This window comes from Evansella sp. AB-rgal1, assembly GCF_041820985.1.
Taxonomy (GTDB): Bacteria; Bacillota; Bacilli; order Bacillales; family Salisediminibacteriaceae; genus Evansella.
The window spans coordinates 1-57,671 of the sequence record NZ_JBGUAU010000030.1 but is presented as its reverse complement, the minus strand read 5'-3'; the positions used below and the strand labels follow the sequence as shown (position 1 = coordinate 57,671).

Here is a 57,671-nt window from a genome sequence, read left to right as displayed (position 1 = left end):
TTCCCTATTCTTTAGAACTATAATACTATACAGCCAAAATTTGATTTAATGTAGGTTTTTTCAGTTGTTGAAACTGCTACCATCATAAAATGAAATCAAAACCATGTATGAAATCGAAGATAAGGAAAAAGACTAACATTATAAAATAGAATTCATGAAGAAGCGAAGGTGAATCTCATGACAAAACGAATCATAATAGGTATATTTCTCCTCATTAGCTTAACTATTGCGAATTCAACAGAAGCTGCATTCGATAATACAGAACATAATTGGAGTTTTAACCCTTCCAAAAATAATGAGCCATCTAGAACGGAGCCATTATATGAAGAACTGTTATCAAAATATGGTGGTTATTGGATAGGTGATACATCCAAGAAAGAATTATACTTAACGTTTGATAACGGATATGAAAATGGATATACAGCAGAAATTTTGGACGTTTTGAAAGAGAAGAATGTACCTGCAACCTTTTTTGTAACAGGACATTATATTAAAAACGAGGGAACTTTAATAAAACGAATGGTGGATGAAGGACATATTATTGGAAACCATTCGTACCATCATCCTAGTTTACCAGCAGTGTCAGATGAAAGACTTATCAGAGAGTTAGAAAACTTGAGGGAGTTATATAAAGAAGTTACTGGAAGAGACGACATGAGGTATCTTCGCCCACCAAGAGGTACATTTAGTGAGCGGTCGTTAGCAAAGTCAGCCGAATTAGGTTATATAAACGTATTCTGGTCTTTTGCTTATAAAGATTGGGAAACGGACAATCAAAAAGGGGAACAGTATGCCTATGACAATATTATGAAACGAGTTCATCCAGGTGCCATCATGCTTTTACATTCTGTTTCAAGTGATAATGCCAAGGCACTACCGAAAGCAATTGATGAGTTAATAAAACAAGGCTATACATTCAAGAGTCTGGATGACCTTACAATAAGTAATGGAATATTTGGAGTAAGATAAGATAATTAACTTTCTGCAGTTTAGTCAAAAATAAAGCCACTGAAAAGAGACTCTTCAGTGGCTTTATGGGATAAACGGTTTTCTGGATGATAAAATATTGAGTAGAGTTTACTATCTTTAATTGGCAAAGCCCAACTCTCCAATTGCTTCTGCAATTGTTTCAAGCGTACTAACATCTGTTACATCAAAAGCAATTGCCTCGCGAGTACGAACAACTAACACACCTAAATTATCTTGATCAGATGTTTTAATCGGAAACTTCAATTCGCTATTTGATTCCCACGTTAGATCGTCTTCTTTGTCTGATGCTGCCATTAATTTAACAGTGGAAGCATTGTCATAGAAGTAAATGCCTGCCCAATGGATATAGGGAACTTGTTCTACTAAGCTATTTACTGTTTTTTCTAAAATATCTTGTAAGTTCTTTTTTTTGTATACTTCAGCCATTATTTGTAATGAAGCTACATCTGTTGGAATTGACACACCAATCTCTCCCTTTTAAAAATATCGCAAGTTCATTTTATCAGAGGTAGACATAAAAAGGGGCTGCCAAGTTAAGGAAAGACGTAACTCGGTGACTTATGTGAGAACAAGAATCCACGTATATCGTGTGGTTATAACATGTTATTAAAGTTACTTTTAATTTTTACCAATCAACCAAAAGGTACTATCTTCTTTGATTAGAATGGATAAAAACAACGATATAGCAAAATATATACATAAAACCGATGAACTGAGTGTGAAAAGATATGTCGGAAAATACTACAGCACAAGTAGATCAACGCTATAAAAAAGGTTTAATGACACCAACCAATGCCAACATCGTGCAATTTCGTAATCCCACTGTCGTAATGTGGTGGGCTGCAGCGATTCCTGGCTATGGGCATGTGATGTTAGGTAAGTACATAAAAGGATTTCTGTTAATTGTTTGGGAGTTCACTGTGAATTATAATTCTAAGCTAAATACTGCAATTATGTATACTTTTATTGGGAATTTCGAAGCAGCTATCAATGTATTAGATTTGAATTGGATACTCCTCTATGTTCCTGTTTATTTATACAGTATATGGGACAGTAGGCGCGTAGCGATTGACCAAAACAAATACGCTCTTTTGGCTGATATGTCCTGGTCTGTTGCAAAGGTAGATTCCATTTCCTTTTCTGCAATGGAAAAAAATTATTTAGATAAGAGAAAAACGTGGTTAGCGATCTTTTGGTCTCTGATTACGCCAGGATTAGGACACTTATATGCAAACAGACTTCCAACAGGTTTTTATATCCTTGTTTGGTTCGTGATAGCTGTATACTTCTCAAACATATTACCAAGTATTCATTACACGTTTTTAGGACAGTTCGATAAGGTATTCGAGGTTATTAATCCACAATGGGCTCTCTTTGTACCTTCCATGTATTGCTTTGCACCATATGATGCATATTTACAATGTGATAGCTTTAACAAATTAATGGCAAAGCAATAAAGTTATTTTTTAATGGAAAATTATCAACAACCATCCTTTAAAAGTAAAACGAACTTTTTCTCGAAACGAGTTGATGAAATGAACGTTGTAGCATCCTTTGATCATTCGATTTATCTAGAAATGGCAATTAAAGAGTTAGAGAGACATGGAATAAATAAAGATAATATTTTCTCAATTCCATTAACGGAGAAGAAAAAGCCAAAGAAGAACAGTGAAATTATTCGAAGTTCTGGATTTTCTTTACTAGATGTTACTTTTGCTTTTGGAACGGTATTTTCTTTATTTGGAGTAATTTACGGGTTTGTTCTATCCTGGGGCCCTGTGGCATGGGGCTTAATAGGGTTATTTTTCGGATGGGGTCTCGGTTTCAGTTTAGATCTATGGATAAGGAAGAAGCAGTTTAAGCTGGAGAAGAAGAAAGGTAAGGGTGGTGAAGTAATGCTCATCATTCACTGTGCGAAAGAACGGGTTACGTTGGTGAAGGAAATCCTGTTCGATCATTATACACTTGGATTACAAGTGATTGAAGAGGAATATAAAGACGGTGTATATTAAAAAACGAGACAGTTGGAGGCGGGTTATGGCTTATAAAAAAGAAAGAATGATATTAACAATGTCGTGGTTGGTAACAGCAGTATTACTCCTACTATTCATTCCAAAAAATAAAATACGGGAAGCTCACGTATCGTTTCTATTTAAACAAGTAATAACATGGTTATTTGGGTTGGTAGTAGTAGAAAAAGGGCTAATAAAATATCCTGTACGAATATTCAAAAAAGCTAATAAAGCTAGCTTTACGTTCGAGTATTTTGTTTATCCAGCATTATGTTCTATTTTTAATATTTACTTTCCAGAAAGAAAAGGCTTATTTCATAGAGGACTATACTATACTTTCCATACATCCATCATTATTTTATTTGAGATTTATGCAGTGAAATACACAAAGTTAATAAAATATCCAAAATGGAGATGGTATTGGAGTTTCATTTCCATTTGGATGACGTATTATTTTGCTCGAGTTTATTATTGCTGGTTTTTCCAAAAGGATGGGGAAGGCAAATCAATATGAATGAATAATGTATTTTATTAAAACACTTGGTTTTTCAGTAACCAAGTGTTTTAATAATGATGCACTATGGTTTTTTTATTAACTCAAAAGTGAAATAATGAATATGAATATATAATATGTAATTATAGCAGGGGTGGAAACGTGAAGGGTAATAGATCAGAAAGTAATCAATTGAAAATAAAGGAAGGTCAACGGTTTCCTTTGACAATAAAAAGAATGGGTATTGATGGAGAGGGAGTAGGATTTTTTAAGCGGCAAGTCGTGTTTGTTCCTGGAGCTCTTCCAGGAGAAGAAATTGTATGCGAAGTAACAAAAGCTCAAGGGAAGTTTGCCCAAGGTAAAATTGTAAAGCTTCGAAAGCCATCTGCTGACCGAATTGCCCCTCCTTGTCCAGTATATAAAGAGTGTGGTGGATGTCAATTACAGCATTTATCGTATGAAGGACAACTACGGGAGAAGAAGGATATTGTCAGGCAAGCATTTGAACGATATACGAAAATTGATATAGACAAGATTACATTCCAAAATACTATAGGAATGGATAATCCATGGAACTATCGAAATAAAAGTCAGATGCAAGTGGGGCATCGTGATGGGAAAATGATTGCTGGGCTCTATAGTTCCAATAGCCATAAGCTAGTAGATATAGGTGATTGCATCGTTCAGCACCCTCAAACAAATAAAGTGACAAATGTTGTAAAGCAAATTGCTAATGATATGAATATTTATCCATATAATGAGCGGAAGAATTCTGGAATTCTTCGAACGATTATAACCAGAGTAGGGTTTGAAACAGGGGAATATCAAGTAGTACTCGTAACCTCAAAGAGAGAGATACCAAGAGTAGATTTACTCGTTCAAGAAATAAAGAGAAGATTGCCAGATGTAACATCTATTGTACAAAATATTAATCCGAAAAAAACGTCTCTCATTTTTGGTGATGAATCAATTATTTTAGATGGTAAGGAAAAAATAGAGGAAACGATGAGTGAATTTCGATTTAACTTATCACCACGTGCATTCTTTCAGTTAAATCCAATCCAAACAAAAAAGTTGTATGATGCAGCGAAAAAAGCAGCATCTTTAACAGGAAAAGAAAAAGTTGTGGATGCCTACTGTGGTGTTGGTACTATAGGTCTCTGGTTAGCGGATGGTGCGCGTGAGTTGCGAGGAATGGACGTCATCGCGGAGTCTATTGAGGATGCAAAAAGAAACGCTGAAGCACATGGCATAGAGCATGCTGAGTATGTTGTTGGAAAAGCAGAGACATGGCTTCCTAGATGGGAGAATGAGGGATGGCACCCAGATGTTGTCGTGGTAGACCCACCTCGAACAGGCTTAGATGCAACGTTTATTGAAACACTTTTAAGAATCAAACCGAAAAGAATCGTTTACGTTTCATGTAATCCCTCAACATTGGCGAAGAATGTGAATGATTTAAGCAAAGACTATAAACTCATATCATTACAGCCTGTTGACATGTTTCCCCAAACAGCGCAGGTGGAATGTGTAGCGTTATTAGAGAGATGAATTTAGAGAGAATTAGGATGTATGAATCCTAATTCTTTTTTTATATAAAAAATAAGAAATGTACTTCTTGGTTATATTAACAGTAATATTAAATATTTATTGGTTTTGATCTGGTATAGAAAATGCATATTAGTAAATTTAGGACTAAAATCGAGGTACTTATATGAATAACAGCAAAGCTACTGAAAATGCCCGTTATTACCGTGCATACGTCAGTTCCTATAACACAAATATAATTCAATTAAAGACCCCTTGGGTTCCTGCATGGTGGTCTGCGGCATTTCCTGGTATGGGGCATTTAATGCATGGTGCTTATACTAAGGGATTTGTTCTCTTTATTTGGGAATTAGTAATAAATGTAAACTCGAAAATCAACCTATCAATGGTTTACTCCTTTACCGGACAATTTGACTTAGCAAAGGAAGTTATTAATACAAGGTGGGTACTTCTCTATATTCCCGTTTACATTATTTCCATTTGGGACTCATATCGAAAAACAGTAGATATTAATAAGCTATATGTTCTAGCGAGTGAAGAAAAAGCACCGATTGTTCCATTTAACTTAACCGCAATGGGTTTAAACTTTTTAGATAGGAGACAACCAAGACTTGCACTATTATGGTCTATTTTAATGCCAGGTATGGGGCATTTGTATTTAAAAAGGATACCAACTGGATTTTTTCTATTGCTAGTATGGATTGTATGCACGTATTTTTCAAATATCTTAACTGGACTCCATCTAACATTATTAGGGAATTTTTCAGAAGCTACCAATGTCCTTGATATTCAATGGGCTTTATTTCTCCCATCTCTATATGGATTTGCTCTTTATGACGCTTATACATTGGCTGTTGAATATAACAAATTATACAAAACGGAACAAGCTGAGTATTTAAAAAGAGAGTATCAACTGTATGATTTAAAAATAAATAATTTATGAATTAGGGTGAATTTATGTTAGTTGTATCTTCATTTGAACAAAATGAATCTCTGGAAGTAGCAATTGTGGAGTTAAAGAATAACGGGATTACAAAAGACAAAATATTGGCTGTTCCATTCGAAAAAAGAAGGAATGATAAGCAACTGTTTGATAGTATTCATCGTTCTGATGGGGTTAGTCTTTTTGATATTGCTGCAGCACTAGGAACAATTTTTGCAGTTCTTGGAGCAAGCTATGGGTTTGTACTAACGTGGGGGCCAATTATATGGGGATTGATTGGATGTGCATTTGGGGCTTTTTTAGGATTTGTTATTGATTACTTTTTGACAAAGCGAAAGATGAAAGAAAGCATAAAGTTACCCTCTTCTTTTACGGAAGTAGTACTTATTGTTGAGTGCAATGAAAGCAAAAGTGAGGTAGTACAAAATATCCTCTGGTCAAATCTTGCGTTAGGAGTAGCGAAAGTCAAGAACAATGCAGGTTAAAGGGGGGAAGTAATACATACAATTGGAAGTAGTGAATGTGGTTGTTATAGTTATTCAAGATAAACACATAGGTGGGATCACAAATGCCTGAATTACCTGAAATGGAAAACTATAGACGTTTATTAAATGAAAAGATTCGTGGTAAAACAATTATTAACGTGGAAGTTACAAGAGAGAAATCTGTGAATCTAGATGTTAAGAGATTTCGAGAGGAGGTCCAAGGATCAAAAATAACGGGAGTCGAACGTCGTGCAAAATACCTAATTTTTAAATTAGATTCTGGAAAAAATCTGCTTTTACATCTTATGCTCGGTGGCTTGATTTATTTAGATTTAGGAAACGATGAGATTGATAGAACGAAACAAGTAACACTCTCTTTTGGAAATCTAAATTTATTTTTCATCGGCTTACGATTAGGTTTCTTACATTTGTTATCAAATGAAGAGTTAGAAAAAACGCTATCTGAGTTAGGTCCAGAACCATTAGACCCGTCCTTTTCCATACAAGTATTTCAACAAGTAATTGCTAAACGTAGAGGTGTATTAAAGTCCACGTTGGTAAACCAAAAGTTTCTAGCTGGAATAGGAAATTTGTATTCCGATGAAATTTGTTTTGAAGCGAAATTATTACCCAAGAAAAAAATAAGCGACCTAGTAGATGAAGAAAAAATAGAATTATATAAAAGTATTCAATCCATTTTGCTTAGAGGAATTATACTTGGTGGATATATGGAGTTACCTGTCTTTAAAGGGGACAAAGTAACTGGAAGGTATAATGATAACTGCTATGTTTATGATAGGGAAGGGGAATCATGTCATCGTTGTAATGGGGTTATTGTGAGGGATAAAATATCTTCCCAAAAATCATTTTATTGTCCTCTATGTCAAACGTAACAGCTTTGTTAGGCCCAATAATATTGCATTTCTAGTAAACTAATTTTATAATTAACAGAATATATTTCGAAAGCGCTTTACTAAATAGTTAAAGCCTTTAAATATTTTTTAATAACGCAATGAAAAATAGATCATAATTATATTGAAAAAAGCGAAAGTAGAGCGGTGTACAGATAATATGGCAATTATACATTTCCCAAAAGATAGGAAGTAGGGGAAATGAAATACTGGATTACAATTAATGAGCCATGGTGTGTTTCATTTTTATCTAATTTCATTGGAGCACATGCACCAGGGAAGAAAGATTTACAAATAGCTATGGATGTAGCACATAATTTACTAGTTGCTCATGGAAAAATTGTTAGGAAATTCAGAGAACTGGGTATAGAAGGTCAAATAGGAGTTGCTCCCAACATGGAGTGGATTGAACCATACACAGACAAGCATGAAGACGTAGATGCATGTAAAAGAGCAGGTGCATTCTTTATTGAGTGGGTTCTTTGATACAGTTTTTAAAGGTGCTTATCCAAAATTTATGGATGATTGGTTTAAAAAAAGGAGTAGCCCCAACGTGATAGATGGGGATATGGATTTGATTCATCAGCCTATCGATTTTTTAGGTATTAACTATTATAGAGGAAGTGTTGGACGTCATACCGAAGATAATTGGTTGTTTGATCACGAAAGAGTGGACATACGATATTCTAAAATAGATATTGATTGGAATATATATCCAGATGGGTTCTAAAAAATAAATAACTTAAAGCAGCACTTAACTGCTTTGAACAGAGCAAAATATAATGGTGTAAAAATTAAAGGATATTTAACTTGGTCGCTTTTAGATTATTATGAATGGGCAGAAGGCTATACAATGCTTTTTGGAATAGTTCATGTTAATTATCGAACACAAGAAAGAACGAAAAAGACAGTTTCTATTGGTATAAAAAAACAATTAATAATAATTCTTTGAAGTATAATTCGAAAAAAACAGGAAGATATTTATAGTATGGGTCACCGAAAAAGTAAACACTACTTTTCAGTGACCTTCTCCTATTTTATTTATTTGTACTATGCTGTTTATTAGGTAATTCCTTCGGAGCATTCTTATGACCTTGTCTTTCTTTGTTTCGTTCATCTTTTGCTTGTTTTTCATGCAATTTCTCTACAAATTCATGTGTGCTATCCATTTGTATCCTCCTTTGTTATATCATAGTTTTACTTTATCCAGAGTATTTAAAAACATACTTAGTAAGAAATTACACTTCATTTGCTATACAGAAAGGAATACAATAGATGTTATAATTGTTATCATAAAGGTACATCGTATTTTCTGATCCATGGTGTGAAATCCTAAAAAGATAATTTAGTTAAAATGATTTACCATGTACCTCGAACGGAAAAGGAGAGTTACTATTCATGAGGTTTACAAAAATGATTCCTAATATGTTCACGTTAGGGAATTTATACTGTGGTTTTTTATCCATTGGTTTTGCTGCTGATGGACAATATAATAATGCTGCTATATTAATTTTAATTGGTATGATGCTTGATAGTATGGATGGAAGACTAGCTAGAATGTTAAAAGCCGATAGTACTTTGGGGAAGGAACTAGATTCCTTAGCTGATATCGTTACGTTTGGTGTAGCACCTTCCTTCTTGGTGTATTATACATATTTCTTTCAGTTCGGAATATTAGGGTTTGCGGTCGCAGGATTATTCCCGCTCTTTGGTGCTTACCGTCTAGCAAGGTTTAATGTGAGCACTAATAAATCATCATTGAATTATTTTACAGGAGTACCTATAACTGCCGCAGGAGGTATTTTAGCACTCCTAACGTTATTTGGAGATTTAATTCCACAAATTATCACAACCGTAATTTTTACAGGGCTTTGCTTCTTAATGGTAAGTAAAATTAAAATTCCGAGTTTTAAAGAAATTCCATTACCGAAATATGGTACTATCGTTACGATTTTTATTGGTTGTTTGTTGATTGTTATTTATCGTGGATCTTATAGTCAATTTCCTTATCTTATATACATTGCTACACCTTTGTATATAGCTTACGTTGCATATCGCTTTGTTAAAGGGAAAAGAGGAAAGAATGAGGAATAAGAAAAAGGTGTCACAAATCGTTTTGTGACACTTTTTTCTTTTTTAGGCGTAACTATATTATTTGACCTATGGATAACTAGTTGTGTCATGGAAAGAAGTCCAGATTAAGCGCCTACTTGCTCCTTCTGGCAGGTTATTTGCTGGTCGCTCGCGATCTTTGGCGCTTCCGCTTTTGTTCATTGTAATTCTGGTCGAGTAGCCTTTAATTGTATATAAGCATCAATAAAGGAGGCTGGTTCTTCTTTAATATAATATGTTCGTACACCGCGGCTTGTATGCAAATAAATATATCCGATTGCTCCTTGTTCCTCTTTTCTACGATAGGATATATCAAAGATGGTAGTAATAGGATATTTGTCATGTTTCACAGTTATCATATCATCGTATAGATTCATATCAAAAAAATGTTCCTCATAACGTTTCTCTAGAGGACTTACAACTTGTTTCACTTCATAACATTGATGTGTCGCTAATAAAGTCATTTATTATTTACCCCTTTCTAAAGTAAGAACGGTCACTACAAATTATATAGGATTTGTAGAGGTAATTCTAATTTTAGGAGAGGATTTGAAAAGACAAACCAAGTAAAAGAATGAATAAAGCTAAGATATGAAGGTAGTCAAACTGAACTTTTCTTGTCCATATACTCTTTATAAAAATAGAGTGGAGCTTTGGATTTTTGTATGTTTGATAGGCTACCCATATAGAGACAAATGCTCTAGAAAATCCATAAATCAACCCTAACACTAACCCAAAAGACGGTAGATGAAAAAAACCTAGATACATATATTTCAAGTGAAAGATTGCATAGGGCGTATACGTGAATATTCCTGCGCCTAAAATGGTTCCCCATATCCCCATATTAATATATGGCGTAAAGTTTACCCAGTTGGTTGGTATCTGCCATTTTATCTGGGCAATTGGGATTGATATTAATTTTACTTGGTTTAGAATATAGAGGATAACGAAAATAGTAAGAATAAATATCTTTATAATAGGAGATAGCAACATCGAAATCAGAAAGTAAATAGCTGATATTATAAGGCCGAAGATAGCACCTGAAATGGAAGATAATAATGTAAAAATAAATGCATTAAATAAAAATACCTTCTTTTTCCCTTCACCGAAGGGTTTGACTGCTAAAGTCACATTTATACCTCATGCAGTTCTAATCGTCAATATGCCAGAGAAAAAAGCTATAAATGCCAATAGTATCATATCCAATATCATCACCTACTAGTCTAAATAGTGCATACAGCCACAATCTTCGGTAGTTGGCTGATAAGGAGAATTAGTTACTGGTGTACAATCACAACAAACAATACTCCTACCACGAAATGTGTCACACCAACAACCTGTAACTCGATAACCCCATGAATGCGAAGGTCTATATCCTGGAGGACATTTTGTTTCTAATCCATAACCATCTTTACATTCCTGGGAACAAAATTTTCCATTCGGCTGCCGACAATAACCTAGGTTTTGGTGAAGTTCACACCATGAACGATTTTTTCGACCGAACCCTAATGGAGGGAATTGAAATATTCTTAAAACCCTATGAAACAAGGTATCATATAGAGAATCGACATATGCACTTTTGCTAATCCACTTTGCTATGGTCATATAAAATAATTTAGTTTTTTCATTTGCTAAACTTAGCATTTGTCACTTCTCCTTTCTCAACTTTTCTTTCTTTTCTGCCCCGAGAATGCGTGTTGTAACTGGAATAATCAATATAGAACTGACAACCTTGTTGAAATGAAATCCATTCGTTCCAGTCCTATCCATCTTTTAATATGGATTGAGCATACATGTTAATTTGTTCTTTTGTTCCACATAATCCTTTATCTCGGACTATCCCTTGTTCATCGATAGCAATAGCAAAGGGTGTTACCCTAATCTTAAAACGATGAAACAAACTATCATTCCTATCCCAAAACAATTGCCCTTCAGGAGAGTATTTTCTAATCAAATCTTGAACTTTATTGTCTTCACCAATGAAGACAATCATACAATTAATCATGTGTTGATTACTATGATAAGCACTATTCCATTCTCTCAATAATTGTTGGCAAGGTTTACAGTTTGATGATACAAAAACTAGTAGACTAGACTTTGTTATATGTTCTTGTAAATAAACATGTTGTTTTTCCTTCATGGAATAAATTCGATCATCCTTAGGAAGTGACTTTCCAATAGGAAGACCATCTTTTGCGATTCCATCCCCTGAACTTAAATAAATTTCTCCGAATTGACGAAAGAGAAGAAACAATAAAAAGAAGTTTAATAGGAATAGGCCCCACAGGACAATGACAGAAAAGAATAGAAATTGTTCCATTATCAAGCTCCTTTATTTAAATAAAATTACGATAAATAATACTTAACTTCTTACTTCATGAAGCTTCTTCAATCTTTCTTTGTAGATTTGCCAATAGTAGTGCGTGCTTAGAAGAATTGCTGTTACTATCCCACCAGTAAGTACAGAGATGAATGAATAGTTAATACCGAACGAAGGGATTGAAAGGCTTAAAAAAATAATAAGACATGATAAATAGATATTTTTAAATAATGTATACAAATCTACTTTCGCATTAATCCACCTACCATAACACCCGCAATACACATCTCGTTTTTCTTTCAAAATGAATAGGATCGTTGTTATAAAAACTAAAACTAGAATTGCTAGGAGTACTAATCCAAACCACACTGTATGAGAGAGTAATATTAACAAAGCACCTAAAAGCTCTAGTAGTGGAATTAAAGGGCTAATAATATTTGTAAGTCGTCTCGGAAGTATCTTGTATTCATTAACAAATGTATTGAACTGTCTAAGTGAAAATAATTTGCCTAAAGCTGATAAGAAAAAGAGGAATGTCAAATGAATAATAATAAAACCGTTAATATAACTCAGCATGTACTCACCTTTTTTTGTGTTTCTATACAATATGTCTTTTGTAAATAAATGTGATTGGGTCTGTATTAGGCAATACTTGAGCTAGGGGAAGGAATCTATTCGCTTGAATGAAGTTTTAATTTTGTAATTACAGTTACTTCCTTTGGACAAGTCCATTATAATAGTTGTAAGAAACGAAGAAAGGTGAGGAGACAAAAGGTCAATTCCCTTTTTCGGTGAAACTCTTAAAGGATGGATTACTATGTACCTAACAATAAAAGAAACAGCTGAATTTCTTGAGCTTCCAGAATCATATGTTGAGAGCCTCATAACTCAAAGAAAAATCCGTGCTGTTCATGATGGGGAACAGTTTTTAGTTAATAAGGAGCAGTTTACAACTCATCTAGATCAAATGGAGAAGTATAAAGAGTTGGTGGAAGAAATATTGAATACTCCTATACCAGAGGATATTGATGTGAAGGATGAAGATTAACATGACAAGAGGTGTCTACTTTGGAAAATGTAGTATCATTTAGTATCATCGGTGGCTCTGGTTTTCGTGCACAGTTTTACTTAAGAATAGCAAAGCAACTTCCACATATGTTTCGTGTTAGTGGCATGGTAGTACGAGACGAAGACATTGGCAAAAAGTTAGAACAGAGATGGAATGTTACGACATATAGAAACGTAGAAGAGCTACTGGAAAATGAATCACCAGAATTTGTGGTGTTATCTGTTAGCAAATCAATAAGCACTACATATCTAATTAAACTAAGCGAAATGGGGATTCCAGTTTTAGCGGAAACGCCTCCTGCATCTGATCTTGAAAGCCTTGTTGAATTATATGAAAAAGTTAGTAAAACGAGTGCGAAAGTACAGGTTGCGGAGCAATACCATTTACAACCAAATCATGCTAGCAGACTTTCTGTAATAAAGTCAGGACGAATAGGAAATATTTCAGAAACTACTGTGTCCATATCTCACTATTATCATGGTGTTAGCTTAATTCGAAAGTATTTAGGAATAGGCTTTGAAAACTGTGTAATTAAAGGGATGAAATTTCACTCTCCGATTATTGGAGGACCTGGTCGAAGTGGTCCACCAAAGAAGGAGCAGCACATAACAGTTCAAAGAGATATGGCTTGGCTTCAATTTGGTGGAAAACTAGGAGTTTATGATTTCACGAAGGATCAGCATCGTTCATGGATAAGATCTAATCATGTGAGTATTCGCGGAGAACGAGGGGAAATCTTCGATGACTCTGTTAAATACTTACTAGATTATAAAACACCCATATATTCAGATTTAAAAAGAATTTCTAGAGGAGAAAAGGAAAATCTAGAAGGGTATTATCTTGAAGGGGTTTTGTTAGGGGAAAGTTGGCTATATCGAAATCCTTTTGCTCCAGCACGTCTATTTGATGATGAAATTGCAATTGCTACCTGCCTGAAAAAAATGGGGGAGTTTGTAGCAGGAGGACCTTCTTTTTATAGTTTAGCAGAGGCATCCCAAGATCAATATATAGGATTAATGATAGAAAAGGCAATACACACAGGGGAAACTATTTCTACGATAGAACAGCCTTGGGCTAGAATTGAAGGTGGGATATCCTAATGGCGTGGCATTATGTTCATTATCATTCAGTTATGAAGGGAATCCAGTTTGCGATCTTTACCACCAAGTGAAAGGTTATCGACATACATGGGATTTCTGGGATAAAAACTTCACCAGTTCTTTAAGAGGATCAGAAATAAGGAAGTAAGATCAAATTCATGGTAAATAGAGGGATTTATTTTCGCTCCTTTTATTACCAAATAAGAGAATAACCTACTATTTGCAGGATATTAGGTATTTTATATCGAAATTTGTTATTACATAATTATCTGAATATTTTTAAGGGCCAGACTATGAGAGTCTTTAGGGGGGATGTAATAATGAATAATCATGATGAGATAGATCAAAATTCATTATTTATGCAAGCATTTCATTTCGCTCCAATTGGAATGGCAATAGTGAGTTTAGAGGGAAAAGTTATCAAGGCGAATGCTTCATACCTTTCCATTTTTGGCTATACGGAAGAAGAATTATCTAAAATGACTTTTGCAGAGTATAGCTATCATGAGGATTTATCGAAAGATACTACATATATGAATGAGTTGCTTGATGGGAAAAAAGATGCATATCAATTTGAAAAAAGGTTTTATCATAAAGAAGGCATCATTGTTTGGGTATTGCTAAGTGTCTCTATTGCAAGAAATGAACATGGGAAACCGTTGTACTTTATCTCTCAACTTAAGGATATAACAGAACAGAAAAATACAGAAGTAAAGTTGCTTGAAATGGGTAAACAATTCGAGATAATAACAGAAAACTCATTGGACATCATCTCCATCCATCGCCCAAACCATGAATATGTGTTTGTATCATCAGCGTGTACAAGACTCCTAGGGTATGAGCCTTTTGAGATGTTAGGGAAAACTCCTTTTTCTTTTTGTCATCCTGATGATCTACCTAGTGTTTACGAGAAACAAAAACGAAAATTACAAGGTGATATAATAGAAAAATTTAGTTTTCGCTTACGATGCAAAGATGGGGGTTATCGTTGGTTTGAAACGACCGGTGGAGTGATAACAGATGAAAAAGAGGAACTTCTATACACCATTGCTTTCACACGAGATATTAACGATAGAAAACATACTGAAATTCAATTAAAAGAAAGCGAAGAAAGATATAGATCCTTGTTTGATTACCATCATGATCTCATATATTCATTAGATCTTGATGGTAACTATATATCGGTAAATCAATCTTTTGTAGAAAAGTCTGGTCTTCCAAAGTCAGAGATATTGAATAAATTTAATTTCCGTGATATTGTCGAACCTAGTTTTTTAAATAAGGTGGAGAATCATTTTGAGGAGGCGAAAAAAGGAAGAGTTCAGATGTATGAAATGAATGCAATTAATACGAATGGTGATATCCTTATTTTTGATGTGACGAACATTCCTATTATTGTAGATGAGAAGGTTGTAGGTGTATATGGCGTAGCCCGAGATATTACCGAGAAGAAAATAGCAGAAAGAGAACTACAAGTAACAAAAAATCAGCTTGAATCCTTTTATGATAATAATATTGACTCAATTATTATTTACAATGAGGAAGGTAAGTTGAAGAAAGTTAATAAAGCCTTTGAACGAATATTTGGTTGGAAAGAGCAAGAATTAGTAGGAATGAATTTTTATGAGCTTCCCATTAACCCGAAGGAAAGTGTTAATCTTATTAAACAAAATACGGAAATAATTAAGCAAGGTGGATCTGTTAATAGTATAGAAACGTTAAGAATAAGGCGAGACGGTAGTAGTATCCATGTTGATATCTCAGGATTTCCAATTATAAATGATGATGGAAGTATAATTGCATGGGCGGTAATTATAAGAGATATTACAGAGGCAAAGCTAGCGGAAGAGATGCTGAGAAACTCTGAAAAACTTTCCATAGCTGGTCAATTAGCAGCAGGAATAGCCCATGAGATTCGTAACCCAATGACTACGATTAAGGGTTTTATTCATTTAATGAGATCTGGGTATAAAAGAGAAGAAAGGTTTTATGGGATTATTACATCGGAAATAGAACGTATTGAATCTATCATAAGTGAATTACTTATTCTCTCAAAGCCACAAAAGGTTACCTATAAGAGGACTAATATTGTATCTTTACTGTCAGAAATCCAGCTGTTATTAGAAACAGAAGCAATATTAAAAGACGTTCATTTTATTGCGGATTTTGACACGAGTAATTCCTATGTCTATTGTGAAGAAAATCAAATTAAACAAGTGTGTATCAATTTTATTAAAAATGCAATTGAAGCAATGCCTGATGGTGGAACACTGGTTATGAAGCTTTGCAGTGAAAATAAAAAGGGAGTATCTATTTCCTTTATTGATGAAGGGTGTGGTATTTCTTCAGATATATTGGAACGATTAGGAGAGCCTTTTTACACTACAAAAGAAAAAGGAACAGGTCTAGGCTTTATGGTTAGTAAAAAAATTATTGAACGTCATGGTGGTTATGTGAAGGTTGAAAGTACGTTACATGTTGGAACGAAAGTGGAGATTTTTTTGCCACTAGCTGAATATTCTCCGAGTAGGAAAACGATAGCGCATTAGTATTTCTACCCTGAAAATACGTAATCTCAATTGGTGGTTAACTTATCTAGTATTCCTAATATTGTTGGTTTGTATACCATTCGCTCCAGTCCACTCCTTTCCTGTGGGGAGTTGCCGAGCCACCTTCACGACTACGTCGCTACGGTGTCTCGCCTCTACTCTACTTCCCACTGGAGTTCGTGGACTTACGCTCATTCCATATAAAGTTGATGTTACTTAATCATCTAATAATGTATTTTCATCCGCCATGGTGAAAATGTTCACTTTCATGGAAGTCTACCCTGAACATATCCTATCTCATTGGTAGTTAATTTATCTTGAATAACTAACTTGGTTGGTTTGTGTAATGTAATTTTATAGCATGGAGGAGTATTTTTGAAAAGAAAACCAATTTATGTAGAAACGTCTATTGATGGAACAATTTCTGATGTGTGGAAATACACGCAAGAACCGGAGTTACACGAAAGGTGGGATCTTCGTTTTTCTAGTATCACCTATTTACCAAAAGAAGATGGGATACAACCATTTTTATATAAAACAAATATAGGTTTTGGTATGTCAATTGAAGGCGAAGGGAGGAGTAGAGGCTCCAAACAACTTCAAGATGGATCTAGATTATCCACCTTGGAATTTGGTACAGACCAAAGTATTTCATTAATTAAGAAAGGTAGCGGCTTTTGGAAATATGAAGAGAAAGAAAAGGGAATTCGCTTCTATACAAAATATGATTATGACACTCGTTTTGGTTTTGCTGGTGCTTTGTTTGATCGTGTGATTTTCCGTCCTCTTATTGGTTGGGCAACAGCTTGGAGCTTTGACTCGTTAAAGCTATGGATTGAAAAAGGAACACCTCCTGAGCAGTCCATAAGACGCCTTATCACCAATATGCTTATTTGTTTCGTTCTAGCTTTCATATGGATATATCAAGGTTTAATTCCCAAAGTGCTATTTCCCCACACAGGAGAAATTCAACTTTTACAGGAAGCGGGAGTGTTTACGGGAGTGGAACATTACGCTGTAAGAGTGATTGGAATACTAGAGATCATAGTAGGTTTATTATTTCTGTTACCCATAAAAAAAAGACTACTGTTTATATTATCGAGCTTGTTTGTTTTACTTCTAGGATTAGGAGCATTATTTACGAATCTAGATATATATCTTCTTCCTTTTAATCCAGCTACGCTTAATATAGCAATGGTTGTGTTAGGAGTTGTTGGTATTATAAATGAAGTTGATTTACCAATAGCAAGAAATTGTATTCGGAGGGCACAAAAATGACTTCCATTTATGAAAAAGAGCTAGGAGATGACTTTAGTAAGCTACACCCCCTTTTACAAAAAAAGTTCTCGTTGTTTAGTGAATCAGGACAATATGCTATTGGTAGAGGAACAATGACATTAATAGAAGGAGGAATATTTTTATTAAAACCATTATTTTTACTAGCAACGAAACGGAATCTCTTATTCCCAGAAAGAGGGGAGAATGTCCCCTTTTCAATCATTAATTTCGCATATAAAGATCCATATGGGCGGGAAACAGTTTCGTGGGTCCGACGATTCGGTTTTCCAAAGAAGACGAGAGCATTTGATGCCACAATGGTCTACAGTGAGAAGAGAAAAGGAATAATCGACTATTTAGGTAATCGCCAAGGATTAGTATCACCGTTATTTTTTCGAGTAACAAAAACTGGAGGGTTAGAGATTACTTCTGATCGGGCGTACTTTGTATATAAAGGGAAACGAGTTGTTGCACCGAAATGGGCTTCCCCTTATGCAACAATTTGTGAGGAAGTAAACAAAGAAAACGGGGAAATTACAATACATGTACTAGTGGAACATCCTGTATTCGGTAAACTAGTGGAGTATAAGGGGAGTTTTAAGTTATCTTTCGCTACACTATCCGAATTAAAAAATATAGATAGTTTGTATCCAGTAAGATATTCAGAGCAGGAGTAGGTGTAGATGCAAAAACGACTAAGTATCCAATCATGTTTAGGGGCATTTCTATGGATTATGATAATGATTATTTTTTCTATCGAGCTTATTGAATCATTGCTCGCTTTTTCATTTTTAATACTTGTTCCATTTGCTCTAAAAATTACTTCCAGTGGATTAGAAAACGAGTTTATTTATAAGTTGTTTCAGGTTACAATTTTATTGCAAGTACCAGCTGCGTTACTCGGTTCAATAAGTTTGGTGATGGCACCTGGAGTGCTTTCTGGCGTGTTTGCGATAGGTTGGCTGGCTTATACAGTATTGTTAGGCATTTATGGTGTAAGTAGATTGATATATAGGGGTCTCTCTCCATTAGAAGAAACGATGATAGATGGGGCTTTTATTTATACAATCTTAGGTGGAGGGTGGCTTGTGCTCCATCGTTTTGCCGTAGAAGGATTACCATTTCCGTCCGTAATTGTATTATTAACAGCCATTCATTTTCATTATTCTGCATTTATTCTTCCGATTTTTACAGGACTGTTAGGAAGATACTTTTATCGTAACGATATAAAGCTTCGAGGACTTACCTTTATCATGATCTCTGTTTTGGCTGGTCCTATGATCGTTGCAGCAGGTATTACATTTGGAGGCTTTGCCGAGTTCCTCTCTGTGGTTTTCTATGTTGGTGTTTTGTATTGGCTCAGTGTTATTACAATATGGTACATGCTGAAAGGAAAAGGGTCTCGACTAGGTAGATTTTGTGTGGGGGTTTCTTCGATTTGTTTAGTGGGAACTATGACTTTATCCTTTTTATACAGCTATGGAATCACCTTTGGTCCATTCTTATTAACGATTCCTGATATGGCGCTTTTTCATGGTGTAGGCAATGCGTTTGGGTACGCTTTTGTTGGGATCATAGGTTGGTTTATGTTAAATGTAAAACCTCGAGATCAGTATTATTCAATACCCATAAGTCGTATGAGAGAAAGAAGGCTGGACCCTAGCTTTGTTAAAGGGGATTCGTACGTTACCTGTTTGATAGATAGTATAGAAGAATTCAAAAGTGATGAGTTTGATCCTCTCCTAGTACACCCTAGTATTCAGCGATTTTATGAAGATACAACAAAATTTCGGCTTGTAGCTACAACAACTTGGCATTGTGGATTTCGAATGCTATCCAAGCTATATCATAAAATCACAGGAGATATTGGGCAGCTTCATTTACAGCCGTACTTAAAGGATGAACAAGAGCAGGAGATGACAGGTACGATTCACGCTATAAAGCAAGAGCTGGATGGACGGGTGAAACCCCGTGTGTGGTGGCGACAAGATAAGGAAACAGATAAAACAATATTTTTTGCTATTTATTCCCACCACGATCATCAAGATAAGCGGTATATGAATATTGCTTTGCCATTGCCTAAATCTGTTATGACCGGTATTTTACGTGTGGAGAACGATGAAGATAATGGTCTCATTTTAACGAGTAAAAAGACCACAAACTACTGTGGTCATGCGGGTATATATCTAACAATAAAGAAAGTAACTAGTAGACTTCCTATGGAAGAATCGTTTCATATTCAAGTGTCCAGTGAAGGGAAGTTAACAGCGAAACATGACCTGACATTTTTCGGCTTTCGTTGCTTAACGATAAACTATAAGATATTTCCTATGAAAAATAATTAATTCCATAAGTCGGAAATGAAATTATCTATTCCAACAGCATCATTTTCTTGAAAAGCGACGAGTAGTTCCTCACTAGATAGTTTGAGGAGCAGTCGCTTTTTTTCATCAGAGTCTCCAACTGTTTCTATTATTTCTTTTCTTAGTTCACCAATTATCTTTAGGTAAGGTTCGTATTCTGGTCCGAAAAGAGCTTCCACCTTCTGTTTTATGTTTTTCGTCACTAAAGGGCTGGTTCCTGTAGTGGAAATGGCTATTTGTAGTGGACCGCGTTCTACCACACTAGGTAGAAAAAAGTTGCTCAATTGCTGATCGTCAACAATGTTTAAAAAGGGTACCGAATCGACGGATTCTTTATATATTTCCATATTGATAGCTTTACTATTTGTTGCAGCCACAACCAAAAAAGCCCCTCGTGTATCGTCCTTTTGAAACATACGTTTTTCGTACGTACATTGATCGATAATCTCTTTTAATCCACTACACAATTCAGGACTAATTACTTTAACATGACATTTAGCATGTAATAATGAGATAACTTTTCTTGCTGCAACCTTTCCCCCGCCAATAACAACACAATCTTTATTTGCTAGCTTTACCATGCAAGGAGTGAAGTTAGACAAAGGAATCCACCTCCGCTTGAAGCCAAGAACTTACTAACGGATGAGGAAGATATGATTTTCCGTTGTAAAAATGAGGAATACCTTCAAGCTTTTCAGGAATTTTCTTAGAAGTATAAAATCCTTCACTTAAAAAAACAGGGACAGCTACAATATTTTTACCGCCGTTATCACTTAGCTTGGTCGCTTCTGTTGAAATCGTAGGTGGTAAGATGGTACCAAACCCAGCTTTTGAAAAACCAAATATAGTAGTAAAATGATCTACCATTTTTTGCAAAGTTTCCTCCCAAAAAGGCTGGAAATAAGCACGGTCACTACCATGAGCAACTAAAAGTAAACTTTCTTCCTTTGGATTTTTACTCAATTCCTTTATGCGTTCTTGCAAGACTTCTAGAATCAATGGATGATCATCCATTGCATTTCCCCAGATGATTTCTGCTTGTGGATGTACTAGTGGAAGGTCTGTCTCCAGTATGGGTTCTTCTGTTACTCCTAAAGAATATTTAATTTCATCTAAGTGAGTGCTACCAGAGGAAACGAAAAATGGAATAACATATATTTGCTCTACATCTTGTTTTTCTAATCTGCGAACACCATCAGAAATACTACGACCTTCCACTAGCTCTAAATATCCAACTGTAATTGGAATGTTGATTTCTAAGTTTGAAATAGATTGCTCAATAAACTCAACCCACCTTGAATTACGAGACCCATGAGCTACTACTAAGATTCCTTTGTTTTTTTGATGATTTACTGTTATTGGTTTCATTGTTTTCACCTTCCGTACTTAAGCATGAGCTAATTTTACCATAGACGCTCCCTTTTCTTGAAACCATGCAAGTTTGTCACGTAATTTCACCACTTCACCTACCACAATAATTGCAGGGGAGCGAAACTGTGCCTCTTCCACTTTTCTTACAATGTCTTGTAATGTTCCTACTAAAGTTTCTTGTTCCTCTGTTGTGCCCCAACGGACTAATGCTACTGGAGTATTAGGTGATCTTCCATGTTTTGTCAATTGCTCTTGTATCATTCCTATATTTCCAACGCCCATATAAAATACAAGGGTATCTATGGACGTTGCAAGTTTATCCCATTGGATATCTTTTCGAACCTCATCTGTGCGCTTATGTCCTGTAATAAAAGCACAGGAAGAACTGAAATCTCGATGAGTTAAAGGAATACCCGCGTAAGTAGATGCTGCAATACCAGAGGTGATACCTGGAACAATTTCAAAGGAAATCCCATTTTCTACACAAAACTCCGCTTCTTCCCCAACTCTACCAAAAATACTAGGATCTCCGCCTTTTAATCGGACAACGGTTTTTCCTTGTAGAGCGTGGCTTACTAAGATCTTATTAATCTCTTCTTGAGGAATAATATGTCGGTCAGGAAGCTTGCCGCAATACACCAATTTCACTAATGGTTTTGCATAATCTAGTAACTTTTTGTTTACTAGTCGATCATATACAATCACATCGGCAGCCTTTATCGCATTTGCACCTTTTACAGTAATTAAATCAGGATCACCAGGACCCGCACCAACAAGATATACTTTCCCTGTATTCATTGTAATTTCCCCCTTACAGGATGTGAACTAGTTTATGTGAAGTAGATAGACTTCGTTTATTGTCAATCTACGGCTTCATGAACAAGATCATTATTTTTGAGTGGATTTTTGACGATAAGCGGTGAAATAGTAACAGAACATACCTTAAAAGCAGGCATCTTGCAAAAAGGATCTAGCAAAGGTTTTATCACCCTATTAATACATTGAGAGTCTCCCCAATGAAAGGGAGCGAAGATTGTATCTTTGCGAATAGTTTCTGTAAACTTACTTCGAATAACCATGGTTCCTTGTGGTGAACGAAGCTCCACTAATTCACCATCTTGAATGTTATACCGAAAGGCAGTATCGGGGTGAACCTCTAACAACGGTTCTTTTGCTCGTTTTAGTAGTTCAGAACTTCGTCTTGTTTGAACTCCCGTTAAATAGTGCTCCATGAGTCTTCCTGTAGTTAATGAAAGTGGATAGCTTTCATTTGATTTCTCTACTATAGCCCGTTGGAGTGGATAAAACAATGCTTTCCCATCTCCGTGGACAAACGTATCGTCAAATAATCGTGAGGTACCATGATGATTTTCGTCTGGACAGGGCCAAAAAATCCCTTGTTCTCTTATACGATTGTACGTTATTCCGTAATAGTCCGCAATTCCGCCTTTGCTTGCAATTCGAAGTTCGTTAAAAATATCTTCCGCAGATTCATATGAAAAGTAGGATTGATACCCAAGAGTGCCAGCTAAGTCACGTAAGATTTCCCAATCATGTTTTGCTTCGTCGGGTTTTGGACGTTCAGCTTGGCGTAACACAACTCGGCCTTCTAAGTTCGTCATGGTACCTTCATCCTCAAGGTAACTAGAAGAAGGCAGGATTAAATCTGCTAATCTTGCAGTTTCAGATATAAACATATCAACAACAACAAGGAATTTTAGTTTTTGTAATGCCTTTTCTACTAAAATAGCATTGGGATTAGATACAACGGGATTGGAAGCCATAATGAACATTCCTTGTATTTCTCCCTCATCCACTTTTTCCATCAGTTCGTAAGCCGAAACTCCTTTACGTGGTAAGGTGGTTTCTTCCACTCCCCATACGTCAGCGATATACTTTCGATGTTCATCGTTTTCAATGGATCGATAACCAGGAAGTTGATCTGCTTTTTGCCCATGTTCTCTTCCACCTTGACCATTTCCTTGACCTGTAATCGCACCATAGCCACAAGCGTATTTTCCTATTTTTCCTGTAGCTAAAACTAGGTTAATAAACTGACGAACATTTTCGTAGCCATTTGCATGTTGTTCTACACCACGTGCTGTAAAGATGAATCCTGTTTCAGCTTTTCCGTAGGCAAGAGCAGCTTGAGTAATTTGATCAACAGGCACGCCAGAAAGAGCTGCCATTTTTTCTAGATCGATTGAATCCAAATCATGTTTTACCGTTTCAAAATCATTCGTACGGTTTTCAATAAACTCCTTGTTAATTAAACCCTTTTCATAGATTACCTTCAACATACCGTTTGCCACAGATGAATCCATACCTGGCTTTACTTGCAAATGTAAATCAGCTAACTTAGAGGTACCTGTGACTCGTGGATCGATTACGATGATAAAGGCACCGTTCTTTTTCGCTTTTCGAAAATAAGGCATGATCGTAGGTTGGCAATCTGCAATATTTGTTCCTGCAAGTATAATACATTTTGCATCAGGGATTTCTTCTAAACTGTTGGTTAAGCCACGATCTATTCCGAATGCAGCATTTCCAGCTGATGCAGCAGCACTCATGCAAAATCTTCCATTATAATCGATATGCTTCGTTTTTAAGGCCACTCTAGCAAATTTCCCTAGAAGGTAAGCTTCTTCATTCGTTAACGAGCCACCACCATATACTCCGATTGCGTCGTTACCAAATTCGCTTTGGATTTCATTAAATTGAGCTGCAATGTATTCATTAACTAACTCCCAAGGTACTCTCACAAATTCTCCATCTATTTTTAGGAGAGGGTGGGTTACACGTTCTCCGTTGATGACATGCTGGTGAGCGTTAACCCCTTTCATGCATAAACGTCCTTGGGAAGTTGGATCGAGTTTATTTGGTTTTGCTTTAAAACGTTTCCGTGTAATAATTCGTTCTTCTGTTAATTCCATGGAGCATTGAACACTACAATAAGGGCATTGCGTTGACATCACTTTTTCTGTACTTTTTTCAAGTTGTTCGGAACGGAAATGTTTCAGAAAATCACTCAATTTATCTCACACCTTTTCCTGTGATAGATGCTGTCTTTATATAAGGACGTATACAATGTCATTTATTACTTCTACTGTGTATGTTTTTACGCATCCATCATCAGGCTTTTGAACTTCCCCTGAGGTAACATCAATTTTCCAATCATGTAATGGACAAAAAACATACTCGCCACTCACAATTCCTTGAGATAGTGGACCTTGTTTATGTGGACATCGATTTTCAATTGCTTTAATCTTGCCGTTTGATAATCGAAATAGTGCTATTTCGTGTTCCCCGATGATAACTTCTTTCCCAACTTGAAGAGGAAGATCGTTTAGATGAGCAACTTGAATCTTTTGTTTTTCTTCTACTTTACTCATGTTTTCAGCCCCTTTGTAAACTGTGATTCTTCTGCCACTGGCGGAAGATATATTAAGCTATTTTGTTTTGTCTACCTGAAAATACGTGTATCAGACTAATATGGAATACTCACATTGTTGGTTGGTATTCCATTCGCTCCAGTCCACTCCTTTCCTGTGGGGAGTTACCGAGCCTCTGCTCTGCTTCCCACAGGAGTTCGTGGACCTGCGCTCATTCGATATAAAGTGAGGAGTACTAATATGCTTCATAACGTATTTTCATTCTTTATGTGCAATTTCTCTATTGAATTACTTCCACTGCTTTGTTTTTGAATAGTTCTTCTGTGTGTTTTTCGTCTTCTATAATATCTTTCCACGGATCTTTCAATGGTGATAATGCAATTTCCATTCTCTCAATCAACTGTTTTCTCGTTTGGGAGTCTTCAAGAATGACAGATTTTATATGATCTAACCCCACGCGTTCTACCCAGTGAGAGGTTCTTTCTAAATAACGTGCATCTTCGCGATAGTATTGCAGGTATGCTGAAATCGTGTCTAACACTTCGCTCGTTGTTTTCACTTTACAGAGAAGTTCTGCTTCTCTTAATTGAGTTCCGCCATTTCCACCAACGTAGATTTCCCAGGCACCATCAACACCGATAATTCCAACATCCTTAATACTAGATTCGGCACAGTTTCTCGGACAGGCAGACACGGCCATTTTTACTTTATGTGGAGTATTCAATCGTTCATATTTCTTCTCAATTTCAATTCCTAGTCCAATAGAATCTTGTGTACCAAATCGACAGAAGTTTTCTCCTACGCATGTTTTAACTGTTCGAATGGACTTTCCATAAGCATATCCAGAAGGCATATCTAGGTCTTTCCAAACACTTGGTAAATCTTCCTTTTTAATTCCTAAAAGGTCAATTCTCTGACCACCAGTGACTTTAACAAGAGGTACGTTGTATTTATCTGCAACGTCTGCAATTTTACGTAGATCCTTCGAGTTTGTTACCCCACCATACATTCTAGGTACAACGGAGTAGGTTCCATTGTTTTGGATGTTAGCATGCATCCGTTCGTTTACAAAACGAGATTCACGCTCATCTTCGTAGTCAGTTGGACTTACCATTCCAAGGTAATAGTTTAGTGCTGGACGACATTTCGAGCAGCCTTCTTCTGATTTCCAACCTAATACGTTCATAACTTCTTTCGTGTGAGATAATCCTTTCTCCCGTATTTCAGCAACTACCTCTTCATGAGTTAAATCAGTACAAGCACATACTGTTTCTTTTTCCTCTACGGCTTCGAACTCATCCCCAAGGGTACATGATAATACATCGCCTACTAGATTTTTACATGTACCACAGGACCGGGAAGCGTTCGTACAATCCCGAATCTGTCCAACAGAAGTAAGACCGTTTTCTTTAATTGCAGTAACAATATCACCCTTAGAAACACCGTTACACCCACAAATGATTTCACTATCATCCATATCTGCTACAAGGTTGGTTGCACCTTGATCTGGAGATTGAAGAATACTAACCTCGCCCATTTCTGAAATGTCTGTTTGTTTATTAATCATGCTTAGCAAACGAGAACCTTCGGATGTTTCTCCAAATAGAACAGCACCAACGATACGATTGTCTTTTACAACTACTTTTTTATAAACACCCTTAAATTCGTCTTGTACACGAATGGCTTTGTAATTAGGATTATCGTTAAATTCTCCCGCGGAAAATACATTTACACCACTTACCTTCAATTTGGTAGAGAGAACCGATCCTTGATATCCAGAACCAGCATCTGTTTCACAAATCTTTTTAGCTAAAACTTTCCCTTGTTCGTATAACGGAGCCACAAGTCCATACACCATTTCACGATGCTCTGCACATTCGCCTACTGCGTAAATGTTAGGGGAGTTTGTTTGCATAAAGTCGTTTACAATAATTCCACGGTTCGTATCAATGTTACTTGCCTTGGCAACATCTACGTTTGGTTTGATCCCGACAGCCATAACTACAAGGTCAGCCTTCACTACTTTCCCACCTTTGAAAGCTACCTTTTCCACTCGATTTTTCCCAAGGATAGCTTCTGTTTGGTGGTTCATTAAAAAATTCATTCCTTGATTCTCAAGCTCTTTCTGTAGCATCGCAGAGGCTGTAGGATCTAATTGGCGTTCCATTAGATAATCTAAAATATGGACTACATCTACTTCCATTCCGAGGTTTAACAGCCCTCTAGCAGCTTCAAGACCTAGTAAACCACCGCCAATAACAACTGCTCGCTTATAATTATTGGAGGCACTTATCATTGCTTCACAGTCTTCAATATTCCGAAAAGCGATAACTCCTTCTTTATCAGCACCAGGCAGAGGAAGCATAAATGGATGTGAACCGGTTGCTAAAATAAGGTCATCATATTCCACCGCACGATCTTTGTCTGTTATAATTATTTTCTTTTCTTTATCGATTTTGACCACTGTTTCACTAGTAAAGAGTGTAATATTGTTGTCTTTGTACCAGTCATACGAGTTAAGTACGATATCATCTACCGTTGTGTCTCCCTGTAAGACAGAAGACAACATGATTCTGTTATAATTCGGATGTGGTTCCGAACCAAATACAGTGATATCGAAAAGATCAGGATCCACCTTTAAAATTTCTTCTAAGCATCGAATACCAGCCATTCCATTACCAACAAGAACTAGTTTTCTTTTCGTCATTAATACCCCTCCATGTTTATAGACTTAATCATGATTAAGTTTGTAGAGATTTTTTAGAAAACAGTAATTAAATCACTTGTTTACAGCAACCTTTTTCACTTCGAATTCTACTTCCGTATCTTTTATTGCGTTTGCTCTATCCACTGAAGATTCATAGTAATCATTAGCGAAGGAGTTCTCTGGCTCCTCTAACCAAAAGTAACAAATAACAAAACTTGCAAATGCTCCGCCAGCAAGGATGAAGAAAAACTGTTGTGGTGTAACAAAGGTATAGAGTGTTAAATAAATGGTGGAACCAACATTACCATAAGCACCAGCCATACCGGCTACCTGACCAGTAATTCGTTTTTTAATCATTGGAATGATGGCGAAGGTAGCACCCTCAGAGCCTTGAACGAATATAGATGTTAGAATGGTAAGTGCTACAGCTAGGATTAATGGCCAACCTGAATCAATAAAGCCCATACCGAGGAGACCAATGGTTATCCCAATCATATATATAAGCATTACTTTTTTTCGATTGCCCATACGATCGGACATAATCCCACCAAGAGGTCTTGCAATTAAATTGATAAAAGCAAAGGATGCAGCAATTAAACCAGCGGATGTTGCGGAAAGAGAGAATGTAAGCTGGAAGAACATCGGTAACATAGAGACGATTGCCAGCTCTGCACCGAAATTGGCAAAATAGGTACTATTTAAAGCTGCAACATTTTTAAAGTTATATTGATCGTCCTTTGGTACTCCTTTTCTTAAAATAGGAACGTTTACTTCTAATATTTTATAAACTTGGTAAACCATCACTGTTCCTATCACGGCGTAGGTAATATAAAGAACGGTGGAGGAGATGAATCCCATACCTTCTAATCTCCATGCGAGAACACCTAAAGCTCCCCCTAACGGAAGTGTCCATAAAATGAGTGAGATCATATCCTTCCATGTACTGACTTCCATAGCACCAGATTTTTTCGGTACAACAAATGCCTTCCCCTCTGGAGTGTCTTTAACAGAGAAGAAGTAAATCACTCCGTAAATGATACAAATGACACCTGTAAAGGCAATAGCAAAACGCCAGCCATTTTCTCCACCAAACATCGTAAGGGCAAACCAAGGAAGGAGCATTGCACCAGCTGCCGATCCGAAGTTACCCCAGCCTCCATAAATTCCTTCCGCGAAGCCAACATCTTTTGGAGGGAACCACTCAGCCACCATGCGAATTCCAATTACGAAACTAGCACCAATACTACTCAATAAAAGACGCGAAACCATTAACTGAGTCCATGAATCTCCAAAGGCAAACATGAACGTAGGAATAGACATAAGTACTAATAGACCAGAATAAACAACTCTAGGTCCAAAGCGGTCAATTAACATACCAATCACAATTCGAGCTGGAATAGTTAAAGCCACGTTAATAATTGCTAATGCCGCAATGTGGTCACCTGTAAGCCAATCGCTTGTTTCTAGCATCGTTGTTGCTAACGGAGCCATATTGAACCATGTGAAAAATGATATAAAAAATGCGATCCATGTAAGATGAAGAACTTTCATCTGTTCATTTTTGAATTTAAAAATATCTCTAATTTTCAAAGAAGATTCCTCCTTATTTCTTTTTTATTTATTTAGCTTTATTTGTATAGGTGTTAAATATATAAATTTGGAAAGTGAGTAAATGTAGTTCTTGTTTGCTATCTAACTTATCTGTGATTATGGCATAGGAAAAAGAGGAAATCAGCAAATGTGGAAGGAAACCTAACAAGTGTTGGTGCTGTCATGACGGGTGTTTAAGTGAGGGAAAGATTGTCTTGATAAGGATGTAAGCGGTTAATGATTTGTGTAAAAAAATTTATATTTTTCTGACAATATTTCGAGTACGGAAACTTTTTTGACAGAGGGGAGATGGCAGGGGGCTGGGTCAGGCGGCAAAAGAGGGGAGCAAGGTGGGGGTGGGATTTGCCGTATTTTGTAAGACGAGCATTAAAGTTGACTATCCGAGCATAAAAAGAGGGAAGCCAAGCATTAAATAGTTCAAGCCGAACATTAAATTGTGTGCTTTTTAAGCAGACGTAGATTTTGTGATTATATATTGAAGATAGTTTTCTGTGGAAGCACATAAGTTGCTTGATTGGAACATAGCAAAAGATAATTTGCTAACCCCTTTATGAAATCGCACAAAAAAGTGGTTGGATCGCACAGAAATCGCGAGGATCGCACAGAAACGTGGTTGGATCGCACAGAAATCGCGAGGATCGCACAGAAACGTGGTTGGATCGCACAGAAATCGCGAGGATCGCACAAAAAAGTGGTTGGATCGCACAGAAATCGCGAGGATCGCACAAAAGAGTGGTTGGATCGCACAGAAATCGCGAGGATGGCACAAAACAGTGTTCAGATCGCTCAGTAATGTGGAATAATCGTTAAAAAAAACAAAAAAAGTAGTCCCACAGTAAAAATAGGACCACCTTTGATCATTAGTATCTCAATTTATTCAAATCAAACGAAGGTACAAGTCCTTCTTTAGCAGCTCTTCCTAATAAAGCCTCTACTGCAGCGAAGCCGTCGTCTCCGAGGTTTTCTGTAAACTCATTTACATACAGTTCAATGTGAGCCTTTGCTACATCAGGAGACATTTCTTGGGCGTGCTCCATTACATAGTTTTGTGATTCTTCTGGATTTTTCCAGGCATATCGAACAGATTCTCGAACCCAGTTTTCAATAGAAGTAAGATCCAAAGAGCGGCGAGCGATAATCGCACCTAATGGTATTGGTAGACCAGTATCTGACTCCCACCAGTTACCAAGGTCGGAAACGAGAGATAGTCCATATTCCTGATATGTAAATCGTGCTTCATGGATTACGAGACCCGCATCGATTTTCCCATCACGAACGGCTGGCATGATTTCATGAAATGGCATAACAACAATTTCGCCAACTCCGCCGGGAACTTGCTGAGCCGCCCATAAACGGAATAGGAGGTAAGCTGTAGATTTCTCACTAGGAACGGCAACCCGTTTACCTTTTAAATCTGCTGGGCTTGTACTTTGATTACTTAACACAAGAGGACCGCAACCTCTTCCTAAAGCACCTCCACATGGAATTAACGCATAGTCATCTAAGACATAAGGCAAAGCAGCAAATGATATTTTCATGATTTCAGGAGCATCAGGTTTTACAGCTAAATTATTTGTTATATCAATGTCGGCATAGGTTACCTCTAGATCAGGGGCCTCTACCAACTTATTTACTGCTGCGTGGAAAACAAAGGTATCGTTCGGGCATGGGGAAAAATAAATGTTCATTATAATACCTCCTCTAATACAGAAAATGTGGTTTCTAACGACTGTAGAGCTTCTTTTAATTTCCATGCTTCTCTATTTCGTGGACCAACAGCATTAGAAATCGTTCGTATTTCTAAGACAGGAATTCCTTGAATGGAAGCGGCTGTTGCTACCCCGAAGCCTTCCATTGCTTCTGCAGTTGCTCCAGGATATTGCTTCGAGAGTAACTCAGCTGTTTCGGTAGTTCCAGTTACAGTTGATAAAGTCAGGATAGGACCTGATTGAACTTTGAGTCCTTGCGAAGAGAGAATCTTTGTAATCGTAGAAACAAGCTCAATATCAACAGATACGCGAGAAGATCCGAAACCTAATTCTTCTATTGGAAGAAAGCCTTCACTCGTTTCGGCACCGAGATCAGCGGAGATGATTTCCGTAGCAACAGCAACAGAAGTAACCTCTGCCATATTAGGGAAGCCACCTCCAATTCCTGCGCTAATTACTAAATCGTAATTCTCAAACGTTAGAGCAGTAGCTGTATTCGCAGCGGCTACAGCTGGTCCTACACCAGCTAGTTTCACATCATATCGATAATTATTTTTAATTCCTCTGGTAACTGCATCTTTTTCTGCATTTACTGCAGTCATTACGAGAATTCGCTTTTTAGGTTCCATAATATCGCCTCACATATTGTCACACTAGAGTAATAGTCATTACTACTATACCACTTTCTTTTTTATATGAAAAAAATTGAAGAGGATTGAAATGTAGTTTTGTTTTGGTAGATTTTATTAGCAAGTCGATTGCTAGGATGATAATGGTTGTCTACCCTGGAAATACGCGTATCAGACTATCTAGTGATACTAATTTTGTTGAATGATATTCCATTCACTTCATCCCACTCGCTGTCCTGTGGGCACAGAGTCATGTCACCATCCTGGTTCCGCTCTGCGGGGTCTCGCCTCTCCTCTACTTCCCACTAGTCTCGGGGCTTACATTCATTCCATATAATGACCCACAGTACTAAAACTACTTCATAACGTATTTTCATCCGCCTTGGTGAAAATTTTCGCCTACGTCGATTTCTCTGGAAAAAATATTTTCTGAACATTTTCACTTTTTTGCTGGAATTCCATTGACTTTCTTTTTTTATGATGTACCATTTAAATAAAATTGTAGTTTTTCTAACACAGTTGAGGTGTGGTATATATGAGATATGCATTTGCGAAAAGGGTTCGACATTTACAATCATCAGCAGTTCGCGATATTTTAAAAGTAGTAAGCAAAGGAAATGTGATTTCATTTGCAGGTGGTTTACCAGATGATGATTTATTTCCATTAGATGGTGTGAGAGAGGCGTTTGAGAAGACGTTTGAAACTGGAAAAAAGCCGTTGCAATACATTGAAACGGAAGGGTATATGCCATTACGAGAAATTTTAGTTGACCGGATGGCTATAAAGGGGATTGACACTTACACTCCAGAGAGTCTCTTATTAACAACAGGTTCTCAACAAGCCATTGATCTTTTCTCAAGGGTAATGTTTAATCCTGGAGATGTTATTTTAACGGAAAATCCAACCTATTTAGCTGCGCTACAGGTTTTTGAATCGTATGAAGCTAATGTTATTCCAGTAGAATCTGATGAGTTTGGTATGATAGAAGAGGATCTGGAACATAAAATTAGAAAGTATAAGCCTAAATGCATTTATGTGGTACCTACTTTTTCTAATCCTGCAGGAAAAGTGTGGTCCATGGAACGTCGAAATTTATTGGTCAGTCTAGCTCATAAGTATCATGTTATGATTTTTGAGGATGATCCATATGGAGATTTACAGTTTCATAGTAATGAAACGTACACTCCTATTGCAGCCCTTGATGATGGAACCCACGTGCTTTATACAAGTACGTTCTCGAAAACAGTAGTACCTGCTCTTCGAACAGGGTGGATTGCTGGTCCACATCAAATCATTCGAATTATGTCGCAAGCAAAGCAGGCTAACGACCTCCATTCTAATTCTTTGTCACAGCAAGCACTCTTTCATTTATGTCAAAACTTTGACCTAGATGCCCATATTAACAATCTCATTACTGTGTATCGTTCCAGGATGGAGATAATGTTAGAGGAGCTAGAGAAGGCTAAATTACCTGGGCTCACGTATGTTGTTCCAAAAGGTGGCATGTTTTTTTGGATCGAGTTAGATGAAAAGATGAATACAGGTGATCTTTTAAATGTAGCAGTGAAAAATGGAGTTGCTTATGTTCCAGGGGCCCCGTTTTACGTAGGTAAAAAAGTACAACAAAACGCAATGAGATTGAATTTTACACATTCTACTCCAGATAAGATAAAAAAAGGTATGGGAATATTAACTTCTGTAATTAAAGAACAGTATACAAAGGTGTAATTTGAATTAATATCAAAAATATAGGCTGTCACGAAAATGAGTCTTTTTTCATAACGTGACAGCCTTTTTTTCATGCTGAAAAACTAGTTAGATGATGGGGTGACAAATGAAAAACTTTGAGTAATTTCCTCTAACGTTGTGATAGTAGTTAATAAGCTGAGGGATTGGAGAGTTGCTTTATGTGCTTCCATGGTTGCTGCGGAACAACAATCCTCCACAACGAATACATTGTAGCCTTCGTCTGACGCAATTCTTGCAGTCGTTTCAACTACAATATTTGTGGCAACACCAAACAATACGACATTTTCAGTCCCGTTTTCCTTAAGTAGTTCAGATAAATTAGTGTTTTGGAATGGGCCAACGCGTTGATGTTTAACGACTAATTCATAATCTAGTGGTTTTACTTCCTCAATAAAATCTGCACCATAGGTTCCTTTTACTAAAGCATTTGTTTGATGAACCATGGATAGAAGAGGCGCATTGGGATGTAGGTCAGAGTGGTCAGGTTCAAAGCAAACGGCAACATGAATGATAGGGATATTATGAGAGCGAGCGGTTGTAAGTAACTTATTTCCCATTTGTACCACATGTCGTTCCTTTGCTTGTTCAGCAAAAAAATCAGCAAACTTTCCGTCAGGAGAAACAATATCATGCTGCATGTGAAGAGATAAGAGAGTCGTTTTCGATAAATTAAAAGAATAACTCATTTTCTTTCTTCCATCTCCATTCCATTGAAAATTTAAGTTGTCAAACATTGCTGTCACCTGCATTTTAATAGGTTCACCGATTAGAAGTCAATGTATTTTTTATTTTCTGAAAAAGGTAATGGAGTTGTAATCTAGGTAATTTATACCATTGAGAAGTTACTTTGCCATCCGTTTTTTATGATATAATATAGCTGTCCTTATGAAGGAGGTGATAGGAAATGGAAAAGGAATTTGAAAAATTAATCTTGGAAGAACTGAGAGATATCAAAGGCATTTTAGGTTCACATACTGAGAAGCTGGACAAGCATAGTGTGATTTTGGACAAGCACAGTGAGATTTTGGATTCACACACGAAAAAGCTGGACAAGCACAGTGAAATTTTGGATTCACACACGAAAAAGCTGGACCAACACAGTGAAATCTTAGGAATGCATGGTGAAACGCTGCGAGAGCATGGAAGAATGTTATCTGCATTACGAACAGGGCAAGAAGAATTGAAAGCAGAATTAGATGGTATGAGACTAGAGAATGCAAAAGAGTTTGGCGAATTAAAAGAGAATGTGAAAAATGTTGAAGCTAGTATTGAAGTTTTGAAAGATGAAACATGGATGAATAAGAAAGATATTTATCGTATTAAAACAACGATGGGGCTAAAATAGTACAAGCTTATACATCGCAACATAGCCCCTATACTCCAGAAACAATGCTCCTATTTCAAACTACTACCGCCTACAGAATCACTTTATTTTACTTATACGGATTTATAGATTACTTTTAACTCTTTTTTATGAACTTACACTATGGAAAAAATAATAATGGTAAAGTTGAAATAAGAGAAATCTATCTAAAGCTGATTCACTTGAATCCTTTCAAAAAGGAAATTCAATGGGGATCAGTTTTTTTATGGGATATTTTAATTAATTAGTAGTTTTCTCTCACTTATCGTGGTTTTATTGATAAAGAGGTATGTATTTGTGAGTGAACATTAGGTTATTGAGTGATAATTGATAGTTTTGCCACTCGTTTTTTCTATTAAATTGGTTAATCTTACAATTAGTGAGGCAAATCTTACAATTGATAAGGGGATTCTTACTATTGAGAGTGGAAATTTTACAATTAGTAACAATAAATGAACAAATAGATATTTTAAAACATGCTTTAAAAAAATTTTTCATAAAAAGTGTAGTCAACATTCTTATTTGTATCGTCTATTACATGAGAGCAAGAGAGGAGGGGAGAGAGATTAGTGATGAGGTGTTAATAAAACAAGTCTTACGAGGTCAAGAACATGCCTTTCGTATTCTTATTGAAAAGTATCGAAATCATATTTATAAATCTATATATTCTGTACTGAGGAATGAGAAGGACGCAGAAGATGCAACACAAGAAGTTTTTATAAAGATCTATTACTCTCTCCCTAAATATGAAGGAAAAGGGCTTATAACATGGATGACCCGAATTGCGGTAAATTATTCCATAGATATGAAACGTAAACAGGGAAGACGGCGAGAAGAGATCGATGGGGATGTTGGATTAAAGATAAATAGTACTAATGAAGAAACCACCGAAGATACTTTTATACGAAAAGAAATGAGTTGCCGAGTGCGTGAGAAAATAGAGGAAATGCCTGAAAATTATCGTACTGTTGTATTTGGATATTACATAGAAGAAAAGAGCTTTCAGCAGATGGCTGAGGAGCAACGCGTGAAAGAGAAATCTATACGTGTAAAGCTTCATCGAGCTAGAAAATGGATGAGAGAACAGTGGAAGGAGGACGATTTTATATGAGTCATGTTTCGAAGGATGACTGGGTGCGCTATGTTCATGGGGAGCATCCAGAAGAAGTTCGTATGAAATATGAAGATCATTTATACAACTGTGATCATTGTATGGAGTTATATTTACAAGCGATGGAAGACACTTCACACACTTTACCACAGTTGGCAGACAACACCGAGATTACAGATGTAATAATGGCTCAAATATCTGGCGAGAAGGAAGTAGAGCGATTAAAGAAACGTCCTTTTTACGAAAAAACTGCTTTCCATTATGTTGTAGCGGCAGCGATGACCGTTATTCTTATGTCGTCAGGTGTGTTTCAAATGATTACTAATTATGTGGAGGATGTTCAAACAACAACATTGTCAGAACAAGCTCCTTCTATTACAGAACAATTATTACAAATTCTATTTACAAACGAGGAGCAATGAGGAGGCGATGAAATTGAATAACGAATATAGTAGCCCTGTTGTGGCATTTTTTCTAAGCTTTTTTCCTGGAGGAGGACAGTTTTACTATCAGAGACTTTTTGCTGGTGTATTTTATTTTATGGCAACGGTATTACCTGCTGTCACGGCAATTGCTTTAGTTGTCTTATTTGGATACTTCGACTTTTTTATGTTTTTGATTTTGCTTATCGGTGTTTTCTTCTATATGGTAAGCTTCATTGATACATTGATTACTAGTAGAAAACGGTCCAAGGAGTTGAAACAACGGAAGTTAGAAGGAAGTGATGGTGAAACTACACAACACTCAAGTGAGGAATATGAACGCTTTTTTACTATTGTTTTATCGTTTATCCCAGGTGTGGGTCACTTTCAATTAGGGTTAATGAATCGTGGGTTTACCTTCTTAACAGCATTTATAGGTGCGGGAATCATGATTGTTTTTATTGCCATTTTTTTACGACAAGATGTATTCCTAATCTTTATGGCTTTTTTACCAGTTGTGTGGGTGTACAGTTTCTTTGATGCAGTACAGCAGCTCAATAAAAAACAAAGGGGCGAAGAGTTACAGGATAGTTCTGTGTTAGAAGAGTTAGAGAATCGACATAAAGATGGACATAAAAGCAAAACGATAGCAACGATCTTATCTATTTTTCCAGGTGCAGGTCATTTGTACTTAGGATTACAAAAACGAGGAATTCAACTAATGGCAGCATTTCTGTTGTCGATGTATATTTTGGACGTGTTACGACTTGGCATCTTTATGTTCCTCATTCCTATCATTTGGTTTTATAGCTTTTTTGATGGATTACAGATGGCGAGTCGTCATGGAAAGGAAAATTTGGAGGATAAACCTTTAATAACGTACTTATTTAACCATCAACGTTGGATTGGGATTGGGTTTATCGCTCTAGGTGCTTTCTTTATATTAGATCGAGTATTCGTACCTTCTATTGCTCCAAGACTAACAGAGTTTTTCCAAGCAGACGTGTATTCATGGTATTACAATCACTTCCAAGTTCTTGTTGTTAGCATTTTGTTAATTGGTGGAGGAGTTAAACTTATAGCTGGGAGCAAGAAGAAGGTAGGTGCGTCGTCATGAGGACTTGGAGAGTAGGATCAATTTCAATGGGATTTACGCTATTGCTTCTCGGGGTATTTCTACTTGTCTCTCAATTTAAAGGCGGAGAAATATCCCTCATATTAATGATGTGGTGGCCAATTATCTTTATCTTACTTGGAATAGAGATTATCATCTTTCTACTTATAAAGGGGAAAGAGGATTCGATTGTAAAATACGATGTATTTAGTATTATCTTCATTGGCTTTTTAGGTACCGTTGGGGTTGGATTAGTAATAGCAACAACATTAGGGTTAGCAGAAGAAGTATCTGCAGGAATATCAATTACGGAAGAAACAGTAAATTTACCAAGTTATGACGAGATTATCCCTTCAGAGGTAAATAGAATCGTAATTGATGGTAAAGTAGATTTTTTAACAATTGAAACAACTAACAATAGAGAGTTTGCTTTTTTTGGAACCTATCGAACACAGATATCAGAGAATAGTGAACTTCTCGAGGATGACATACTTTCTGTAAAAAAAGTTGGTGACACATTTTATGTCCATGTGAAGCAACTTCCTGAAAAATATGGTTGGAATTATCGAAGCTCCCAAGTATCTGCCACAATAATCATGCCAAACTCTATCGATCTTGAGTTAGAGACAGATAGTGCGGACATCACTCTGAAACCTAGATCGCTGAAAGCGGATTGGAACATAAAGGGTTCACAGCATGCAACACTATATATTCAAGAAGATAGCGATCTGAAGCTACAGGGAATAGATGTTAGCAATTTTATAAGTGGGCATAACGAATGGGTTATAGAGGAAAAGGTGAACGAGGAGCAGAGAGAAGAATGGGAGTATTGGAACGGAGCGAAACAGAACGGAATCTTGGAATTTGGTGATGGTACTAATACCATTACATTTATCGGTGCATATGAGGTTCGAATTTTTGATCCTAAATTAAGATAAAAGGGCACATTGGTTTCCCACATGGGGAAACCAATGTGTTTTTCTATTTTATAGAAAAACCTGTAATTTGTTTTTGCATCATGTGGATCTTTCTCTCCTAAAATTAGAATTTTATAGGCTAACAAATAGTTTATGCTAGGTACTTGTACAAAGTTCCATAAAATTTGGCGAATGAATCATACGGTTCGTCCACTCATTTTATATCTTGTCTGCATAAAGTGTTAACAAACGATAAAGGGAGGTGAATATACAATGGCTGATAAAAAAGGTGGAAACGAAAAATCTCAACCATCAAAACCATTCTTCAATTACGACCCTTTTAAAGAGAAAAATGCCATTGCACCAAAATCAAGAAGTAGAAAAGCGAAACCAGATGTGAGTTATGGGAAAAAGATTGTAAAGCTTCCAGTAGTTTTAGCAGAGGAAGAAGTACAGTTAGATATTAATGCAAACATTGAATTCCCAGAACCAGTATTAGAAATTAAAGAGATTAAGAAAAATCTAAAAATCACTCAATGTAGGTTATTGCTACCAACAAATAAATTATTTATTAAAGGGTTTGTTCGAAAAAACATTCAATACGCTACACCTAAATATGGAAATAAGAAGTCGGTCGTTTCCAATATTCGCTCACTAACAATTGATGTTCCATTCAGTACAGTAACAGAGGTAGACTTTATTAACAAACCAACATTCAAGCTATTACCAGATTCACAAGAGTTCACGTATTTCAGTAAATCGAAGTTACCGAAAGGGCATCACTCTTCTGAGAAGTTGCTTTCTACTGACCTTTCCCAATACAACCAAATTAGTGGTGAGGAATTTAACGAGCTACCGTATTGCGAAATCGTTTCAAGCCACTTTATTGAATTAGATAAAGCATTAGACAGAAAAATGGGTGAAGTGGAAAACTATCGTGGTGAGGAAATAGAAGCTCCATTTGAAGAAGGAACTTTCACGAAAGTGGAAGAAAAAATGGTTGTTGAAGTAAAAATTAAAGTATTACAAGATCAACAAGTGGAGATTGATTCAAAGAAGAGCTGGTAATGAACTTTTTCCCGCTTCAATTTATGAGCAAGCAGTTTATTCTGCTTGCCTTATATTATTGTTATCGTTATTTTAGAAACGTTGATAGACAAATATAGGTGTTAATCACCAAAACATATAATATGCAACTATCGTTAGAATAATTGCTGGTATAAAGGCAACTATGTAAATGATACCGAGCAATGTAAATCGTTTTTTTGTTGTCTTTTGGTAGTTCTCGTCATTGGGATTTACTCCAATGATAATAGTGGTAACTAGTGCAAAGATACATATGATGCCGCTTATAATGATAAGTAAGTTCATATTGCAGATCTCCTTAAGATAATGTAATTAGTAAAAAGTCTAATCTGAAATACGTGCATCAGACTAACTAGTAATACTACGTTTGTAGGTTTGTATTCTATTCGTTTCAGTCAGTTTGCTTTTTTGGTGGCTACGATGTGATGGTTAGGATATAAGAATTTATTCTCATACATAGTTCGTTATTTATATTGTAAATTGATTTTCTATGAAGTTAAAGGTTTTTGTTTTGAAGATGAATTGTCATTCTGGTTTTTCTTAAGTAATTAAGGGTACTAAAAAAATATATTGCAAATACTTTTGGAAAGTATAAAATGAAGTTGGTTTAGTTTTTCCTATATGTATAGGTCTTATAGCCTTTACTTGAATGGATATACTAAAAAGAGGAAACTTTTTGCACTAAAGTACTTATTTTAAGAAAACAGTGACAATTTCGAAAGATTCTAGTATACTTATTTTTAAAATCCTTGTATGAAGGACACTTGTATTCTTAATGAGTACAATGGTAAGGGAAAGGATGTCTGTATTTATGAAGGTTGTGAAGTTTGGTGGAAGTTCTGTTGCTAGTGCCGAACAATTTAAAAAAGTTGCAAACATTATATTAGCTGATTCGGATCGGAGAATGGTAGTTGTATCCGCTCCAGGAAAGCGTCATGAAAGTGATATAAAAACGACGGATTTATTGATCCGTCTTGCGGAAAGTGTTACGGATAAAGGATACGATGAGGAAGTGCTTTATCTCATTGTTAGTAGATATAGCGAAATTATCAAAGACCTGTCTTTACATGAATCTCTTGTAAATGATATTAAAGATACGTTACTGAAAGCAATAGAAGACTACAGGCATGATGAAGATCGATTAATGGACGCATTAAAAGCAAGTGGTGAAGACAACAATGCTAAGGTAATGGCTGCCTATCTGTCATCATTAAACCAAGAAGCATACTATATATCACCAAAAGAAGCAGGGATGGTAGTTACAGATGAACCAGGTAATGCAAGAATATTGCCAGATGCCTATGCAAACTTAGAGAAATTAAGAGATCGAAAAGGAATTTTAGTTATTCCTGGATTTTTTGGCTATTCAAATAAGGGGCATATTGTAACGTTCCCACGTGGAGGATCTGATATTACTGGATCAATAGTGGCTGCAGGAGTAGGCGCGACGGAATATGAAAACTTTACAGACGTTGATTCTATCTACAGCGTTAATCCAAAACTTGTGGAAAATCCTATGGAAATAAAAGAATTAACGTATCGTGAAATGAGAGAGCTTGCTTACTCAGGGTTCTCTGTTTTCCATGACGAAGCTTTGCAGCCAGTAGTTCGAAAAAAAATACCTGTGGTAGTTAAAAATACAAATCATCCAGAAGCACCAGGTACTCGAATTGTTCATGAGCGCAAAGTGAGTGGGTACCCTGTTGTAGGAATAGCAAGTGATACTGATTTTTGTAGTATCAATATAACGAAATATTTAATGAATCGTGAAGTAGGCTTTGGCAGGCACCTTTTAGAAATATTGGAGGATGAAGGAATCTCATTTGAACATACGCCATCTGGCATTGATAATATGTCTGTTATTGTACGTGGCGATCAGTTGAAAAATGGGAAAGAAGAAAGAATAATCCACCGAATCCGTACAGAATTGTTTGTAGATGATGTTCAGATAGAAAGATTTTTAGCAATGATCATGGTTGTTGGAGAAGGTATGGCTAAAACATTAGGCATTGCTTCTAAAGCTACGATGGCATTATCAGATGCTGGGGTTAACATAAAGATGATAAATCAAGGTTCGTCAGAAGGAAGTATGATGTTCGGAGTGAACGAAGATCAAGTGGATCTTGCGGTTACAAGCTTGTACCATGCTTATTTTTCTCCAGTAGGAGTTCGTTAATACGTTAAAATGAAACAAGAACGCATGGGGCGACGGGAACCCCCCCTTGCGTTCTTTACTGTATTATCGTTGAAACGACTTATATGGGTGAAGTGTAAGATGCATGTTAAGTTACTTACTTGATTTTAAGGGGCCACTTAATAAATAAGGATCCACCCTCCATGGTTAAATGCAAGAGGGTGAACCTACCTTAATAATATGCGGTGATTATCATATTCTTGATGAAATCGGTTCTTTCATTTCCACTCAAAAGGAGTTGCTTGATACACATAGTAATTTAACCAATTGGAAAAAAGCAAGTGGGCATGAGAACGCCAACGATTTAAAGGTTTTTCCTCAGGGTTATTGTTAGGGAAATAGTATGCAGGTACATTTACCTGTAATCCTTTTTCGCAATCTCGTTGATACTCCTCTGCAAGGGTGGTTGTATCATACTCTAGGTGGCCTGTTGCAAATACGTGTTTTCCATCCTTTGATTTAATTAGAAACGGTCCAGCTTCTGGTGAGGAAGCTAAAAGTACTAAATTTTCATTAGCTTCAATTTCTTCAATTGAGACATCGGTGTATCGAGAGTGTGGTGCAATAAATTCATCATCGAAGCCACGAAGTAATTCAATTCCTGGCTCCGTAATAATACGGTGACTAAAGACTCCTGAGCATTTTTGTTGCAAGGCAAACTTATTTATACCGTAGTAATGGTATAATGCTGCCTGTGCTCCCCAACAAATATGCATCGTTGAAGTTACATTGTCTTCTGCCCAATCCATAATTTCTGTAATTTCCTCCCAATACCCTACATCTTCAAATTTGAAGTGTTCGATAGGAGCACCCGTAATAATCATTCCATCAAATCGTTTCTCTTTAATGCTTGCAAAATCAGTATAAAATTCTGCTAGATGAGATTGACTTACGTTTTTTGGTTCGTAGGACATTGTCCTTAAAAAAGTAATATTTAGTTGTAACGGTGTATTACCTAACAAACGTAGAAGATGCGTTTCTGTCTTTTGTTTTTCAGGCATCAAATTTAAAATCACAATATTTAACGGACGGATGTCTTGGGTTACAGCCCGTTCATCATCCATGATAAATATATTCTCGGTTTCTAATATCTTTCGAGAAGGTAGTAGTTTAGGTATAGTAATTGGCAATGGATCATCCCTCAATTATTTGAATTTTCTTGTAATCATCATTATTATAACAGTTGTGAAGAAATCTTCAATACGTTTGGACTTTAATACTGTGTTAATTTACTATATAAAAGTATAAAACTTCCAGATACGAAATAAAAATATTGCCATATGAGCACGATCCCACTATAATCCTAATATGCATTCTGAAAGAAACGGGAGGTTTTAACTATTGATTCGTCGATTTATATCTTATTATATACCTCACAAAAAGCTTTTTGCAGCAGACTTTAGTAGTGCCATTGTTGTAGCTATACTAGAATTGGCGTTTCCGTTGGCTGTCCAATGGTTCGTAGATTCTTTGCTGCCGACAGGAGATTGGTCAACTATTGTCTATGTAGGTATTGCGCTGTTTTTTGTCTATGGATTAAGTACGTTTTTACAATATGTTGTCCATTATTGGGGGCATAAGCTAGGAATTAACATTGAAACAGATATGCGGGAGCAATTATTTGAGCACACGCAAAAACAATCGTTTCGATATTTTGATAATACGAAAACTGGTCATGTTATGAGTCGATTCACGAACGATCTTTTTGATATTGGGGAATTAGCCCATCACGGACCAGAGGATATGTTCATTGCCCTTATGACTTTTATTGGTGCATTTTGGATTATGTTTACCATTAATGTGGAGCTAGCACTTGTTATCTTATGTATTGTTCCATTATTGATTGGTCTTATCGTTTTTTGTAACCTGCAAATGAACAAAGCATGGAAGCAAATGTTTAGTGATATTGCCGATGTGAATGCTCGGGTAGAAGATAGTGTGTCTGGAGTTCGAGTAGTGCAATCTTTTACTAATGAAAGATTTGAGATTGCAAGATTTAGCAAAGAAAACAAGAAATTCCGTAAAGCGAAGATACTATCTTATAAAGTTATGGCATTTAGTTTATCAAGTATTTACATGTTAACTAGATTTATGATCTTAGCAGTATTAATTGTCGGTGCTTGGTTAACATTCACAGGCCAGCTATCTGCTGGAGCTCTAGTGGCATTCATTTTATATGTTAATGTACTGTTAAAACCAATTGATAAGATAAGTGCGTTAATGGAGCTATATCCAAAAGGAATGGCAGGATTTAAGCGTTTTACAGAAATGATTGATACAGAGCCTGAAGTTCAGAATAGGGAAGATGCAGTGGAGGTTTCAGGACTTCGAGGAGATATATCTTTTAAGGATGTAACCTTCCAATATGAGAATAACAAGCCTGTATTAGAAGGGATCAATTTGCATGTTCGTGCTGGTGATACTGTTGCATTTGTAGGTCCTTCTGGAGCTGGGAAAACAACAATTTGTTCTCTTATACCAAGGTTTTATGATGTGAATGACGGGTCTATTACCATTGACGGAATAGATCTCCGTGATATGACAAAAGAATCGTTACGAGGTCATATTGGAATTGTTCAGCAAGATGTCTTCTTGTTTACAGGAACACTTCGTGAGAATATTGCTTATGGTCGTCTGGATGCATCGGATAAAGAGATTGGAGAAGCCGCTCGACGTGCACACTTAGAAGCCTTTATCCAAAGTCTACCAGATGGGTACGATACCCAAATTGGGGAGAGAGGACTAAAGCTTTCTGGAGGACAGAAACAACGAATTGCTATTGCAAGAATGTTTTTGAAAAACCCACCAATTCTAATTTTAGATGAAGCAACATCTGCATTAGATACAGAAACAGAAATGATTATTCAGGAAGCATTATCTGAGTTAGCGAAGGATAGAACGACATTGGTTATAGCTCACCGTCTTGCTACGATACGAAGTGCAGACCGAATTGTTGTAGTTACAGAGGATGGTATTGCCGAAGAAGGCTCCCACGACGAGTTAATTGCACAGGGTGGTGTGTTTGCTAACTTACACCGAGTGCAATATCAAAGGTGAATGTAGTTTGTTTTTTAGTATAAAGAATAGATAAGGCTAGGAAACAACGAAAGTGTTTAGCTGAGAAGACGAACTGTGTGTAACCTTAGCGGAGGAAATATACGAAGACTCCGCCGGGATAAAAAGGCAAGGGTGAGACCCCAGAGTGTTAAGCTCTCGGCGGCTCACCAGCCGCCCACGGAAAGCGAAGTATATTTCCGTAGCGATAATATACACAGTATCAGTTCGTTGGATATTGAGTGCGAAAACACATTTGACCCAGCCACTTAAATTCTGATATGGCGTCTGGCTTCTGATTCTTACTATTTTTCAAAATAATCTACTAATGCTGCTGCTCCATAGAGTCCTAAATCTCCTCCAAGTGTAGTCAACGAAAACTCCAAACCTTCCCCAATACTTGGCAGGATGATATTACGAGATTTCTCAATAACTGCGTTTATAAATGTATCACCAGATTCCATAACGCCTCCTCCAAATACTATTTTTTGAGGATTGTAAGCATGGACAACATTTGTAATTCCAATAGCTAAATCTGTTTGAACTTGGTCCATTAATGTGGTTGCAAAATTGTCACCTTGTTGAGCAGCTTCCAGTACTTCCTTCGACGTTAGAGGACTTACATTTCTTAGTGTGGAGGAAGCGTTAGAATTTCTTAAATGTTTTTTCGCTAAGGAAGCAATGCCCGTTCCTGAAGCTTGTGCTTCCAAGCAACCACGATTTCCGCAACCACACATTTCCCCGTCAGGCCGGATGATCATATGACCCACTTCTCCTGCATTTCCGTTGTGACCCAACATCAATGTCCCGTCTACGATCACACCACTACCAATACCTGTACTAACAGTAATATATACGAGATTTTTCACTTCTTCTTTATAAGAATATAAGTACTCTCCTAATGCAGCTGCATTGGCATCATTATGTAAAAATACTGGGATGTTGTATTCCGCTTGTATAATTTGTTTTAACGGTACATTCTTCCAACTTGGTAAATTGGGAGGTGCTTGGATTTCTCCCTTAAAAGGATCTAAAGGACCAGGAGAACCGATACCTATTCCTTTCATATCTAATATTTGTAAGTTTCCTTCTTGTAAAACTTGATTTATTAACTCTTTCAAACGTTCAATCGTTGCCGCAACACCCTCATGAGAGTGTGTTGGAACCTTTTTCTTACAGATAAGAACTCCCCCATCTGCAAATACGCCAACTCTCATGTTTGTTCCACCTATGTCGATGCCGATACGGTACATGGTGAATTCCCCCATTTCGCTCAAAATATATCATGCTATTAATTTTACCTTAAAAGGTGTTTGGATGATTCTATAATTTTACATAAAGAGTATCTTTTTCAAGGCTACGTTTAAGAAAGCGCGTGATATTTGACAAAGTCTGGAGGAAGCAGGACTAAATTGTCAAGAAAGCATGCTTTGCGGTATCTCGCCCCTACTCAACTTCCCACTGTAGTTCGTGGACTTTCGCTCCTTCTATAAAATGATAATAGTATTAATCTTCTTCTCAATTTATTTTCATCTGATAGATATCTTTCCTCGTTAATATCCCTTTTCATAATCCACGACATTAATAGAAAGAGGAGTACCTGCAACATAATTTTTCAAGTTTGGTATGAAAATCTCTTCTATTAATCGTTGGTTGTAGTGTTCTGTTGCTCCTGACGTGTGTGGGGTGATGATAACATTCTCCATCTCCCATAATGGACTATCTTCCGGTAGAGGTTCCACTTCAAAAACGTCTAAACCCGCTCCAGCAATTTGACCATGTGTAAGTGCTTCAATTAAATCTGCTTCTACAACAATTTCTCCGCGACCAATATTGATAAAAAAAGAGGAGTCTTTCATTAATTCAAATTGTCTATTGGAAAACATTTGTTTTGTCTCGTTCGTGAGGGGTAATGTTATAACAACATAATCACACTGTGGAAGCACTGTATTTAATTCATGTTGTGTGTACATTTGATCTACATCTGCTTCAGGAGCACCAGAATGACGAACTCCGAGAACCTTCATTCCGAATGCTTTTGCGATTTTTGCGGTTTCTTTTCCGATGGCACCTACACCAATAATACCGATTGTTTTGTTATGCATTTCAAGCTTTAATCCAGCGTTCTCCCATGTTTTCGTTTGTTGATTCCGTACATAGGTATGGATTTTTCTAGTTAAGCCTAACATGAGTGCAAAGATTGTTTCAGAAATAGGAAAGGAATGGACTCCATTGGCGCTGGTAACTGTAATTTCTCGTTTGGAGAATTCATCTAATGGAATACTGTTTACACCAGCACTCCACGTTTGAAGCCAGCGAAGGTGCGGTTTTCGGCACATGCATTTCTTTTCTATTTCTTTTGTCCAACCAGCTATGATTTCCGCATCTTGCAATTGATCTATCCAAATCTCTTTTTCTTTTCCAACAAAAACTTCCCAGGCAGGAATAATAGATTTTATTTTCTCAGTGAGAGTAGGATCAATGTTTCTCGGAATAACAAGTTTTTTCGTAGACATTTTGATATCTCCCATCCTTTCATTTGTTTCTATTTTATATGATAAATATCATGAAAGAAAATTAAAGGTTGGTACATTTGAGTTTAAAACGAGAGTTAGGTTACTATGGAAGGATAAGCTATCATGATGAAATAAGGTGAGTACAATGAGACAGAGTAAATATTCTTTTCCAAGCTATTGGAAGGGGAAGACTTCGAAAAATGTGGATATATGGAGCGGATCTTATGATAATATACCACTAAATAAAGGATCCGTAATATTGCAAATTTCTATAATAAATTCTTATAGTAACTTATACGAAGATAGCTGGGTTGTTTATCCAAACATACAGAGTGTCCTTGGCTTTTTGCAATTTTTCTATCTGCCTACTGCATTCTTAGGGATTTTAGATGATGAAGCTGACGATTCCTACTATTTTGAAGAAGATTTAGGTGAGGTTTTAGATTATTTTAAAGAAAAGCTTCCAGAGGACGAAGAAAGAATAACGCAGATGGAAGATGTTTACTATGAGCTAATCCAGTTCTGGGAAAAAGACGAACATGCTATTTCTCACGACATAAAAGAGTGGGGTGAAAAGTTTAACGAACAATGGAATAAAGAGAAAGGAATCTCATTTTTCATCAACATCTTTCGTTCTCCGAAAGAAGTTGCAGAGTATATCATCCATTCATACGAAGAAGATCTCGGGCTAGAAAGCCTACAAGCAGATATTGGTCTATCCAAAGAAAGTTTTTTACAATTAACCGATGACTATATCTATAATAACCAATTTGCCCAACGTCAATTTATGCGAATAGTGACGCAAAAACTGAATGTGACAATATAAATGGAACTACCTCAAAGGAATATTCCTTTGAGGTATATCTGTAACTTATTCTTCTTCCTCTTCGTCATGTCTCTTTTTCACATAATATCCATAAGAAAACGCACCGTAGATACAGAGAGAAAACACTCCACCCATGATAAGACTATCCATTAATGAACCTTCACCTAAAATCACATACAATAGTAATGTAGAACCAATACCAACGACGATCGATAGTATAATGATATTTGTTAAAGAATTAAATAAGGATCTAGCTGATTTCGGTTTGTCTTCATTTTCAACAGATACCCGCATATTTAATAAAGCAGATATGATGCTAGGGATGAGAACGACATAGGTTAGTGGTGTACCGGTGGCTCCTTTTCCTTGAATGAAAGCTTCATATACCCAAAGACTGACTAGGAGTATCGTTTGTATGGCGAAAACGGTTCGAATATTTTTTAGATTTTCCAGTTTCAAACGTTCATCTTGTATTTTCTTGATCATTCATTCCTCTCCTTTTCTGCCCAGAATAATTCATCTAACGTTTTGTTCACAGTATGACAAATTTCTAAACAAAGCTTTAACGTTGGATTATACTTCCCCTTCTCGATTAAGCTAATTGTTTGTCTTGTTACTCCTATTTTTTCTGCCAGTTGCTGCTGTGTTAAATTTACTTGCATTCGAGCGATTTTCACGTTGTTTTTCAACAAATATCAATCCTCCAAGTCAAATTATACCATCATTATTGTAATGTATATATTCCATAATGTAAATTATATTTTGCATTTTGTAAGTTATACATTACATTGACTAGGGAGTAAATTAAATAAACAATTGCCAGATTATTTGGTAAAATAAAAGGTATATATTGAGGAGGAATTCGAATGTCGGATGGAATGCTGGAAAACAAGGAAGTATATATATCACCAGAAGTAGCAGTTGTGTATAAACAGCTTTTACAAACTAGTATTGTGAAAGAAGGCTTAGTTTGGTTAAAAGAGCAAAATGAACAAACTCTTCAAGATCAAATCGAGCTAACAGAAATTCCAGCCCCAACGTTTCAAGAAGAAATGCGCGGAAAGGAATTTAAAAGAAGATTAGAAGAGTTAGGTTTAGAAAATATAGAAAAAGACCAAGTGGGAAATGTGTTTGGTTTATATCGAGGAACAGGTAATGGGCCAAGGATCGTTGTTTCAGCTCACTTAGACACTGTTTTTCCAGAAAAAACGGATGTGAAAGTACGAAGAGATGGAAATAAGGTGTATGCACCGGGGATAGCTGATGATGGACGAGGATTGGCGGTAGTTCTAACGTTACTGAAACTTTTCAACAACTTCAACATAGAAACGGAGGGAGATATTCTTTTTGGAGCAACAGTTGGAGAAGAAGGCTTAGGAGATTTAAACGGGGTGAAAGCTCTTTTCAAGAATCGAGATGATATTGATGGATTCATTTCTATAGAACCTGGATCGCCTACGAGAGCGACGTATCTAGCAACAGGAAGTCATCGATATCGTGTTACGTTTCGCGGCAAAGGAGGGCATAGCTTCGGAGATTTTGGAACACCTAGTGCCATTCACGCTTTAGGAAGAGCTGTAGCAAGAATTTCTGATTTACAAACGCCTGACGAGCCGAAAACAACCTTTACCGTGGGAACAATTAGCGGTGGAACGTCAGTAAATACAATTGCTGAGGAAGCAACGATGCTAGTAGATATCCGTTCTACGGACCCGGAGGAACTTCAAAAACTTGAAATTAGAATATTAGAAGAGATTCATACAGCAGTTGCGGAAGAAAACAAACGCTGGGATACAAACTCTATCAAGGTAGAATTAGAACAAGTAGGTAATCGTCCAGCTGGTACTCAAAGTGCCCACTCTATGATTGTACAAGCTGCCACGTCAGCTACGAAGAGTTTGGGATATGAGCCGAAGCTAGCTCCATCAAGTAGCACTGATTCCAATGTTCCTATCAGCTTAGGAATTCCAGCGGTTACCCTTGGTGGTGGAGGGATGTTTGGTGGAGCTCATACGCTATCAGAGTATTTTGATGCAACCAATTCATTCTATGGACCACAACAAGTCTTTTTAACGATTCTAGGTCTCGTGGGGATAAAAAATGGTAGTGATCCCGTTTTACCAAAACGTAAATAATCTTTCATACAGCAGATAGAGGAGTAAACTCATGATTATTAATTTAAAAGATATAGAACAAGAAATTACCAGAGTTTTTGAATACCTTCACGAAAATCCTGAAACTAGTTGGAAAGAGTATAATACTACAAAATACATTGCTGAATTTTTACGAGAACAAGGGATTTCGGTAAGGACATTTGACAATATCCCTGGACTTATCGCGGAAATAGGTGAAGGATCTCCTATGGTGGCTGTCCGTGCAGATATGGATGCACTGTGGCAAGAGGTGGATGGAACATTCAAAGCAAATCACTCTTGTGGACACGATGCACACATGGCGATAGTATGTGGAGTTGCAATGGCATTAAAAGGGATTACGCCCCCCCCTAAAGGAACAGTCCGCTTTATTTTTCAACCAGCAGAGGAAAAGGGAACGGGAGCATTACATTTGGTGGAAGAAGGTGTAGTGGATGATGTTAATTATTTATATGGAATTCACCTTCGACCAATTCAAGAGCTAGAGGATGGAAAAGCAGTTCCTTCAATTATTCATGGTGCGGCAAAAATAATGCAAGGGAAAATTACTGCGGATGATGCGCATGCTGCGAGACCTCACCTTGGGAAAAATGCAATTGAAGTTGGAGCACAAATGATTACAATGCTAAATAGTATTCACCTGAACCCAATGGAGTCTTACTCAGTAAAAATGACGTCGTTTCATGCAGGAGGAGAGAGTGCCAATATCATTCCAGGATCGGCTACTTTTAGTATAGATCTTAGAGCTCAGAGGAATGAAGTGATGGATGAACTGACAGAAAAGGTAGAGCAAATTGCTGGTTCATTACAAAGCTACTATAACATCGGCATCGAGCTAACAGAAACTGCATCTATTGCTGCTGCGCAAGTGCATGAGGAAGCGCAAGCATTCATGGAAAAAGCTATTATACATGTTATTGGTGAGGCCAATCTAAGGGAACCTCTTATTACAACTGGAGGAGATGATTTTCACTTTTATACGATTAAACGTCCTCATTTGAAAGCAGCAATGCTTGGACTTGGGTGTGGACTAGCTCCTGGATTGCATCATCCTAAGATGACCTTTAATAAAGATGCAATGATTAATGGGGTAAAGATTTTATCAGAGGTAGTAATAAATACGTTAGAAGAAAGAGCGGAACAAAGGTGAGTAAGCAAAAAACGCAGATATTGTTGTAGAGTAGTGAATGGACATAGAAGAGGCGACCAGTTTATTGTGAGTCGCCTTTTACTTAGCTTTCATATACTGCTGCTACTTCTTCTTCATTTTTAGTGATTGCTTTCTGTTTTACTAGGGGCACACGGATACAAAATATAGATCCTTTATTTAACTCGCTAGTTATGGAGAGAGTGCCATCTAAACTTTCAATAATTCGGAAAACGGTCATCATTCCTAACCCAGTTCCTTTTTTTCCTTTGGTTGTAAAATAAGGCTCACCTAACCTACTTTTTTGTTCCTCGGTCATTCCCACTCCTGTATCAGATATACATAAAATCACATTGTTGTTATCCAACTTTGTTTGGAGGGTTAGTGTTCCACCATTCGGCATAGCTTCGATACAGTTCTTTGTTATATTTAATATGCATTGTTGAAATAATTGACTTTCCCCATAGATCATAAATGAGTGAATTTTTGCCTCAATGGAAACAGAATTCATATTAGCTAATGGAGTAATGACATCAAGTGCGCGTATTAGTTCCTTCTTTGTGTCAAGGAGTTTTGTTTCTGCTGCTTGTGGCTTTGCAAATGTTAAATAATCACCAATAATACTATTTGCACGATCAATTTCTTCTATTGCAATATTTAAATATTCCTGTTTCTTTTTATGTGGTAAATCCGTTTGACTTAATAGTTGCAAAAATCCTCGAACCACTGTTAAGGGATTTCTGACTTCGTGTGATATGGAAGAGGCAAGTTGACTAACTAAGTCCATTTTTTCCGTACGTAATCGCAAGAGTGCAGTTTCATATATTATTTCAGTTATGTATATAATGATTGCAACTGCAATTGTTTGAGCAAAAATATAGACTGCGATATTAAATAGGCTAAATGAAAGATAAGACAATGAGATTACAATTGCCACTAGTAAGCTGGAAGTAAAAGCAATTACTGTACCTATCATCAGTTTTGTCAGTTTTGGAGATCGTCTAAAGTATCTTAATATGTATAGGAGCAATATAGCATGTGAAGTGGTGAATGCTAAATTTAACCAAGCACCTGTACCTCCAAAAAGGAACCGATACAAGTTCGTTACTACCCAAATCACAATGGTTGCGGGAACTCCTCCGTATAGTCCACCTATAATTGTTCCCACATAACGTAAATCGAAAATATACCCATCTTCACTAAGTATAGGAAAGGTTAGACAACTAATAATGGTAAGAAGAAACGTAAATAGCATAATCGTTTTTTTAGATTTTTTAGAAGCGGTACTTTGTTCTAGCACTATAGGTATTAAAAGTAAGAAAAATAAGAGAAAAAGGAAATTTAACAATAGGTCTTCAAAAAGCCATTCCATATAGACCTCCTTTAACACTGATCTAGGCAATTACAATAGTAGAATTTTTATATTGATATATAATTCTGAAAATTATAATGCGATTCGATATTATAATTGTAAAATATATGTAGTAATTGTCAATAATCATTTTGTATTCATATATATACTACTAAAGTTAGTCTGGAATGGAAATACTATACAGGAACATACTAATAGGAGTGGAATAATGATTTACGATGATATAAAAGGTAAGGTAGCAATTATCACTGGTGGGGCATCAGGCATGGGCCGAGCGGTTGCAATCCGTCTTGCGAAACTTGGCGTAAAGGTAGCTTTGTTAGAATTGGATCTAGAAAAAGCGGAAGAAACGAAGAGCTATATAGAAAAGTTTCATGATGATGTAATTGTAGAATCTTGTAATATAGCTAATGCTGAGGATATTAAAGTCGGAATAAAAAAAGTCATAAAATACTGGGGAAACCTACATATTGTTTTTGCTAACGCTGGTATTGCAGGAGCTCTATCGCCTATTGAAACGATGGACATGGAAGAATGGGATAAAACAATAAATACAAATCTAAGAGGAACATTTGCAACTGTAAAGTATTCAATACCATATTTGAAAAAAAACGGAGGATGCATTGTTATAAATAGTTCGGTCAGTGGTAATCGAGTTTTTTCCCAAGCTGGATTCTCAGCATATAGTACTAGCAAGGCAGGGGAAGTCGCATTCATGAAAATGGCTGCTCTGGAGCTGGCAAAATATAAAATAAGAGTGAATGCAATATGTCCAGGTGGAATTAAAACAAATATAGGTGCAAGTATTCATAAATCTTCAGATTTAGATGAGGTTGCTATACCGGTGGAATATCCTGAAGGAGATCAACCATTAGAGCACCGCCCAGGTTCACCTGAACAGGTTGCTGACTTAGTTGAATTTCTAGTATCCAATAAATCCTCCCATATATCTGGTACGGAAATATATATTGATGGTGGGGAGTCATTATTAAAAGGGTAGAACAACCAGGAAAGTGATTATTTTCACCATGGAGGATGAAAATACGCTGTGAAGCATGTTATAGTGCTATCCACTTTCTTTGGTAAGAGTGTAAGCCGGCGAGAGTACTTGAAAAATGCTAATGCATTTTCTGCGTGAGGTGTGGTTTCAAGGAAGCGTATTCAATGTCTTGTGGAAAGCAGAGCGGAACCAGGATGGTGACATGACGCCCGCCGTGCCCACAGCACTGGGCTGCTCTTAGACCAATTGGAGAAGAGGTTGTCCAGCTCCCCACAGGAAAGGAGTGGACTGTAACGAATGGAATACCAACCAACAATGTTAGTATCACTAGATAGTCTGATACACATATTTTCATGGCAGACTATTAAAAATAAAAATGTAATAAATATGCTGTTATATTGATGTTAAAGTAGTATAATATATATAATTAGAATATTCAGAATATAAAACAATAACTTCTAAAGGAGGTAGGGCTTTTTGAGAGAGGAAATAAAATTAACAGACGAATTAAGTGTCGTAACTTTTCCCTATACTGATTACATCTCATGTGTGGAAGTATTTAAAAACGGTAAATCAATGACAGTATTTTGTTCTGACAGGCATTATATTGAAGAATGTAAAGAGAGCCAGGACAGCTTCTTAAGCCTTGTAACCGAGTATGTAAATAAATAATAGTAAAATAAATAAAAAGAAACAAGCAAAATAGTCTAGTTTGCTTGTTTCTTTTTGACTTGTACTTTAAGAATATGTTTATCTGCCCTAGATAGTTTAACTAATTATAAAAATGTGAAACTCCGCAGGATAATCCCATGCATGTGAAAAATTTGCACTATGGCGTTTGAAAATACATTATGAAGTAAATTAGTACTATTAACTTTATATGGAATGAGTGCAACTCCCCACAGAAAAGGAGTGGGCTGAAGCGAATGGAATACAAACCAACAGTTAGTATCAATAGATATTCTGATACGTGTAATTTCAAGAAAGAATCTTATATTAATCTCTACATTCTTACATGAGATTAACAATATTGGATACCGTAAAACATAGGTAGATGATCAGGATGAAATGGGGCAACGAAAGATGACATACATATTATTGTTATTAGGGTTTGTTTTGTTAATTAAGGGCGCAGACTACTTTGTGTCAGGTTCATCAAAAGTAGCGAGTCTACTCCAGATACCACCTTTGCTTGTAGGATTAACTATTGTGGCTTTTGGTACTGGGGCACCAGAGGCTACAATAAGTATTATTGCAGCGCTAGAAGGAAGTACGGAAGTAACAATAAGTAATGTGGTTGGAAGTAATATTATTAACACAGCATTAGTTGTAGGGTTAACTGCAGTGATCTTTCCGTTAAAGGTAGAGAGTCAAACACTAAGAAAAGAAATACCATTTGTAATGCTGGCAAGTGTTGCTCTGCTTGTTTTAATGAGTGATATGCAGCTACAGATGACGGAAGTAAATGTCATTACTCGAAGTGACGGAATTATTCTATTGTTATTTTTTGCTATTTTTATGTACTACATATTTGAGATAGCGAGAAATAGTCGAGATAAATCCTTAGAGGTACAAGTGAAGACAAGCAAAAAAGAGTGGGGGAAAAACATCACTATCACCATTGCTGGTCTTGCTGGGATTATTTTAGGCGGTTATTTTGTAGTGGAAAGTAGTACGACAATCGCCTACATGATGGGGATGAGTGAGACACTAGTGGGCTTAACGATTGTAGCAATTGGTTCATCTTTACCAGAATTAATAACATCAATAACAGCAGCCCTGAAAAAACAGAGTGAAATCGCATTAGGAAATATTGTCGGTAGTAACATATTTAACATCTTATTCGTATTAGGAATATCGTCGATCATTACTCCGTTACCAGTAAACTCAAAGATTTTTACTGATATTTTTATCATGATATTACTGACGGTTGCGTTATTTTTATATTCTAGAACAAGGCTGTGTATTGGCAAGTACGAAGGATTATCTCTATCGTTTATTTATGTAATGTATTTGATTTATGTCATTATAAGAAATTAAATCTTCATGTTTTGCTAAAGACACAATAGGGAATGGAAAAGTTGAAGTTTTCTTGATGAGAGGAGAAAAGAATTATGAAAGTACTAGTGGTGGGAGCAAATGGTCAAATAGGCAAACATGTAGTAAACCTATTACATAGAAGTGATTCCCATAGTGTGAGAGCTATGGTTCGCAAAGAAGAGCAAAAGACGGAACTAGAAAAATCTGGTGTCGAAACAGTTCAAGGAGACCTTGAAGGTACGGTGGAAGATATTGGTGAAGCTGTAACTGGATGTGATGCTATTGTCTTTACTGCAGGATCTGGGGGGAAGACAGGACCTGATAAGACGTTACTTATCGACTTAGATGGAGCTGTGAAAACAATGGAGGTCGCTGAAAAAATGGGGATATCTCGTTTTATTATGGTTAGTGCTTTACAAGCAAATAATCGAGATAATTGGCACGAAGCCATTCGACCTTATTTTGTAGCTAAACATTATGCAGACAGAATGTTAGAAGCGAGCGGACTTCAATATACTATTATCCGACCAGGAGCATTAACGAACGACGTTGGTTTAGGAACAGTTTCTATAGCGGAAAACTTAGAACGAGGATCAATCTCAAGAGAGGATGTAGCAAAAGTAATTGTAGCATCTTTAAGTGAAGAGAACGTATACAAGCGTTCATTTGACTTACTTACCGGAGAATCAGAAATTGAAACTGCATTAAAACAACTATAATGCCTAAAGGACTGATCATCAAAATGATGATGGTCCTTTTTCTTATGGACAGAAAATGGTAGTAGATACTGATTTACAACATGTAGAGTTAGACTTACTTATAGTAATGTCTCAAATTGATCAATGTGTTTTTCCAGACAAATAGAATTAGACAAAGCCTCCCTATAAATGACAAGTTCTGTATTAACCTATACAATATAATTAGATACAAGTGCTTGATAATTTAGTAATAAAGGAGTTTTCTATGAACTTAAAACCAGAAACGAATGTCGGCGGTTTAAACTTTGATTGGGATTTAGAATCAGGTAAATTCCAGTTCGAAGGGGAAGATGCAGTACTCTTTTGGATATCATCTGCTATGAGGATGTTCTTTGATACGATCGAAGAAGTCTCGGGAGAGGAAGCTGCAAATGTAGTATTAGAAACCACAGGATTTCGCCAAGGGTTAATTGTTGGAGAATATTTTCAAAACTTAAAAATGGTAAGTGTGGAAGAAGCGGCTAACTTAATTACGAATACATATGCTTCAGCAGGGTGGGGTAGAGTATTTATTGAGAACCTTGATTTTGAGATCAAAAGCTTTAATTTAAAATTAAAAGATGATTGGGAATATAAAGTTGGTGTTGCTCAACAAAAAAGAACAGGTGGAACATTCTTGCCAGCGCATTACGCTGGGATTTTTACTGGATTATTCCATACGAATATCTGGTATGAAGTGGTAGAATACCAAATTGAGGGTCATGAGTATACAAAAGTTAATTATTTTCCATCTAGTATCACCGTGACAGAGAATATTCATCAACTTGCCCGGAAGAGAGAAGTAAAAGAGATTCAGATGCTTGAAGGGCTTGTAGAAGATAAAACAAGGGAATTACAAAAACTAGTACAAACACTTTCTGCACCTATGATTCCCGTTTTAGATGATATTGTAGTTGTACCATTATTAGGAAAGTATGATGAGAAAAGGGCAGAGGAACTAATAGAAAAAACATTATCTATGCTTCCGAAACATGAAGCAAGCTACTTATTATTAGACCTAACTGGGATAGATAAAGACTTTTCTTCCTTTGCGGCAAGCATGGTAGAGAAACTAGTAAGCGCGACATATCTGATAGGAACAAAAACGATATTAGTGGGTATCTCAAATGAGTTGAGCTTAAGAATGACGCAAAATAATGTTGATTTTTCTAACTTAGACTGCTTTCGAACATTACAACATGGAATATACTTTGCTTTATCGCAAAGTGGAAGAAGGATAGAGAATAGCTATTAATCATAAAAAAGGTGTCAACGTC

The 57,671-nt window shown here is 36.5% G+C and carries 55 protein-coding genes and 1 pseudogene; 33 read left to right on the top strand and 23 right to left on the bottom strand.

What is annotated here, in order from left to right:
• The first annotated feature begins 177 nt into the window (after positions 1–177).
• Positions 178–969 (top strand): delta-lactam-biosynthetic de-N-acetylase, encoded by a 792-nt coding sequence (pdaA, locus tag ACERII_RS20790; protein WP_373644860.1) that lies wholly within the window; start codon positions 178–180, stop codon positions 967–969.
• Positions 970–1,086: 117 nt separating this feature from the next.
• Here pdaA and ACERII_RS20785 read toward each other — a convergent pair whose 3' ends face one another.
• The gene (locus ACERII_RS20785) at positions 1,087–1,452 is read right to left on the bottom strand and encodes a GAF domain-containing protein (RefSeq protein ID WP_373644859.1); all 366 of its coding nucleotides are present in this window, start codon (positions 1,450–1,452) and stop codon (positions 1,087–1,089) included.
• Between the two features lie 266 nt (positions 1,453–1,718).
• On the opposite strand from ACERII_RS20785, the gene ACERII_RS20780 reads away from it, so the two are divergent.
• The 8 genes and pseudogenes from ACERII_RS20780 to ACERII_RS20745 form a co-directional block, all read left to right on the top strand.
• Positions 1,719–2,447, top strand: coding sequence for a hypothetical protein (locus tag ACERII_RS20780; protein ID WP_373644858.1), 729 nt, complete (start codon positions 1,719–1,721; stop codon positions 2,445–2,447).
• 12 nt (positions 2,448–2,459) lie between these two features.
• Positions 2,460–3,002 carry a hypothetical protein gene (locus ACERII_RS20775; RefSeq protein ID WP_373644856.1) on the top strand — a complete coding sequence of 181 codons (543 nt, stop codon included), beginning with the start codon at positions 2,460–2,462 and terminating at the stop codon, positions 3,000–3,002.
• Positions 3,003–3,027: 25 nt separating this feature from the next.
• On the top strand, positions 3,028–3,516 hold the full coding sequence (locus ACERII_RS20770; RefSeq protein ID WP_373644855.1) for a CBO0543 family protein: 489 nt from the start codon (positions 3,028–3,030) through the stop codon (positions 3,514–3,516).
• 141 nt (positions 3,517–3,657) lie between these two features.
• On the top strand, positions 3,658–5,046 hold the full coding sequence (rlmD, locus tag ACERII_RS20765) for a 23S rRNA (uracil(1939)-C(5))-methyltransferase RlmD (RefSeq protein WP_373644853.1): 1,389 nt from the start codon (positions 3,658–3,660) through the stop codon (positions 5,044–5,046).
• Between the two features lie 163 nt (positions 5,047–5,209).
• Complete coding sequence (locus tag ACERII_RS20760) at positions 5,210–5,986, top strand: hypothetical protein (RefSeq protein WP_373644850.1); 777 nt, start codon at positions 5,210–5,212, stop codon at positions 5,984–5,986.
• Positions 5,987–6,000: 14 nt separating this feature from the next.
• Entirely contained in the window at positions 6,001–6,471 is a 471-nt protein-coding gene (locus ACERII_RS20755) for a hypothetical protein (protein WP_373644848.1), read from the top strand.
• An 83-nt stretch (positions 6,472–6,554) separates the two neighbouring features.
• Positions 6,555–7,364, top strand: coding sequence for an Fpg/Nei family DNA glycosylase (locus ACERII_RS20750; protein ID WP_373644847.1), 810 nt, complete (start codon positions 6,555–6,557; stop codon positions 7,362–7,364).
• Positions 7,365–7,580: 216 nt separating this feature from the next.
• Positions 7,581–8,369 (top strand): annotated as a pseudogene (locus tag ACERII_RS20745) (family 1 glycosylhydrolase); the annotation flags it as partial.
• Positions 8,370–8,419: 50 nt separating this feature from the next.
• Here the strand turns inward: ACERII_RS20745 and ACERII_RS20740 are convergent.
• On the bottom strand, positions 8,420–8,551 hold the full coding sequence (locus ACERII_RS20740; RefSeq protein ID WP_373644846.1) for a DUF4023 domain-containing protein: 132 nt from the start codon (positions 8,549–8,551) through the stop codon (positions 8,420–8,422).
• Positions 8,552–8,780: 229 nt separating this feature from the next.
• Between ACERII_RS20740 and pssA the strand changes: the two genes are divergently transcribed.
• Complete coding sequence (pssA, locus tag ACERII_RS20735; protein ID WP_373644845.1) at positions 8,781–9,476, top strand: CDP-diacylglycerol--serine O-phosphatidyltransferase; 696 nt, start codon at positions 8,781–8,783, stop codon at positions 9,474–9,476.
• Positions 9,477–9,652: 176 nt separating this feature from the next.
• On the opposite strand, the gene ACERII_RS20730 is transcribed toward pssA, so the two are convergent.
• The 4 genes from ACERII_RS20730 to ACERII_RS20715 form a co-directional block, all read right to left on the bottom strand.
• On the bottom strand, positions 9,653–9,958 hold the full coding sequence (locus ACERII_RS20730) for a hypothetical protein (protein WP_373644844.1): 306 nt from the start codon (positions 9,956–9,958) through the stop codon (positions 9,653–9,655).
• Between the two features lie 73 nt (positions 9,959–10,031).
• The gene (locus ACERII_RS20725) at positions 10,032–10,625 is read right to left on the bottom strand and encodes a hypothetical protein (RefSeq protein WP_373644842.1); all 594 of its coding nucleotides are present in this window, start codon (positions 10,623–10,625) and stop codon (positions 10,032–10,034) included.
• Between the two features lie 631 nt (positions 10,626–11,256).
• Entirely contained in the window at positions 11,257–11,814 is a 558-nt protein-coding gene (locus tag ACERII_RS20720; RefSeq protein WP_373644841.1) for a thioredoxin-like domain-containing protein, read from the bottom strand.
• A gap of 42 nt (positions 11,815–11,856) precedes the next feature.
• Complete coding sequence (locus ACERII_RS20715) at positions 11,857–12,390, bottom strand: MauE/DoxX family redox-associated membrane protein (protein WP_373644840.1); 534 nt, start codon at positions 12,388–12,390, stop codon at positions 11,857–11,859.
• 241 nt (positions 12,391–12,631) lie between these two features.
• Here ACERII_RS20715 and ACERII_RS20710 point away from each other — a divergent pair, with 241 nt between their 5' ends.
• The 6 genes from ACERII_RS20710 (at position 12,632) to ACERII_RS20685 (ending at position 20,155) form a co-directional block, all read left to right on the top strand.
• A complete protein-coding gene (locus ACERII_RS20710; RefSeq protein WP_373644839.1) occupies positions 12,632–12,862 on the top strand; it encodes an excisionase family DNA-binding protein in 231 nt (76 codons plus the stop codon).
• Positions 12,863–12,882: 20 nt separating this feature from the next.
• On the top strand, positions 12,883–13,983 hold the full coding sequence (locus ACERII_RS20705; RefSeq protein WP_373644838.1) for a Gfo/Idh/MocA family protein: 1,101 nt from the start codon (positions 12,883–12,885) through the stop codon (positions 13,981–13,983).
• A gap of 320 nt (positions 13,984–14,303) precedes the next feature.
• Complete coding sequence (locus ACERII_RS20700; protein ID WP_373644837.1) at positions 14,304–16,532, top strand: PAS domain S-box protein; 2,229 nt, start codon at positions 14,304–14,306, stop codon at positions 16,530–16,532.
• Between the two features lie 375 nt (positions 16,533–16,907).
• Positions 16,908–17,810 (top strand): DoxX-like family protein, encoded by a 903-nt coding sequence (locus tag ACERII_RS20695; protein WP_373644835.1) that lies wholly within the window; start codon positions 16,908–16,910, stop codon positions 17,808–17,810.
• Positions 17,807–18,487 carry a DUF4166 domain-containing protein gene (locus ACERII_RS20690; RefSeq protein WP_373644833.1) on the top strand — a complete coding sequence of 227 codons (681 nt, stop codon included), beginning with the start codon at positions 17,807–17,809 and terminating at the stop codon, positions 18,485–18,487. Before ACERII_RS20695 ends, ACERII_RS20690 begins: the two co-directional genes overlap by 4 nt.
• 6 nt (positions 18,488–18,493) lie before the next feature.
• A complete protein-coding gene (locus ACERII_RS20685) occupies positions 18,494–20,155 on the top strand; it encodes a YndJ family protein (RefSeq protein WP_373644832.1) in 1,662 nt (553 codons plus the stop codon).
• On the opposite strand, the gene ACERII_RS20680 is transcribed toward ACERII_RS20685, so the two are convergent.
• The 9 genes from ACERII_RS20680 to ACERII_RS20640 all read right to left on the bottom strand — a co-directional run bounded on the left by ACERII_RS20680 (position 20,152) and on the right by ACERII_RS20640 (position 31,592).
• A complete protein-coding gene (locus ACERII_RS20680; protein WP_373644831.1) occupies positions 20,152–20,775 on the bottom strand; it encodes a precorrin-2 dehydrogenase/sirohydrochlorin ferrochelatase family protein in 624 nt (207 codons plus the stop codon). The genes ACERII_RS20685 and ACERII_RS20680 overlap by 4 nt on opposite strands.
• Entirely contained in the window at positions 20,768–21,541 is a 774-nt protein-coding gene (locus tag ACERII_RS20675) for a sirohydrochlorin chelatase (RefSeq protein ID WP_373644830.1), read from the bottom strand. Before ACERII_RS20675 ends, ACERII_RS20680 begins: the two co-directional genes overlap by 8 nt.
• Positions 21,542–21,559: 18 nt before the next feature.
• Positions 21,560–22,342, bottom strand: a complete 783-nt coding sequence (gene cobA, locus ACERII_RS20670; RefSeq protein WP_373644828.1) for a uroporphyrinogen-III C-methyltransferase — start codon at positions 22,340–22,342, stop codon at positions 21,560–21,562.
• Positions 22,343–22,404: 62 nt separating this feature from the next.
• Positions 22,405–24,576, bottom strand: coding sequence for an assimilatory nitrate reductase catalytic subunit NasC (gene nasC, locus ACERII_RS20665; RefSeq protein ID WP_483867434.1), 2,172 nt, complete (start codon positions 24,574–24,576; stop codon positions 22,405–22,407).
• 36 nt (positions 24,577–24,612) lie between these two features.
• The gene (gene nirD, locus ACERII_RS20660) at positions 24,613–24,936 is read right to left on the bottom strand and encodes a nitrite reductase small subunit NirD (protein WP_373644827.1); all 324 of its coding nucleotides are present in this window, start codon (positions 24,934–24,936) and stop codon (positions 24,613–24,615) included.
• 280 nt (positions 24,937–25,216) lie between these two features.
• On the bottom strand, positions 25,217–27,643 hold the full coding sequence (nirB, locus tag ACERII_RS20655; protein ID WP_373644826.1) for a nitrite reductase large subunit NirB: 2,427 nt from the start codon (positions 27,641–27,643) through the stop codon (positions 25,217–25,219).
• A gap of 72 nt (positions 27,644–27,715) precedes the next feature.
• Positions 27,716–29,233 (bottom strand): NarK family nitrate/nitrite MFS transporter, encoded by a 1,518-nt coding sequence (locus ACERII_RS20650; protein ID WP_373644825.1) that lies wholly within the window; start codon positions 29,231–29,233, stop codon positions 27,716–27,718.
• 881 nt (positions 29,234–30,114) lie between these two features.
• A complete protein-coding gene (locus tag ACERII_RS20645) occupies positions 30,115–30,942 on the bottom strand; it encodes a 1,4-dihydroxy-6-naphtoate synthase (RefSeq protein ID WP_373644824.1) in 828 nt (275 codons plus the stop codon).
• A complete protein-coding gene (locus tag ACERII_RS20640; RefSeq protein WP_373644823.1) occupies positions 30,942–31,592 on the bottom strand; it encodes a futalosine hydrolase in 651 nt (216 codons plus the stop codon). The genes ACERII_RS20645 and ACERII_RS20640 overlap by 1 nt, the downstream gene beginning before the upstream one ends.
• A gap of 535 nt (positions 31,593–32,127) precedes the next feature.
• Here ACERII_RS20640 and ACERII_RS20635 point away from each other — a divergent pair.
• Positions 32,128–33,321, top strand: a complete 1,194-nt coding sequence (locus ACERII_RS20635; RefSeq protein WP_373644822.1) for an aminotransferase-like domain-containing protein — start codon at positions 32,128–32,130, stop codon at positions 33,319–33,321.
• A gap of 83 nt (positions 33,322–33,404) precedes the next feature.
• On the opposite strand, the gene ACERII_RS20630 is transcribed toward ACERII_RS20635, so the two are convergent.
• Positions 33,405–34,076 carry a cysteine hydrolase family protein gene (locus ACERII_RS20630; protein WP_373644821.1) on the bottom strand — a complete coding sequence of 224 codons (672 nt, stop codon included), beginning with the start codon at positions 34,074–34,076 and terminating at the stop codon, positions 33,405–33,407.
• Between the two features lie 170 nt (positions 34,077–34,246).
• Here ACERII_RS20630 and ACERII_RS20625 point away from each other — a divergent pair, with 170 nt between their 5' ends.
• The 6 genes from ACERII_RS20625 (at position 34,247) to ACERII_RS20600 (ending at position 39,337) form a co-directional block, all read left to right on the top strand.
• Positions 34,247–34,687 carry a hypothetical protein gene (locus tag ACERII_RS20625; protein WP_373644820.1) on the top strand — a complete coding sequence of 147 codons (441 nt, stop codon included), beginning with the start codon at positions 34,247–34,249 and terminating at the stop codon, positions 34,685–34,687.
• 556 nt (positions 34,688–35,243) lie between these two features.
• On the top strand, positions 35,244–35,816 hold the full coding sequence (locus ACERII_RS20620) for an RNA polymerase sigma factor (protein WP_373644878.1): 573 nt from the start codon (positions 35,244–35,246) through the stop codon (positions 35,814–35,816).
• Positions 35,813–36,238, top strand: coding sequence for a hypothetical protein (locus ACERII_RS20615; RefSeq protein ID WP_373644819.1), 426 nt, complete (start codon positions 35,813–35,815; stop codon positions 36,236–36,238). Before ACERII_RS20620 ends, ACERII_RS20615 begins: the two co-directional genes overlap by 4 nt.
• Before the next feature lie 13 nt (positions 36,239–36,251).
• Complete coding sequence (locus ACERII_RS20610) at positions 36,252–37,355, top strand: hypothetical protein (protein WP_373644818.1); 1,104 nt, start codon at positions 36,252–36,254, stop codon at positions 37,353–37,355.
• The gene (locus tag ACERII_RS20605) at positions 37,352–38,290 is read left to right on the top strand and encodes a hypothetical protein (RefSeq protein ID WP_373644816.1); all 939 of its coding nucleotides are present in this window, start codon (positions 37,352–37,354) and stop codon (positions 38,288–38,290) included. Before ACERII_RS20610 ends, ACERII_RS20605 begins: the two co-directional genes overlap by 4 nt.
• Before the next feature lie 252 nt (positions 38,291–38,542).
• Positions 38,543–39,337 (top strand): CsxC family protein, encoded by a 795-nt coding sequence (locus tag ACERII_RS20600; protein WP_373644815.1) that lies wholly within the window; start codon positions 38,543–38,545, stop codon positions 39,335–39,337.
• 105 nt (positions 39,338–39,442) lie between these two features.
• On the opposite strand, the gene ACERII_RS20595 is transcribed toward ACERII_RS20600, so the two are convergent.
• A complete protein-coding gene (locus ACERII_RS20595; RefSeq protein ID WP_373644814.1) occupies positions 39,443–39,640 on the bottom strand; it encodes a hypothetical protein in 198 nt (65 codons plus the stop codon).
• 526 nt (positions 39,641–40,166) lie between these two features.
• Here ACERII_RS20595 and ACERII_RS20590 point away from each other — a divergent pair.
• The gene (locus ACERII_RS20590) at positions 40,167–41,531 is read left to right on the top strand and encodes an aspartate kinase (RefSeq protein WP_373644813.1); all 1,365 of its coding nucleotides are present in this window, start codon (positions 40,167–40,169) and stop codon (positions 41,529–41,531) included.
• 236 nt (positions 41,532–41,767) lie between these two features.
• On the opposite strand, the gene metA is transcribed toward ACERII_RS20590, so the two are convergent.
• Positions 41,768–42,679, bottom strand: a complete 912-nt coding sequence (gene metA / locus ACERII_RS20585; RefSeq protein ID WP_373644812.1) for a homoserine O-acetyltransferase MetA — start codon at positions 42,677–42,679, stop codon at positions 41,768–41,770.
• A 211-nt stretch (positions 42,680–42,890) separates the two neighbouring features.
• On the opposite strand from metA, the gene ACERII_RS20580 reads away from it, so the two are divergent.
• Entirely contained in the window at positions 42,891–44,606 is a 1,716-nt protein-coding gene (locus tag ACERII_RS20580; protein ID WP_373644811.1) for an ABC transporter ATP-binding protein, read from the top strand.
• 302 nt (positions 44,607–44,908) lie between these two features.
• On the opposite strand, the gene ACERII_RS20575 is transcribed toward ACERII_RS20580, so the two are convergent.
• Positions 44,909–45,856 (bottom strand): ROK family protein, encoded by a 948-nt coding sequence (locus ACERII_RS20575; protein WP_373644810.1) that lies wholly within the window; start codon positions 45,854–45,856, stop codon positions 44,909–44,911.
• A gap of 300 nt (positions 45,857–46,156) precedes the next feature.
• Positions 46,157–47,119 carry a D-2-hydroxyacid dehydrogenase gene (locus ACERII_RS20570; protein ID WP_373644808.1) on the bottom strand — a complete coding sequence of 321 codons (963 nt, stop codon included), beginning with the start codon at positions 47,117–47,119 and terminating at the stop codon, positions 46,157–46,159.
• 145 nt (positions 47,120–47,264) lie between these two features.
• On the opposite strand from ACERII_RS20570, the gene ACERII_RS20565 reads away from it, so the two are divergent.
• Positions 47,265–47,945: a hypothetical protein gene (locus ACERII_RS20565; RefSeq protein WP_373644807.1), complete on the top strand. Its 681-nt coding sequence runs from the start codon at positions 47,265–47,267 to the stop codon at positions 47,943–47,945.
• Positions 47,946–47,990: 45 nt separating this feature from the next.
• Here ACERII_RS20565 and ACERII_RS20560 read toward each other — a convergent pair whose 3' ends face one another.
• A complete protein-coding gene (locus ACERII_RS20560) occupies positions 47,991–48,431 on the bottom strand; it encodes a hypothetical protein (RefSeq protein WP_373644806.1) in 441 nt (146 codons plus the stop codon).
• Entirely contained in the window at positions 48,428–48,634 is a 207-nt protein-coding gene (locus tag ACERII_RS20555; RefSeq protein WP_373644877.1) for a helix-turn-helix transcriptional regulator, read from the bottom strand. The genes ACERII_RS20560 and ACERII_RS20555 overlap by 4 nt, the downstream gene beginning before the upstream one ends.
• A 177-nt stretch (positions 48,635–48,811) precedes the next feature.
• Here ACERII_RS20555 and ACERII_RS20550 point away from each other — a divergent pair, with 177 nt between their 5' ends.
• Both ACERII_RS20550 and ACERII_RS20545 read left to right on the top strand, forming a co-directional pair.
• Positions 48,812–50,080 (top strand): M20/M25/M40 family metallo-hydrolase, encoded by a 1,269-nt coding sequence (locus ACERII_RS20550; protein ID WP_373644805.1) that lies wholly within the window; start codon positions 48,812–48,814, stop codon positions 50,078–50,080.
• A gap of 31 nt (positions 50,081–50,111) precedes the next feature.
• Positions 50,112–51,248 carry a M20 peptidase aminoacylase family protein gene (locus tag ACERII_RS20545; protein ID WP_373644804.1) on the top strand — a complete coding sequence of 379 codons (1,137 nt, stop codon included), beginning with the start codon at positions 50,112–50,114 and terminating at the stop codon, positions 51,246–51,248.
• An 82-nt stretch (positions 51,249–51,330) separates the two neighbouring features.
• Here ACERII_RS20545 and ACERII_RS20540 read toward each other — a convergent pair whose 3' ends face one another.
• Positions 51,331–52,617: an ATP-binding protein gene (locus ACERII_RS20540; RefSeq protein ID WP_373644803.1), complete on the bottom strand. Its 1,287-nt coding sequence runs from the start codon at positions 52,615–52,617 to the stop codon at positions 51,331–51,333.
• 208 nt (positions 52,618–52,825) lie between these two features.
• Here ACERII_RS20540 and ACERII_RS20535 point away from each other — a divergent pair, with 208 nt between their 5' ends.
• From ACERII_RS20535 to ACERII_RS20515, 5 genes are all read left to right on the top strand, one after another.
• Positions 52,826–53,617 carry an SDR family oxidoreductase gene (locus ACERII_RS20535; RefSeq protein WP_373644802.1) on the top strand — a complete coding sequence of 264 codons (792 nt, stop codon included), beginning with the start codon at positions 52,826–52,828 and terminating at the stop codon, positions 53,615–53,617.
• A 477-nt stretch (positions 53,618–54,094) separates the two neighbouring features.
• Positions 54,095–54,289 (top strand): hypothetical protein, encoded by a 195-nt coding sequence (locus ACERII_RS20530; RefSeq protein ID WP_373644801.1) that lies wholly within the window; start codon positions 54,095–54,097, stop codon positions 54,287–54,289.
• 411 nt (positions 54,290–54,700) lie between these two features.
• The gene (locus tag ACERII_RS20525) at positions 54,701–55,657 is read left to right on the top strand and encodes a calcium/sodium antiporter (protein WP_373644800.1); all 957 of its coding nucleotides are present in this window, start codon (positions 54,701–54,703) and stop codon (positions 55,655–55,657) included.
• Positions 55,658–55,731: 74 nt separating this feature from the next.
• A complete protein-coding gene (locus tag ACERII_RS20520; RefSeq protein WP_373644799.1) occupies positions 55,732–56,376 on the top strand; it encodes an SDR family oxidoreductase in 645 nt (214 codons plus the stop codon).
• 244 nt (positions 56,377–56,620) lie between these two features.
• Positions 56,621–57,649, top strand: coding sequence for an STAS domain-containing protein (locus ACERII_RS20515; protein ID WP_373644798.1), 1,029 nt, complete (start codon positions 56,621–56,623; stop codon positions 57,647–57,649).
• The last annotated feature ends 22 nt before the right edge of the window (positions 57,650–57,671 follow it).

Coding starts and splice junctions, on each gene's coding strand:
- pdaA (WP_373644860.1), top strand. CDS start 178: ATGACAAAACGAATCATAATAGGTATATTTCTCCTCATTAGCTTAACT.
- ACERII_RS20780 (WP_373644858.1), top strand. CDS start 1,719: ATGTCGGAAAATACTACAGCACAAGTAGATCAACGCTATAAAAAAGGT.
- ACERII_RS20775 (WP_373644856.1), top strand. CDS start 2,460: ATGGAAAATTATCAACAACCATCCTTTAAAAGTAAAACGAACTTTTTC.
- ACERII_RS20770 (WP_373644855.1), top strand. CDS start 3,028: ATGGCTTATAAAAAAGAAAGAATGATATTAACAATGTCGTGGTTGGTA.
- ACERII_RS20760 (WP_373644850.1), top strand. CDS start 5,210: ATGAATAACAGCAAAGCTACTGAAAATGCCCGTTATTACCGTGCATAC.
- ACERII_RS20755 (WP_373644848.1), top strand. CDS start 6,001: ATGTTAGTTGTATCTTCATTTGAACAAAATGAATCTCTGGAAGTAGCA.
- ACERII_RS20750 (WP_373644847.1), top strand. CDS start 6,555: ATGCCTGAATTACCTGAAATGGAAAACTATAGACGTTTATTAAATGAA.
- ACERII_RS20740 (WP_373644846.1), bottom strand. CDS start 8,551: ATGGATAGCACACATGAATTTGTAGAGAAATTGCATGAAAAACAAGCA.
- pssA (WP_373644845.1), top strand. CDS start 8,781: ATGAGGTTTACAAAAATGATTCCTAATATGTTCACGTTAGGGAATTTA.
- ACERII_RS20730 (WP_373644844.1), bottom strand. CDS start 9,958: ATGACTTTATTAGCGACACATCAATGTTATGAAGTGAAACAAGTTGTA.
- ACERII_RS20720 (WP_373644841.1), bottom strand. CDS start 11,814: ATGGAACAATTTCTATTCTTTTCTGTCATTGTCCTGTGGGGCCTATTC.
- ACERII_RS20715 (WP_373644840.1), bottom strand. CDS start 12,390: ATGCTGAGTTATATTAACGGTTTTATTATTATTCATTTGACATTCCTC.
- ACERII_RS20710 (WP_373644839.1), top strand. CDS start 12,632: ATGTACCTAACAATAAAAGAAACAGCTGAATTTCTTGAGCTTCCAGAA.
- ACERII_RS20700 (WP_373644837.1), top strand. CDS start 14,304: ATGAATAATCATGATGAGATAGATCAAAATTCATTATTTATGCAAGCA.
- ACERII_RS20690 (WP_373644833.1), top strand. CDS start 17,807: ATGACTTCCATTTATGAAAAAGAGCTAGGAGATGACTTTAGTAAGCTA.
- ACERII_RS20685 (WP_373644832.1), top strand. CDS start 18,494: ATGCAAAAACGACTAAGTATCCAATCATGTTTAGGGGCATTTCTATGG.
- ACERII_RS20675 (WP_373644830.1), bottom strand. CDS start 21,541: ATGAAACCAATAACAGTAAATCATCAAAAAAACAAAGGAATCTTAGTA.
- cobA (WP_373644828.1), bottom strand. CDS start 22,342: ATGAATACAGGGAAAGTATATCTTGTTGGTGCGGGTCCTGGTGATCCT.
- nirD (WP_373644827.1), bottom strand. CDS start 24,936: ATGAGTAAAGTAGAAGAAAAACAAAAGATTCAAGTTGCTCATCTAAAC.
- nirB (WP_373644826.1), bottom strand. CDS start 27,643: ATGACGAAAAGAAAACTAGTTCTTGTTGGTAATGGAATGGCTGGTATT.
- ACERII_RS20645 (WP_373644824.1), bottom strand. CDS start 30,942: ATGAACATTTATTTTTCCCCATGCCCGAACGATACCTTTGTTTTCCAC.
- ACERII_RS20640 (WP_373644823.1), bottom strand. CDS start 31,592: ATGGAACCTAAAAAGCGAATTCTCGTAATGACTGCAGTAAATGCAGAA.
- ACERII_RS20635 (WP_373644822.1), top strand. CDS start 32,128: ATGAGATATGCATTTGCGAAAAGGGTTCGACATTTACAATCATCAGCA.
- ACERII_RS20630 (WP_373644821.1), bottom strand. CDS start 34,076: ATGTTTGACAACTTAAATTTTCAATGGAATGGAGATGGAAGAAAGAAA.
- ACERII_RS20625 (WP_373644820.1), top strand. CDS start 34,247: ATGGAAAAGGAATTTGAAAAATTAATCTTGGAAGAACTGAGAGATATC.
- ACERII_RS20620 (WP_373644878.1), top strand. CDS start 35,244: ATGAGAGCAAGAGAGGAGGGGAGAGAGATTAGTGATGAGGTGTTAATA.
- ACERII_RS20615 (WP_373644819.1), top strand. CDS start 35,813: ATGAGTCATGTTTCGAAGGATGACTGGGTGCGCTATGTTCATGGGGAG.
- ACERII_RS20605 (WP_373644816.1), top strand. CDS start 37,352: ATGAGGACTTGGAGAGTAGGATCAATTTCAATGGGATTTACGCTATTG.
- ACERII_RS20600 (WP_373644815.1), top strand. CDS start 38,543: ATGGCTGATAAAAAAGGTGGAAACGAAAAATCTCAACCATCAAAACCA.
- ACERII_RS20595 (WP_373644814.1), bottom strand. CDS start 39,640: ATGAACTTACTTATCATTATAAGCGGCATCATATGTATCTTTGCACTA.
- ACERII_RS20590 (WP_373644813.1), top strand. CDS start 40,167: ATGAAGGTTGTGAAGTTTGGTGGAAGTTCTGTTGCTAGTGCCGAACAA.
- ACERII_RS20575 (WP_373644810.1), bottom strand. CDS start 45,856: ATGTACCGTATCGGCATCGACATAGGTGGAACAAACATGAGAGTTGGC.
- ACERII_RS20570 (WP_373644808.1), bottom strand. CDS start 47,119: ATGTCTACGAAAAAACTTGTTATTCCGAGAAACATTGATCCTACTCTC.
- ACERII_RS20565 (WP_373644807.1), top strand. CDS start 47,265: ATGAGACAGAGTAAATATTCTTTTCCAAGCTATTGGAAGGGGAAGACT.
- ACERII_RS20560 (WP_373644806.1), bottom strand. CDS start 48,431: ATGATCAAGAAAATACAAGATGAACGTTTGAAACTGGAAAATCTAAAA.
- ACERII_RS20550 (WP_373644805.1), top strand. CDS start 48,812: ATGTCGGATGGAATGCTGGAAAACAAGGAAGTATATATATCACCAGAA.
- ACERII_RS20545 (WP_373644804.1), top strand. CDS start 50,112: ATGATTATTAATTTAAAAGATATAGAACAAGAAATTACCAGAGTTTTT.
- ACERII_RS20540 (WP_373644803.1), bottom strand. CDS start 52,617: ATGGAATGGCTTTTTGAAGACCTATTGTTAAATTTCCTTTTTCTCTTA.
- ACERII_RS20535 (WP_373644802.1), top strand. CDS start 52,826: ATGATTTACGATGATATAAAAGGTAAGGTAGCAATTATCACTGGTGGG.
- ACERII_RS20525 (WP_373644800.1), top strand. CDS start 54,701: ATGACATACATATTATTGTTATTAGGGTTTGTTTTGTTAATTAAGGGC.
- ACERII_RS20520 (WP_373644799.1), top strand. CDS start 55,732: ATGAAAGTACTAGTGGTGGGAGCAAATGGTCAAATAGGCAAACATGTA.
- ACERII_RS20515 (WP_373644798.1), top strand. CDS start 56,621: ATGAACTTAAAACCAGAAACGAATGTCGGCGGTTTAAACTTTGATTGG.